This is a genomic window from Streptomyces sp. NPDC001514 (genome assembly GCF_053597075.1).
The window spans coordinates 239,180-295,375 of sequence record NZ_JBSFHO010000001.1 but is presented as its reverse complement, the minus strand read 5'-3'; the positions used below and the strand labels follow the sequence as shown (position 1 = coordinate 295,375).

Sequence of the window (56,196 nt, the reverse complement as noted above, 5' to 3'; positions counted from 1 at the left end):
TCCATCACGGAGAGTCGGCACGCCATTACACAAATGAGTGGGACTAGCCGGGCATTGGCGGGGCATGACACGCGCTCTCCACCCGTCCGGCCCAGGTCCACCCAGGTCCACCCGCGTCCGCCCAGGTCCTGTCCGGATCGGCTCGTACGCCGCGCGTATCGCGCGCCCTGCCACGGGTGTTGGGGTAGTAACCCCTTGCAAGCGCGGTACGGGTGACTCGTTCCGCTCACCACCGCTCCCCCACGACACGACACAGCAGCGCACCAAACGAAAAGGAGGCGGCCATGGCCCCACCCATGTCCGCGAGCAGCTTCCTCGACGCCCTGCGCGACGAGGGGCTCACGGTCGTCCAGGTCGGCGACTGGCGTAACCACAACCGCAATCACAAGGGCCCCTGGGGGCCGGTGCACGGCGTGATGATCCATCACACCGTCACCAAGGGCACCGCGAACACCGTCCGGATCTGCCGTGACGGCTATGCGTCCCTCCCCGGGCCGCTCTGCCACGGTGTCATCGCCAAGGACGGCAAGGTCCATCTGGTCGGCTACGGCCGCGCGAACCACGCGGGGCTCGGCGACGACGACGTCCTGCGCGCCGTCGTCGCCGAGCGGGGGCTGCCGCCGGACAACGAGGCGAACACCGACGGAAACCGGCACTTCTACGGCTTCGAGTGCGAGAACCTCGGTGACGGCGAGGACCCGTGGCCCGCGGTCCAGCTGGAGGCCATCGAGAAGGCCGCGGCGGCGGTCTGCCGCCGCCACGGCTGGACGGCCCGTTCGGTGATCGGCCATCGGGAGTGGCAGCCGGGGAAGGTCGACCCGCGCGGCTTCACCATGAAATCCATGCGCTCCCGTATCGAGGAACGGCTCATGTGACGACACGGTACGGCCGCCGGGCAGTGACCGGAGTGACGCGGGCGGCCGCCGCCGGGGAGCGCCCCGCATGACGCGCGCGTGACAATGGCCGGGTGAACGCGTTCGACCTCAGTGCCCTGCACCCCCGGCTCCCCTCGCCCTTGGAGCCGGTCGAGGACGAGCGCTTCACCCGGCACGGCGTCCGGCTGCTGCTCAAGCGCGACGATCTGATCCACCCGGATCTCCCCGGCAACAAATGGCGCAAGCTCGCCCCGAATCTGCTCGCCGCCGCCGGCCGTCCGGTCCTGACGTTCGGTGGGGCGTACTCCAACCATCTGCGCGCCACCGCCGCCGCGGGCCGGCTGCTGGGCTTTCGCACCATAGGGGTGGTACGGGGCGAGGAACTCGCCGGCCTCCCGCTCAACCCCTCGCTCGCCCGGTGCGCCGCGGACGGCATGCGACTGCACTTCGTGGACCGGACGACGTACCGCCGCAAGACCGACCCGGACGTGCTGGCCGCCCTGCTGAGCGAGTACGGCGACTGCTACGTCGTCCCGGAGGGGGGCAGCAACGCGCTTGCCGCGCGCGGCTGTACGGACCTCGGGCGCGAGCTGCGCGGCGTGGCCGACGTGGCAGCTGTGGCGTGCGGGACGGGCGGGACGCTCGCCGGCCTGGCCGCCGGGCTCGCACCGGGGCAGCGGGCGCTCGGCATCCCGGTACTCAAAGGGGGCTTCCTCGACGACGAGATACGGGCCCTGCAGAAGGACGCCTTCGGCGGCCCGGCCGGCGACTGGACGCTGGACGAGCGGTTCCACTTCGGCGGCTACGCCCGGACCACCCCGGCACTCGACGCCTTCGCCGAGGACTTCGAGGCTCGGCACGGACTGCCCGTCGAACGTCTCTATGTCGCCAAAATGCTGTACGGGCTTGTCGCTCTCGCCGATGAGGGCGCCTTCGCGCCCGGAACGGCCGTTGCGGCCGTGATCACGGGGAGCCCTCAGTCCCCCGGGCCCTCCCGGTAGGCGGCCGCCTCCTCCAGGTCCAGCCGCCGCAGCAGCGTACGCATCATCTCGTCGTCGATCCGCCGCTCGTCACGCAGCCGCACGAAGACCTCCCGTTCGGCTTCGATGATCTCGCGCGACAGCCGCCGGTAGGTGTCGTCCACGGACTCCCCGGTGAGGGGATTGACCGTCCCCAGTCGCTCCCAGACGGCGTTCCTGCGGCGCTCCATCACCGTGCGCAACCGGTCGGCGAGCGGTCCCGGCAGGGCATTGTGTTCGTCCGCGAGGAGCTCGTCCAGGCGCTCCTCGGCCGCTCGGGATGCCTCGCTCTGGGCCTGTGCCTCGGCCAGGGTGGCAGCCTGCTCGTCGCGCTGCGGCAGCTTCAGCGCACGGATCAGCAGCGGCAGGGTCAGCCCCTGCACGACGAGCGTCCCGATCACGGTGGTGAAGGTCAGGAACAGCACCAGATTGCGGGCCGGGAAGGGCCCCCCTCCCTGCACGGTGAGCGGGATGGAGAAGGCGATCGCCAGCGAGACGACACCACGCATCCCGGCCCAGCCGACGATCACGGGGGTCTTCCAGGTCACGCCCGGCTCGCGCTCCCTGATCCGGCTCGACAGCATGCGCGGCAGGAAGGTCGCGGGGAAGACCCAGACATAGCGCACCACGACGACAGCGATGAAGACCCCGAGGGCGTAGATCGCGGACTCCTGCACCCCGTAGGCGCCGAGCCCCTGGACGACGTACGACAGCTGCAGCCCGATGAGCGCGAAGACCGACGACTCCAGAATGAAGGCGACCACCTTCCAGACGGCCGCCTCCTGGAGGCGGGTCGCGAAGTCGACCTGCCAGGAGCGGTGGCCGAGGAAGAGAGCGACGACCACGACGGCCAGGACGCCGGAGGCGTGGACGCGCTCGGCGGCCGCGTAGGCGACGAAGGGGATGAGCAGGGAGAGGGTGTTCTGCAGCAGGGCTTCCTTCAGGTGCGTACGCAGCCAGTGGATCGGCACCATCAGGATGAGCCCGACGCCGACACCGCCCGCCGCCGCCAGGACGAACTCCCCGATGCCGCCCGCCCAGCCCACGCCCTCGCCCACGGCTGCGGCCACCGCCACCCGGTAGGCGGTGATCGCGGTGGCGTCGTTCACCAGGGACTCGCCCTGGAGGATCGTGGTGATGCGGTGCGGCAGGCCGAGGCGGCGGGCGATGGCGGTGGCCGCCACAGCGTCCGGCGGGGCCACGACGGCGCCGAGCACGAGCGCGGCTGCCAGTGGCAGGTCGGGCACCAGCAGATACGCGAGCCAGCCGACGGCGAAGGTCGCGAAGAGCACGTAACCGACCGAGAGGAACGCGACGGGCCGGATGTTGGCCCGCAGGTCGAGGTACGAGCTGTCGAGGGCGGCCGTGTGCAGCAGCGGGGGCAGGATCAGGGGGAGCACGATGTTCGGGTCGAGGGCGTAGGGGGGCACTCCCGGTACGTACGAGGCCAGTAGCCCCGCGGCCACCAGCATCAGCGGCGCCGGGACCGGCGTCCTGCGGGCCGCCCCGGCGATCGCCGCGCTCGCCGCGATCAGCGCCACCACTTGCAGCACGTACATCTCTCACCGACCTCACCTGCGTCAGCCGCGTCGTAACCTGGCAATCATGAGCGAGTGCCCGCATGTTCTCGACCTGCCGCACCCTGAGCCCGCGCCGCTGAGTGATACTTGTCCCGAATGTCTGGCGGACGGGACTCATCCGGTGCAACTCCGGATCTGCCTGACCTGCGGGCACGTGGGATGTTGCGACTCTTCGGTGAGCCGGCACGCCTTCCGGCACTCCGAAGGGACGGGGCATCCGGTGATGCGGACCCTGGAACCCGGAGAGAGCTGGCGGTGGTGCTTCGTGGACGGTTCGATCGTCTGACGTCTGGGTACGTCAACCCTCCGCCGGTTCTTCTCAATTGGGCTTCGCACACCTCTAGCCACTGTGCGTACCCATGTGCTTACCATGAGTGACAGCGTCGGGTAGGGGTCCCGGCGACACGGCACCATGGATCGCGATAGCGTCGCCAGTCCAGGTACGGGCTGCGCACCGATGCGCAGCACTCGGCTCCGGGATCTTCCTCCTGGGGCCTCGATCGACCTTGTGCCACCTTGGAGGTGAGGGTGTCCCAGATCGCAGGCGAGCCCGGGACTCAGGACTTCGTGGAAGTCCGGCTGCCCGCTGCGGGTGCCTACCTGTCCGTGCTGCGTACGGCCACGGCCGGACTCGCGGCGCGCTTGGACTTCACCCTCGACGAGATCGAGGACCTGCGCATCGCGGTCGACGAGGCCTGCGCGATCCTGCTGCAGCAGGCCGTTCCGGGATCCGTCCTCAGCTGCGTCTTCCGGCTCGTCGACGATTCCCTGGAGGTCACGGTCTCGGCTCCGACGACCGACGGGCGCGCGCCGGAGCGCGACACCTTCGCCTGGACGGTGCTCTCGGCACTGGCCGGCAAGGTCGACTCCTCCGTCGCCGAGGACCGTACGGTCTCCATCAGCCTGTACAAACAGCGCGGCGCGGGACCCGGGCCGGCGTGAGGGACGGGGACGGTCCGGTGCGGGACGAGGAGCGCGGGCGTGCGGCTCCGGCGGAGCCGGTGTACACACCGGCGGGCATCCCGGAGCAGCAGGCCAGGCCGCATCCGGCGGTGGATGAACGTGATGGCCTTTCGGCCTCGGCGGAGCAGGCGCAGGCAGAGCGGGCGGCCCATATGAGCGAGCAGCACCAGCACCACGATGCGAGTGACCGGAGCGAGGCGCGGTCGATGTTCATCGAGCTGCGCAAACTCCCGGAGGGGTCGCCCGAGCGCGCCGAGCTGCGCAATCAGCTGGTACGGATGCATCTGCCGCTGGTCGAGCACCTGGCGCGGCGGTTCCGGAACCGCGGGGAGCCGCTGGACGACCTCACGCAGGTCGCCACGATCGGCCTGATCAAGTCGGTGGACCGGTTCGACCCGGAGCGCGGTGTCGAGTTCTCGACGTATGCGACGCCCACGGTCGTCGGCGAGATCAAGCGCCACTTCCGCGACAAGGGCTGGGCGGTGCGGGTGCCGAGGAGGCTCCAGGAGCTGCGGCTCTCGCTGACGACGGCGACCGCGGAGCTCTCCCAGCAGCACGGCCGCTCGCCGACCGTGCACGAGCTCGCGGAGCGCCTGGGGATCTCCGAGGAGGAGGTCCTGGAGGGCCTCGAGTCGGCGAACGCGTATTCGACGCTCTCGCTGGACGTCCCCGACACCGACGACGAGTCCCCTGCGGTCGCGGACACGCTGGGCGCAGAGGACGAGGCGCTGGAGGGCGTCGAGTACCGGGAGTCGCTGAAGCCGCTGCTGGAGGATCTCCCGCCGCGCGAGAAGCGGATCCTGCTGCTGCGTTTCTTCGGGAACATGACCCAGTCGCAGATCGCGCAGGAGGTCGGCATCTCCCAGATGCACGTGTCGCGCCTGCTCGCGCGGACGCTGGCGCAGCTGCGCGAGAAGCTGCTGGTGGAGGAGTAAGGGGAGCGGTCGCCGTCGGTGGCCGACCCCGGTGGTTTGTGGCACTGGTCCCACAGGGCCCCCAGGACCAAGTCCTGGGGGGAGGGACGGGTGGGCACGAACCCACCCTGCCGGGGGCTACTCGCGCCCGCGGATACCGAGCGCCTGGGTCGTCGACGGGTTGACCAGCAGGACGAGACCCGCCACCGCCACCACCGCGAGGGCGATCCCGGCCGGGATCAGGAGCGTGCCCGAGGAGCGGAGCAGGGTCCAGGCGACCGGGAGGGCCATGAGCTGGGTGATGATCGCCGGGCCGCGGCTCCAGCTGCGGCGCAGGAGCAGGCCCCTGGCCGCCAGCAGCGGGATGACGCCGAGCGCAATGAGCGTCACGCCGCCCGTTTCGGCCTGGGAGGTGCTCTCCGGGTTGCCCATGAGTCCGGTCACCAGCATGTAGATGCCGCCGGCGATCAGGGCCAGGGCCTCCAGCCCGCAGACGGCCGCCGCGGCGGTCAGACGGGCGGGACGCGGCTCGGGAATCTGCTCACTGCTCACCTCAGCAGGGTAGCCCCGGCCCAGGTCCGCACTCCGGCCCGGGGCTGGGCCCGGTACCACCCGGTAGGTACGCTGGCGCCCATGCGCGCACTCCTCGTGGTCAATCCGGCAGCAACCACCACGAGTGCACGCACCCGTGACGTTCTGATCCACGCCCTCGCCAGCGAGATGAAGCTGAAGGCCGTGACGACCGAGTACCGGGGCCACGCGCGCGACCTCGCCCGGCGCGCGGCCGATTCCGACGAGATAGACCTGGTCGTCGCCCTCGGCGGCGACGGCACCGTCAACGAGGTCGTGAACGGCCTGCTGCACTCGGGCCCGGACCCCGACGCCCTCCCCCGCCTCGCGGTCGTCCCCGGCGGCTCCACGAATGTCTTCGCCCGCGCGCTCGGCCTCCCGAACGACGCCGTGGAGGCGACCGGCGCGATCCTGGACGCGCTGAGCAAGCGCACCGAACGGACGGTCGGCCTGGGACTGGCGTCCGGCACGCCCGGCACGGAGGACGAGGCGGTCCCGTCCCGCTGGTTCACCTTCTGCGCCGGATTCGGTTTCGACGCCGGCGTCGTCGGCCGGGTCGAACAGCAGCGGGAGCGCGGCAGGAGATCGACGCACGCCCTTTACGTGCGCCAGGCGGCCCGTCAGTTCCTCGAGGACCCGAGCCGCCGACGCGGCGCGATCACGCTGGAGCGCCCCGGCGCGGAGCCGGTGAAGGATCTTGTGCTGTCGATAGTCTGCAACACCTCCCCCTGGACCTACCTGGGGAATCGTCCGGTGTACGCGTCCCCGGACGCCTCGTTCGACACCGCCCTGGACATCTTCGCCCTGAGCCGGCTCTCGGCCCCCGCGCTGGCTCGTTACGCGACCCAGCTGCTCACCTCGACCCCCGAGCGCGGCCCGCACGGCAAGCACGCCGTCTCTCTTCATGACCTGACGGACTTCACCTTGCATTCGAAGGCCCCGATGCCGTTCCAGATGGATGGTGACCACCTCGGCCTGCGAACGAGCGTGACGTTCACAGGCGTACGCCGTGCACTGCGTGTGATTGTGTGAGCGGAAGGGGCAAAACTCCTTCCACTCGAACGTTTAGGCGCGGGTCCACCCCATGGAAGTACGGCTGTGACCTAGTCGACACCGAGGAATCAAAAAAAACTTTCCGGAAGGGGTTGTATCCGCCGCCGAGGTTTGCGAATCTCTACATGGCGATCGGGACGGCCCGCAGAACCGGCATCCCTGAGAGCCAGAACCCCTCCTCAAACTCGGACCGCACCAGTTCGCCTGGGCGTTGGCCCTTCCCTTGCGGGGGGATTCGTGAAAGCGTTCACATTCACAAGCAACCTGCACGTAATACCAAGAGAGGTAGCAGCCATGGACTGGCGTCACAACGCCGTTTGCCGCGAGGAAGACCCCGAGCTGTTCTTCCCCATCGGCAACACCGGTCCTGCGCTGCTGCAGATCGAGGAAGCCAAGGCCGTCTGCCGCCGCTGCCCCGTCATGGAGCAGTGTCTGCAGTGGGCGCTCGAGTCCGGCCAGGACTCCGGCGTCTGGGGTGGCCTCAGCGAGGACGAGCGCCGCGCGATGAAGCGCCGCGCCGCTCGCAACCGGGCGCGCAACGCCAGCGCCTGACGCCACCTGTTACGAGCCTGAGCCCGGCGGCGCGTACGGCGAGTACGCACTCACCGCCCCCGAGCCGCAGCGCGCAGCAGTAACTCACAGCGTTCGAGCCCCGGACCGTGTCGAAACGGTCCGGGGCTCGCTGCTGTTTGCGCCTTCTCGCCGCTATTTCTGGGTTTGTACGGGGATGTCGAGCACGACACGCGTGCCACGCTCAAGGCCCGGCACCATGTCGAAGGTGCCGCCCAACTCCCCCTCGACCAGCGTCCTGACGATCTGAAGGCCCAGGTTTCCGGCCCGCTGCGGATCGAAGCCCTCGGGCAGGCCACGGCCGTCGTCCTGGACCGTGATCAGCAGCCGCTCATGGCCACGCGGCCCGCCGCGCACCGCCGCGACCTCGACCGTGCCGTGCTCCCCCGGGGCGAAGGCGTGCTCCAGGGCGTTCTGCAGGACCTCGGTCAGGACCATCGAGAGCGGCGTCGCGACCTCGGCGTCGAGGATTCCGCAACGTCCGGTGCGGCGGCACACGACCTTGCCCGGGGAGATCTCCGCGACCATCGCGACGACCCGGTCGGCGATCTCGTCGAACTCGACGCGCTCGTCGAGGTTCTGAGACAGCGTCTCGTGGACGATCGCGATGGAGCCGACGCGGCGGACGGCCTCGTTGAGCGCCTCCCGGCCGCGTACCGAATCCATCCGGCGGGCCTGCAGCCGCAGGAGCGCGGCGACCGTCTGGAGGTTGTTCTTCACCCGGTGGTGGATCTCCCGGATGGTGGCGTCCTTCGTGATCAACTCGCGCTCGCGGCGGCGGAGTTCGGTGACGTCGCGGAGCAGGATGAGGGAGCCGATGCGCGTGCCCTTCGGCTTCAGCGGGATGGCGCGCAGCTGGATCACCCCGCCGTTGCCCTCGACCTCGGTCTCGCGGGGCGCGTATCCGCTGGCGAGTTTGACCAGGGCCTCGTCGACGGGGCCGCGCGACGGGGCGAGTTCGGCGGTGACCTGGCCGAGGTGCTGTCCGACGAGGTCGGCGGCGAGACCGAGACGGTGGTACGCGGAGAGGGCGTTCGGGGACGCGTACTGGACGATCCCGTCGGCGTCGAGGCGGATCAGTCCGTCCCCGGCGCGCGGGGAAGCGTCCATGTCGACCTGCTGGCCGGGGAAGGGGAAGGAGCCGGCGGCGATCATCTGCGCGAGGTCCGATGCGGACTGGAGGTACGTCAGCTCCAGCCGGCTCGGGGTGCGGACGGTCAGCAGGTTGGTGTTGCGGGCGATGACGCCGAGGACGCGGCCCTCGCGGCGTACGGGGATCGACTCGACCCGCACCGGCACCTCCTCGCGCCACTCCGGGTCGCCCTCGCGCACGATCCTGCCCTCGTCCAGTGCGGCGTCGAGCAGCGGGCGGCGGCCGCGGGGAACCAAATGGCCGACCATGTCGTCCTGATAGGAGGTGGGGCCGGTGTTCGGCCGCATCTGGGCGACGGAGACATAGCGCGTGCCGTCGAGGGTGGGGACCCAGAGGACGAGGTCGGCGAAGGAGAGGTCGGAGAGCAGCTGCCACTCCGAGACCAGCAGATGGAGCCACTCGAGGTCGGACTCACTCAGAGCGGTGTGCTGGCGTACGAGGTCGTTCATGGAGGGCACGCTGCGAGCGTACCTTCGGTATGAACCTGACGGGACGGGGCTCCGTGGTGGAGGATGGACCCGGAATCGGTCCGAACGTATGGATGGACAGACAAGAATGGTCTAGTCCACAATGATTTCAAACGAACTTCCGCCCTCCCCGCACAGGAGGGTGGACCGAGGTACCCGGCGCTCTCTGCCCTGACTGCGCCGCTGCCTCCAACGGCCGCGCGGGCCGCACACCCGCCGGCCGAGCAACTCCGGGCTGCGGTGCCGGACGGGTTGAGGGTCCCGTCCCGGCGCCGCGGCCCGCGGGTTTTTCCGGGGTCTTTCCGGGGGTCAGTGGGTCTCGGTGACCTTGGCGAGAGCGCGCGGCGCGTCCGGGTCCTGACCACGGGCGATGGTGACCTCGTACGCCAGCAGCTGGAGGGGCAGGATCTCCAGGATGGGCTGGACCTCCTCCGCCACCCCCTCCGTGGGCAGGACGAAGCCCGCGGACGCGGCGTCGACCTGGCGCTCGGGGCCCACGACGACGAGGTCGGCCCCGCGGCCGCGGAGGCGGTCGAGGACCGGCTGGAGGGCCTCGCCGCCGCGACCGTCCGTGACGACCGCGATCACCGGGGAGATGTTGTCGACCATGGCCAGCGGGCCGTGGAGCAGATCGGCCCCGGAGTAGGAGAGAGCGGGTATGTAACTCGTCTCCATCAGCTTGAGGGCCGCCTCCTTGGCGGTCGGGTAGCCGTAGCCCCTGGATGTGATGACCATGCGCTCGGCGAAGCGGTAGCGCGAGGCCAGGGACCTGACTTCGTCCTTGCGGGCCAGGATCTGTTCGGCGAGTCCCGGCAGGACCTGCGCCGCAGAGGCGTCCCCGCCCCGCAGGCCCTCGACGAAGAGGTACAGGGAGAGCAGGGACGCGGTGTACGTCTTGGTGGCGGGGAGGGCCTTCTCCGGACCGGCCAGGATGTCGATGTGGAACTCGGAGACCGCGGCGAGCGGCGAGTCCGGGTTGTTCGTCACCGCGAGGGTGACCGCACCGGCGTTCCGGGCGGCCTGCGTGGAGGCCACCAGGTCGGGCGAGCCGCCGGACTGGCTGACGGTGATGACGAGGACGTCCGTGAGGTTGGGCTTCGCGCCGTACGCCGTCGTCGTCGACATGGACGTGAGCCCGCAGGGCAGCCCGAGCTGGATCTCCAGCAGGTACTTCGCGTAGAGGGCGGCGTTGTCGGACGTGCCGCGTGCGGTGAGGAGGACGAACCGGGGCTTGCGTTCGGCGATCGCGGCGGCGACCTCGCGGATCCGCGGCGCCCCCTGGTCGAGGATCCGGCGCAGCACCGCGGGCTGCTCCGCCATCTCGCCGGACATGATCCGTCCCGGCTGTTCGCTGTGTTCGGCGGACGTCGTGGCGGACATGCTGAGTGCCTCCCAGAACGTGTGATGGCCGGCGTCGCCGTCCGGCTCAGTCGACCACGGGGAACCGCACCCCCGCCAGCCGGAATGCACCGGGGCGCCGCCCCATTCTGCTAGATTGGTCTATACCACATATCGTCGACCGATCGGCAGGCCCAGCGTGGAAGTTGTCATCGTTCCGGACGCCAAGGCTGGCGGAGAGCTCATCGCCCAGGGCATCGCGGATCTGCTCCGCCGCAAGCCCGACGCACTGCTCGGGGTGGCCACCGGGTCGACCCCGCTGCCGGTCTACGAGGCACTGGCCGCGAAGGTACGGTCGGGCGAGGTGGACGCGTCGCGCGCGCGGATCGCCCAGCTCGACGAGTACGTGGGCCTGCCGGCCGGGCACCCCGAGTCGTACCGCTCGGTCGTCCTGCGCGAGGTCGTCGAGCCGCTCGGGCTCGACGCGGAGGCGTTCCTGGGCCCGGACGGGTCGGCGGACGACGTGCAGGGCGCGTGCGAGGCGTACGACGCCGCACTGGCGGAGGCGGGCGGGGTGGACCTGCAGCTGCTGGGGATCGGGACCGACGGGCACATCGGGTTCAACGAGCCGTGCTCGTCGCTCGCGTCCCGTACGCGGATCAAGACGCTGACGGAGCAGACGCGGGTGGACAACGCGCGCTTCTTCGAAGGCGACATCGAGCAGGTGCCTCATCACGTGATCACGCAGGGGATCGGGACGATTCTGGAGGCGCGGCACCTGGTGCTGCTGGCCACGGGCGAGGGGAAGGCGGACGCGGTCGCGGCGAGCGTGGAGGGGCCGGTGGCCGCGGTCGTGCCGGCCTCGGCGCTCCAGCTGCACCCGCACGCGACCGTCGTCGTGGATGAGGCTGCCGCCTCGAAGCTGAAGCTTGCGGACTACTTCCGCGCGACGTACGCGGCGAAGCCGGCCTGGCAGGGGCTGTAGCCCCTGCCAGGCCGGACGGCGAGGCCCGGGCCCCCACTCGGGGCGGCCCGGGCCTCGGACTTTGCACCGGTGCGGATCGCCCATTTCCAGCCCGTCCGGCGTTCGAGGACGGACACCCGGGGCCACCGGCCGTCCCGACAGGGTGGCCGGCAGCTGCAGTCCGGATCCGAGCTTGTCGCCCGGGTGCGGGCGGGCCGGTGGGTGGGTTGGCCCACCCGTTCCTCTCCCCAGGACTTCACCCTGGGGGCCCATCGCGGAACGACTGCCCACAACCCGCCGGACGCGACGGCCCCGGTTCCGCGGTGCGGGACCGGGGCCGTCGTGCTTGGTCACACGCCCGTGAGGGCCTCCGCGGCCGCGATGCCGCAGACTCGGGCCGCGCCCAGGGTGGCGACGTGGAGCGCGCCGCGCGGCGGGGCCTCATCGAGGCCCATCTCGACCACGATCGTGTCCGGGCGGGCCGCCAGGAGGGCATCCAGGGACCGGGCCATCCATGCGTGCCGGTGGACGTCGCGGACGACCGCGACGATCCGGCGGTCTCCCGCGGCCAGGAGGATGTCATCGACCGCCGCGTCCGAGTACGTCCCCGTCTCCGTGCCCGGGAGCAGCCGGGCCAGTTCCGCCGCGACGCCCCAGGGGGTCTCGTCCCCGACGGCGATATTGGCGACAGCGGTGAACGCGGCGACGTACGGCGCGGAGGTCAGGGGCTCGAAGGGCTCCTCCCCCGCCGTGACGCGCACGGCCCGTCGCGCCGCCACCAGACCGATGTCGGCACTGATGCCGGTACCGGTGCCGGTGCCGGGCGCGGTCCCCTCCTGTGAAGCCGCGCCCGGCTCCGATGCCGCCCCCCTGGCCCCCCTGGTCCAGTCCGCTAGCGCGCGCACGCGCGCGGCCGCGTCGGCCAGTCGTTCCTCGGGCAGCTCGCCCTTGCGTACCGCGGTGACCAGCGCATCGCGCAGCCGCAGCACGGTGTCCTCGTCGGCCAGGCCGCCACCGACACAGATCGCGTCGGCACCGGCGGCGATCGCGAGGACACTGCCGCGCTCGATTCCGTACGTCGCGGCGATGGCCTGCATCTCCATGCCATCCGTGACGATGAGTCCGTCGAAGCCCAGCTCCTGGCGCAGCAGACCGGTGAGGATCTGCGGGCTCAGGGTCGCCGGGCGGTTCGGGTCGAGCGCAGGCAGCAGGATATGCGCGCTCATGACCGACTTGGAACCCGCTGCGATGGCTGCGTGGAAAGGCAGCAGCTCACGGGCGTGCAACGTGGCCAAGTCCACATCGATGCGGGGCAGGGCGTGGTGCGAGTCGACGGCGGTGTCGCCGTGCCCCGGGAAGTGCTTGGTACATGCAGCCACTCCCGCGGACTGCAGGCCCTCGACGTACGCGGCGGTGTGCCGGGCGACCAGCCGGGGATCGGCACCGAAGGAACGTACCCCGATGACGGGATTGTTCGGATTTGAGTTGACATCGGCCGAAGGAGCCCAGTTCAGATCGACCCCGCAGGCGGCGAGCCTACGGCCGAGCTCCGCGGCCACGTCCCGGGTCAGCTCGACGTCGTCGACGGACCCGAGAGCGTAGTTGCCGGGGAAGGAGGAGCCGGTACGGACTTCCAGGCGGGTGACGTCCCCGCCCTCCTCGTCGATGGCGACGATGACGTCGTCCCGCTCGGCCCGCAACTGCGCGGTGAGCGCCGCGAGCTGCTCGGGCGAGGCGATGTTGCGGCCGAACAGGCCCACGGACGAGAGCCCTTCGCCGATCCGGCGGAGCAGCCAGTCGGGCGCGGTGGTGCCGAGGAAGCCGGGCTGGAGGACGGCGAGTGCGTCACGCGTGAGCGTGTCGGTGCCGTGTGCGAGCGTCGTCATGAGGCGGCGTCATCCCTTCACTGCGCCGGCCGTCAGACCTGCGGCCATCTTGCGCTGGACGAGGAGGAAGAGGATCACGATGGGGACGGCCATCATGGTGGCGCCGGCCATCATCGGGGCGTATTCGGTGCCGTGCTTGGTGGTGAAGTTGCCGAGCCAGACGGTGGCCGTCTGGTTCTGCTGGCTCATCAGCATCAGCGCGTACAGGTACTCGTTCCACGCCTGGATGAATCCGTACACGGACGTCGCCACCATGCCCGGCGCGAGCAGCGGGAACACCACGCGCACGAAGGCGCCGGTGCGGGTGCAGCCGTCGACCATGGCCGCCTCCTCCAGCTCCCGCGGAATGTTGACGATGAACCCGCGCAGCGTCCACACCGTGAAGGGGAGGATGAAGGTGAGGTACGTGATGATCAGGCCGGTGAGCCTGTCGTACTGACCGAGGTCGTTGAGCAGCAGGAAGACCGGGATGATCATGGCGACCAGCGGGACCATCTGGACGGCCAGGATGCCCACGATCACGATCTTGCGCCCGCGGAAGGCGAAGCGCGAGATGGCGAGCGCCGCGAGCATGCCGACGACGATGCCGATGGCGACCACGACGAGCGACACGATGAGGCTGCGCCCGACGGGGCCCCAGAAGTCGGCGATGTCGAGGGCCCGCGAGAAGTTCGCCAGGGTGAACGTCCTGGGGAAGAAGTGCGGGTTCGGGTCGATGGCGTCCTTGGCCGGCTTGAAGGCCGTGTTGAGCATCCAGTAGACCGGGAAGCCCGCGGAGACGAAGACCAGCAGGCCGAGCAGGTTCCAGCCGAGCTTGCTCCTGCGGGGCTTCGTGGGGCGGCGTACGGCGCCTTGAGTCACAGCGCTCACTCGACTTCTCCGATCTTGAGCATCTGGCGCATGTAGACCGCGACGACGCCGAGCAGCAGGAGCACGGTGACGAGGGCGATCGCCGAGCCGCCGCCGTAGTCGTTGACGACGAAGGCCTTGTCGTAGGAGTACGTGGTCAGCAGCTGGAACTCGGCCTCCGGGTGGCCGTTGCGCATCACGAAGACCTGCGGGAAGACACCCATGTCCCAGATCACCGAGAGCGTCGTGAGCATCACGATGATGGGCTTGAGGATCGGCAGCGTGACGTACCGGAAGACGCCCCACGCGCCGGCGCCGTCGAGGCGGGCGGCCTCTTCGAGCTCCTTGGGCACCTGGGTGAGTCCTGCGCTCAGCGTGATGACGACGAAGGGCACGGCGCCCCAGACGACCAGCAGCATGATGACGGCGAGGCCCTGCGGGCCGCTGGCGAACCAGTTGTGCCCGATCATGTCGACCCCGGGCACCTGGCTGAGCACCCAGTTGAGGACGCCGTAGTCGGTGTCGAAGAGCCACTTGAAGATCGCGGTGGCGACGATGATGGGCATGCCCCAGCTCGCCACGAGCGCGATGTTGATGAGCGTCTTCACCCAGCCCGAGACGCGCTGCAGCAGCAGCGCGATCAGCATGCCGAGGACCATCGTGAGGACGACCGCGCCGCCGGCGAAGACCACCGTGCGCACGACGACGGACCAGAACTCGCCGTCGCCCAGGATCTTGGTGAAGTTGTCGAGGCCGACCGACTCGGGCTCCTGGAAGCCCCACAGCTGCGCCTGTCCGAACTTCTGGAAGGAGAGGGCGACCAGCCGGACCAGCGGATAGCCGAGGACCAGCAGCAGGACGATCAGACAGGGCGCGAGGAGCGCCCAGGGCAGCCCGGCCCCGCCGCCCGCGCGCCGCTTCCCCGGCCTTCCGGCTCCCCCGGATCCGGATCCGGCCCCGGTCCCGGCGCCCTTGGTTGACGATGGCCGCGTCGGCGGCACCTTGGCAGTGGTTGTGTCTGCGGCACTCATCGGGCGCTCCTCAGCGGTCCCTCTCCTCGTACGGGAGCAGGGCTCCGTCGGCGACCGACGGAGCCCTGCCGGAAGGTCACTTGGTGTTGATGACCTTGTCGATCGCGGCGTCCGCCGCCTTCGCGGCCTCCTCGACCGTCTTCTTGCCGGTGCCGATCTCCCGGAGCATCGTCTTGAGGGTCTGGGCCTTCTCGACCTGGCCCCAGCCCGGCGCCATCGGGACGAACCAGTTGGACTCGGCGGCGGTGGCCGGGACGACCGTCTTCGGGTCGGCCTTCAGGGTGGCCAGGTCGGTCTTGTTGTTCGGCAGGTTGCCCTTGCCGATCAGACCCTTCTGGCCCTGGGCGCCGGTGAAGGCGTTGATCCACTCGGCGGCGACGCCCTGCGCCTTGGACTTGACCGGGATGGCCAGGTCCGAGCCGCCGAGGAAGACGGGCAGGTTCTTGCCGGACGGAGCGGGCATCACGAAGTTCTCGAGGTTGCCCTTGAGCTTGCCGGTCTTGTCGTTCTCCGGGGCCTCGGAGGTGGCGCCTTCCCACGCCGCGCCGAAGATCATGCCGGCGTTGCCCTGGCCGTACACGATGTAACGGTCCGACTCGTCCTTGGTCTTGTCGGCCTTCATGTACTTGTCGAGCACGTTCTTGTACTCGTTGAGGCCCTTGATGGACTCGGGCGAGGAGAGGCTGGCCTTCCACTGGTCGCCGTCCTTCTTCGCGATGGCGCCGCCCGCGTCGTAGACGAAGGACATCGCGGCGTACCAGTCCGGCGAAGGCTGGTACCAGGCGCTGAACTTGTTGCCCTTCTTCGCCTGGATCTTGTCGAGGGCGGCGGTCAGCTCGGCGTAGGTCTTCGGCGGAGCCTTCACACCGGCCTCGGCGGCGACGTCCTTGCGCCAGTTGCCCACGCGGCCACCGGCGTAGTAGGGGACGCCGTAGGACTTTCCGTCGTACGTGACGGACTCCTTGAGGCCGTCCAGCCAGGCGTCGGACTGCTCGAACTTCGCCGGGTCGACCTCGGCGAACGCGCCCTTGACCATGTAGCCGAGCATCTCGGTGTTGCCCATCTCGACCACGTCGGGCGCCTTGTCCGTGGCGAGCACGGCGTCGAGCTTGGCGTTCTTGTCCGGCCAGCCGTAGTACTCGTGCTTGATCTTGATGCCGGGGTGCTTCTTGACGACCGCGTCGTCGGCCGCCTTGACGAGCTCGGGCCAGTTGTTCTGGGCGTCGACCGTCAACCAGACGGTGAGCTCCTTGACGTCCGCTCCGGCCTTGTCCCCGCCCTTGTCGCTCTCGGAGCCACACGCGGCAATGCTGACCATCATGCCCGCGACGCCGATCGCCGCGATGAGCTTGCGCTTCACGCCACCCTCCTCAGGGATGCTGCAACCCCCCGCCCACCGCGAAGACGTACGGAGGCATACGCCGAGTACTGCTCGTGGGGCTGGGACTTGGTCTTTAATGGTTTAGACCAGTACTGCGGAGCTTGGCCTAGACCTTTAGGGGTGTCAAGGGTGTATAAGAAGGGCTGTCGCGTCCGTTATCGGACCGACACCTGAGGGGAGGGCGACGACCCGTGACCGGACCGTGCCACCATGTGAGCCGCAACAGACGGAGGTGCCGGTGACGGCAGCAGCACACGAGTCGGGAAGGCAGGCCATGGCCACGGACGGGGGTGGCACGGAGACGGAGGGCGGGGCGGCAACCCGTACCGCGCGCGTGCCCAAGTACTACCGGCTCAAGAGGCACTTGCTCGACATGACGGAGACGCTGCCGCCCGGCACGCCCGTCCCGCCCGAGCGCACCCTCGCCGCCGAGTTCGACACCTCGCGCACGACCGTGCGGCAGGCCCTCCAGGAGCTGGTCGTCGAGGGCCGGCTGGAACGGATCCAGGGCAAGGGCACGTTCGTCGCGAAGCCCAAGGTGTCGCAGGCCCTCCAGCTCACCTCCTACACCGAGGACATGAAGGCGCAGGGCCTGGAGCCCACGTCCCAGCTGCTGGACATCGGATACGTCACAGCCGACGACACGCTGGCCGGGCTGCTGGACATCTCGCCGGGCGGACGGGTGCTGCGGATCGAGCGGCTGCGACTGGCGAGCGGCGAGCCGATGGCGATCGAGACGACGCATCTGTCGGCGAAGCGCTTCCCGGCGCTGCGGCGCTCGCTGGTCAAGTACACGTCGCTGTACACGGCGCTGGCCGAGGTGTACGACGTCCATCTGGCAGAGGCCGAGGAGACCATCGAGACCTCGCTGGCCACGCCGCGCGAGGCGGGGCTGCTGGGTACGGACGTGGGCCTGCCGATGCTGATGCTGTCCCGGCACTCGCTGGACAGGAACGGCGAACCGGTGGAGTGGGTGCGGTCGGTGTACCGGGGGGACCGGTACAAGTTCGTGGCGAGGCTGCAGCGACCCGAGGCGGACTGACGGCTGGGGGTCCGGCCCGCGGCGCAGCCGCAAATCCGATGCAGTACCCCCGGGACAGCACAGCGTGGCGAGGCTGCAGCGACCCGAGGCGGACTGACGGGCTGACGGGCTGGGTGCGGACTGAGTCCCCGAAGGCGGGCCGAGCGGTCCACATGAGGGGTTGAGCGGTCGGAATCAGCCGCCGAGCGGTCGATTTCGGCCGCCGAGCGGCTGAGCCGAGCCGTTGGGCGATTGCCTCGTCCGTTATCCGGACCAGGGTTCCATCAAGCGGAACCGTCCCCTAGATTTCGTGCGCGTTACATCAGCACCGCTGATCAGCGACGGGACGGGAGCCGCTCATGTCCGAAGTACCCGAACACAGAAAACCGGTCGTCACCCCGGTACGGGCAGTGGTGGCCCTCTGCCTGATCGCACCGTTCGTCGCGATGCTCTGGGTCAGCTCGTACGCAAAGGTCGAGCCCACCGTTGCCGGGATCCCGTTCTTCTACTGGTACCAGATGCTCTGGGTCGTCATATCGACGGCGCTGACCATGGTCGCCTACACGCTCTGGCAGCGTGACCAGCGCGCCCGCAAGGAAGGGGCGTCGAAGTGAAGGACGGCGTGAACGGCGTCGCACTCGCCGTCTTCATCTTCTTCTTCCTGGCCGTCACGGTCATGGGCTTCCTCGCGTCGCGCTGGCGCAGGGCCGAGAACGAGAACAGCCTCGACGAATGGGGCCTGGGCGGCCGCTCGTTCGGCACCTGGGTGACCTGGTTCCTGCTCGGCGGCGACCTCTACACGGCGTACACCTTCGTCGCCGTACCCGCCGCGATCTACGCGGCAGGCGCGGCAGGCTTCTTCGCGGTGCCGTACACGATCCTCGTCTACCCGCTGATCTTCACCTTCCTGCCGCGGCTGTGGTCCGTGTCGCACAAGCACGGCTACGTGACGACGTCCGACTTCGTGCGCGGGCGCTTCGGCTCGAAGGGGCTGTCGCTGGCGGTCGCCGTCACCGGCATCCTGGCGACGATGCCGTACATCGCGCTGCAGCTCGTCGGCATCCAGGCGGTGCTGGACGTCATGGGCGTCGGCGGCGGCGAGAACACGAACTGGTTCATCAAGGACCTGCCGCTGCTGATCGCCTTCGGTGTGCTGGCGGCGTACACGTACTCGTCCGGGCTGCGGGCGCCGGCCCTGATCGCCTTCGTCAAGGACACGCTGATCTACATCGTGATCGCGGTCGCGATCATCTACATCCCGATCAAGCTCGGCGGCTTCGACGACATCTTCGCCAAGGCGGGCGACGCGTTCGCGCAGATCAACCCGGCCACGGAGAAGCCGCGGGGCGCGCTGGTGCCCGGGGAGCTCGGCCAGTGGGGTTACGCCACGCTGGCGCTCGGATCGGCGCTCGCGCTCTTCATGTACCCGCACTCGATCACGGCGACGCTGTCCTCGCGCAGCCGTGACGTGATCCGGCGCAACACGACGATCCTGCCGCTGTACTCGCTGATGCTGGGGCTGCTGGCGCTGCTCGGCTTCATGGCGATCGCGGCCGGCGTGAAGGTGACCAACGGTCAGCTCGCCATCCCGCAGCTGTTCGAGAACATGTTCCCCGACTGGTTCGCGGGCGTGGCCTTCGCGGCCATCGGCATCGGCGCGCTGGTGCCGGCGGCGATCATGTCGATCGCGGCGGCGAACCTCTTCACGCGGAACATCTACAAGGACTTCCTGAAGCCGGACGCGACGCCGGAGCAGGAGACCAAGGTGTCGAAGCTGGTGTCGCTGCTGGTGAAGGTGGGCGCGCTGGTCTTCGTCCTGACGATGGACAAGACGGTCGCCATCAACTTCCAGCTGCTGGGCGGCATCTGGATCCTGCAGACCTTCCCGGCACTGGTCGGCGGTCTCTTCACCCGGTGGTTCCACCGCTGGGCGCTGATCGCGGGCTGGGCGGCCGGCATGCTGTACGGCACGCTGGCGGCGTACGGGGTCGCGAGCCCCACGCAGAAGCACTTCGGCGGGTCGTCGGCGGAGATCCCCGGGATCGGGGAGATCGGCTACATCGGCCTGACGGCCTTTGTGCTGAACGTGGTGGTCACGGTCGTCCTGACATTCGTCCTGCGCGCGGTGAAGGCGCCGGACGGGGTCGACGAGACGTCCCCGGAGGACTACACGGCGGACGCGGGGGACGCGGGCGTCCAGGTGGAGCTCCCCAAGGTCGGCGCGAGCACGCACTGACCCACCGGGAGGACCCGTTCGCGATCGGCGCAGGCTCACCGAGCCTGCGCCGATCGCCTTTTCGCGGCGGGGCGGATCTTCCGGCCCGTACGGAACACTGACCCGCATGGACTTCATCATCAGGCGCGCCGAGCCCGCGGAGTACGAGGTGCTCGGGGCGATCACCGCGGAGGCGTATCTCGGGGACGGGCTGCTCGACTTCGGGGAGAGCGACGAGTATCTGCACGTCCTGCGGGACGTGGCGGCACGGGCCGCGGACGCCGAGGTGCTCGTCGCCGTGAGCCCGGAGGGGCAGGTGCTGGGCGGGGTGACGTTCGTTGCGTCCGGCGGACCATGGGCCGACATCGCACGCGCAGGCGAGGCCGAGTTCCGGATGCTCGCCGTGGCGAAGGAGGGGCGCGGCCAGGGTGCCGGCGAGGCCCTCGTGCGGGCGTGCGTCGACCGGGCACGGGCCACGGACGGCTGCGTACGGCTCGTGCTGTCCACGCAGCACACCATGCACACCGCGCACCGCATCTACGCGGGCCTGGGCTTCGTACGGACCCCTGAGCGGGACTGGGAGCCGGTCCCCGGGCTGCTGCCCCTGCTGACGTACGCCCTGGAGCTCTAGCGCTCCAGCGAGCCTCGCGACACAACATGTGGGGGGTGACGCAACTCCCCGCCCCCACATGTATGCTCATGCTCGCTGTCGCGCAGGGGAATCCGGTGGGAATCCGGAACTGTCCCGCAATGGTGTGCCGGTGTGCTTTTACGCGCGCCGACGAGTCCAAAGACCTGCCCACGGTGCGCCCGGACCATCCGGCCCGGGTGCCAAGACGTCCGGGCCTCGCGGAAAAGGCCGGTGGACGCGGAGCACCTGCCCCCACAGGCGTGCGCCCGTGCCCCGAGCACCCCGCCGGCCCCGAGCCGAGCGAGGGAGAGCACCCCGTGACCATCGCGCCGCCCGATCCTGCTTCAACGCAGCGCGCCGACGGAGCCGACGGTCCAGGCACCGCGCTGCTGCGGATCCTGACCGACCTCACCGCCGATCTCCCCGACACCGACCCGGGCCGGGTCGCCGCCGCCGCGCTCCGTGGCCGGCACGCGGGCTCGGACGAGGCCGAGCTGCGGGAGCTCGCGACCGAGGCGGCCGCGGGGCTGATCTCCGAGGACCCGGCGTACTCGCGACTGGCGGCCCGGCTGCTCAGCCTCACCATCGCGGAGGAGGCGGCCTCACAGGGGGCGGCCGCCTTCTCCGACTCCATCGCCGTCGGCCGCCGCGAGGGCCTGATCGCGGACCGCACAGCCGCGTTCGTACATGCCCACTCCGCCCGGCTCGACGCGCTGATCGACCCCGTCGCGGACGACCGCTTCGGCTACTTCGGTCTGCGCACGCTCTACAGCCGCTATCTCCTCCGGCACCCGATCACGCGCAAGGTGATCGAGACGCCGCAGCAGTTCATGCTGCGCGTGGCCGCCGGTCTCGCCGAGGACGACTCGCTCCGCGCCCTCGACGAAGTCGCCGCGCTGTACGGGCTGATGAGCCGGCTGGACTATCTGCCTTCGTCCCCCACGCTCTTCAACTCCGGCACCCGCCACCCCCAGATGTCGTCCTGCTATCTGCTGGACTCCCCGCTGGACGAGCTCGACTCCATCTACGACCGCTACCACCAGGTCGCGCGGCTCTCGAAGCACGCGGGCGGGATCGGGCTCTCGTACTCCCGCATCCGCTCCCGCGGTTCGCTGATCCGGGGCACCAACGGCCACTCCAACGGCATCGTGCCGTTCCTGCGGACCCTCGACTCCTCCGTCGCCGCCGTGAACCAGGGCGGCCGCCGCAAGGGCGCCGCCTGTGTCTACCTGGAGACCTGGCACGCGGACATCGAGGAGTTCCTGGAGCTGCGCGACAACACGGGCGAGGAGGCGCGGCGTACGCACAACCTCAACCTGGCGCACTGGATCCCGGACGAGTTCATGCGCCGGGTGCAGGAGGATGCCGACTGGTCGCTCTTCTCCCCCGCCGACGTGCCCGAGCTCGTGGACCTGTGGGGCGACGACTTCGACGCCGCGTACCGCAAGGCGGAGGCGGTGGGCCTCGCCCGCAGGACCATTCCGGCGCGTGAGCTGTACGGCCGGATGATGCGCACGCTCGCCCAGACCGGCAACGGCTGGATGACCTTCAAGGACGCCTCCAACAGGACCGCGAACCAGACCGCCGAGCCGGGCCGTGTCGTCCACTCCTCCAACCTCTGCACAGAGATCCTGGAGGTCACGGACGACGGCGAGACGGCGGTCTGCAACCTGGGTTCGGTCAACCTGGGCGCGTTCGTCACGCCGGCCGGTGACATCGACTGGGAGCGGCTCGACGAGACCGTCCGTACGGCCGTGACGTTCCTCGACCGCGTCGTCGACATCAACTTCTACCCGACCGAGCAGGCCGGCCGCTCCAACGCCAAGTGGCGCCCGGTGGGCCTCGGCGCGATGGGCCTGCAGGACGTCTTCTTCAAGCTGCGGCTGCCCTTCGACTCGGCGGAGGCGAAGGCCCTGTCGACGCGTATCGCCGAGCGGATCATGCTCGCGGCGTACGAGGCGTCCTGCGACCTCGCAGAGCGGAACGGCCCGCTGCCCGCCTGGGAGCAGACCCGGGCGGCGCGCGGTGTGCTGCACCCGGACCACTACGACGTCGAGCTCAACTGGCCGGAACGCTGGGCGGCGCTGCGGGCCCGGATCGCCGAAACCGGGATGCGCAACTCCCTCCTTCTCGCCATCGCGCCGACCGCGACCATCGCCTCGATCGCGGGGGTGTACGAGTGCATCGAGCCGCAGGTCTCCAACCTCTTCAAGCGCGAGACGCTGTCCGGCGAGTTCCTGCAGGTCAACTCCTATCTGGTGGACGAACTGAAGAAGCTGGGCGTCTGGGACGCACAGACCCGTGAGGCGCTGCGCGATTCCAGCGGCTCGGTGCAGGGCCTGAACTGGATCCCGGCGGATGTGCGCGAGCTGTACCGCACGGCGTGGGAGATCCCGCAGCGCGGCCTCATCGACATGGCGGCGGCCCGCACCCCGTTCCTGGACCAGTCGCAGTCGCTGAACCTGTTCATGGAGACGCCGACCATCGGCAAGCTCAGCTCGATGTACGCGTACGCCTGGAAGCAGGGCCTGAAGACGACGTACTACCTGCGCTCCCGCCCGGCGACCCGCATCGCCCGTGCCGCCTCCGGCGCGAAGCCGGCCGCCACCACCGTCCCCGTACAGCAGGCGGCCCCCGATGCCGACGCGATCGCCTGCTCCCTTGAGAACCCCGAGTCCTGCGAGGCGTGCCAGTAATGACGACCACGGAAACGAAGAATCTGCTCGACCCGGGCTTCGAACTGACGCTCCGCCCGATGCGCTACCCGGACTTCTACGAGCGCTACCGGGACGCGATCAAGAACACGTGGACGGTGGAGGAGGTCGACCTCCACTCCGACGTCGCCGACCTCGCCAAGCTCTCCCCCGGTGAGCAGCACCTGATCGGCCGGCTCGTGGCCTTCTTCGCGACCGGCGACTCCATCGTCGCGAACAACCTGGTGCTGACGCTCTACAAGCACATCAACTCCCCCGAGGCGCGGCTGTACCTCTCCCGCCAGCTCTTCGAGGAGGCCGTGCACGTCCAGTTCTATCTGACCCTGCTGGACACGTACCTTCCCGATCCCGAGGACCGCACGGCCGCCTTCGCCGCCGTCGAGAACATCCCCTCGATCCGCGAGAAGGCCCAGTTCTGCTTCAAGTGGATGGACTCGGTCGAGACGATCGACCGCCTGGAGACCCGGGCCGACCGCCGCCGCTTCCTGCTGAACCTGATCTGCTTCGCGGCGTGCATCGAGGGGCTGTTCTTCTACGGCGCCTTCGCGTACGTGTACTGGTTCCGCTCGCGGGGGCTGCTGCACGGTCTGGCGACCGGCACCAACTGGGTGTTCCGCGACGAAAGCTGTCACATGGCCTTCGCGTTCGAAGTTGTGGACACCGTCCGCAAGGAGGAGCCGGAGCTGTTCGATGCCGAGCTGGACGAGCAGATCACCGCGATGATCAGGGAGGCGGTGGACGCCGAGCTTCAGTTCGCCCGTGATCTGTGCGGCGACGGTATGCCCGGCATGAACACCGACTCCATGCGCCAGTACCTGGAATGCGTGGCCGACGACCGTCTCCGCCGCCTCGGCCTGGCTCCGGTCTTCGGCTCCGAGAACCCGTTCTCCTTCATGGAGCTCCAGGGCGTCCAGGAGCTGACCAACTTCTTCGAGCGCCGGCCGTCCGCCTATCAGGTGGCCGTCGAGGGATCGGTGGACCTGGACGAGGACTTCTGATCACGAGTCGTGGTCCTGCTCCAAGGAGTCTTGGGGCAGGACCGCACCGACGGCGGCATCCGTCTTGATGACGACGTCGACAGAGGAGTTCACGAGAAGGAAGCGTCGCCAGTAACAACTCGCAGCGCTGCATGCTGGGTTCCCGATCGTGTCCAGGAACGGCTCGTGATCGAGGAGACCGGACCTAAGCGCATACCCCTGGTGCGGACCGACTGTGCCTGCGGTGTGTCCCTGGCCGCTGGGCACCGCTGCTCGGCAGAGCCGACCGGGAGCGGGCCACGTACACGGCGTCGCCCACCTCGCGGTCATGGCGAACGCCGGCGCGCTCCGCCTCACGCAGCTGGCGGTCGATGGCGCGGTCCCTCGCGTACCCGACGAGCGAAGGAAGACCGAGAGGGAGGAGAACTCCCAGGGTGACGAGGTAGTTGAGGAATGTGTTCATGTCCTCCACTGTCGTCCTCGGGGCTCGGAAATATCAGTGGCAGGACTGTCGCCAATCGTCGAATTACTGCCACACTGAGGCCATGTTGAAGAACGTGGCAGTCGTCCTGCTCGACGGCGTACACCCCTTCGAACTCGGGGTCCTCTGCGAGGTCTTCGGCCTGGACCGCAGCGACGAAGGACTCCCCGTCCACGACTTCGCCGTGGCCTCCGCCGAGGGGCCCCGGCTGCGCACCCACGCCGGGTTCACGCTGGACGTCGAGCACGGGCTCGACCGGCTCGCGGAGGCCGATCTCATCGCCGTGCCGACCGGGAGCCACTACGTGGAGCGCGAGTATCCCGAGGCGCTGCTGGAGGCGCTGCGCGCGGCCGTCGACCGTGGGGCGCGCGTACTGTCCGTGTGCGCCGGGGCATTCGTGCTGGGGGCCGCGGGGCTGCTCGACGGCCGGCGCTGCACCACCCACTGGCGGTATGCCGACGCGCTGGCCCGCCGGCATCCGCGGGCGCTCGTCGACCCCGATGTGCTGTACGTCGACGACGGCCCGGTCATCACGTCGGCCGGCACCTCGGCCGGGATCGACGCCTGCCTGCATCTCGTACGCAGCGAGTACGGCCCGGAGGTCGCCAACAAGATCGCGCGCAGGATGGTGGTACCGCCGCACCGGGACGGCGGCCAGGCGCAGTACATCGACCGGCCGCTGCCGCGTACCCGCTGCGACACGGTCGGCGAGGTGCTCGCCTGGATGGAGCGCCATCTCGACCGCGAGCTGACCGTGGAGCAGCTGGCGGCACGGGCGCACATGTCGCCGCGGACCTTCGCGCGCCGCTTCCAGCAGGAGACGGGTACCACGCCGTACCGCTGGCTCCTGCGCCAGCGGGTGCTGCTGGCGCAGGAGTTGCTGGAGGCCACGGAGGACACGGTGGACGCGATCGCGGGCCGCGCCGGATTCGGCAACGCGGCCGCTCTGCGCCACCACTTCCTGCGCACGCTCGGGACGACGCCGAACGCGTACCGCCGTACGTTCCGCGGGCCTGTCAGGGCCGCGTGAGCGATCCGGCCGGGGTCAGATTCCGCAGCTCGACGCCGACCAGTAGCGGCTCGCGCGGTGGTCGACGTGGGTGTGGTCGCTGTGGCCCGGGTAGCCGGGGCCGAGGATCCCGTTGAAGCCGTGACTGCGGGCCTGCTGGGCGAGCTTGCACAGGGAGTGCGGGCCCGCGCCGAGGTCGGCCGCGTCGCCGTAGAGATGGCGGCTGTCGGAGGCCCCGCCGACCGCGCTGTTGCAGGCGTACGAGCGGAAGCCGCTGGTCACGGTGATGGGCTGATCGCCGAGGGCGTGGCGCATGGCCTCCAGCTTCCACATCGTGCGCAGCGCGTTGGACTTGGCGGTGGCCGCGCTCACCGCGCCGCCCGACCAGGTGGAGTTGCAGTCGTTGAGCTCGGCGTAGGTGAAGTGGATCGGGGTGCAGTCGTCGTCCTGGAGGGCGTAGAGCTTGTTGAAGGTCTGGGGTCCTGCGATGCCGTCGGCGGTGAGCCCGTACGCCGACTGGAAGCGCTTGACGGCGGCGGCTGTCGCCGGGCCGTAGTCGCCGTCGACGGCGAGGACCGCGCCGTAGCCGGGGTAGCCCCCGACCCGGATCTGCAGCTGGGTGACGTCGGCGCCGGATGTCCCCTGCGAGAGGGTCCGGGACCAGGTGTAGCAGCCGTCGGCGTGGGCGGTGCCGGCCGTGGCCATCACACCACCGAGCGAGGCGGCCATGAGCATGACAAAGGACAGCAGGAATCGTGCGGTGCGTCTGGGCATCGGCCCTCCATGACGAGTCCACAGGATGGGGATGAGCGCGTGCACGCCCGAGACTGGCGGTCCGGTCAACGCGCGTCAACAGGGCGTGGACAGCCGTCATTTGTCCGCCCAATGGCGGCAAGGTGAGGGCCCCGCACCGGTCACCGGAACGGGGCCCTCACCACATGGAATGCGACGTCAGTCGTTCGGCACGGTCTCGTAGCGCGGCGTGCCCTCCGCCATCTGCTTCAGCGCGTCCTTGCGGTCGCGCTTCGACAGCCGGTCGATGTACAGGTAGCCGTACAAGTGGTCCGTCTCGTGCTGCAGGCAGCGGGCGAAGTAGCCGGTGCCGCGCACCTTGATCGGCTTGCCCTCCGCGTCCTGCCCGTGCACCTCGGCGTAGTCCGGCCGGGCCAGCGAGGCGTACGCCGTCGGAACGGACAGGCAGCCCTCGTTCGAGTCGTCGAGCACACGGCGCTCCGGCGGCAGCTCCTGCAGCACCGGGTTGCAGACAACGCCGGTGTGACGTACGCCCTCGTCGTCCGGGCAGTCGTAGACGAAGACCTTCAGGTCCACACCGATCTGGTTGGCGGCCAGGCCCACGCCCTCCGCCGCCCGCTGGCTGGCGAACATATCGTCGATCAGCGCCGCGAGCTTGTCGTCGAACTCGGTGACCTCGTTGCACTCCTTGTGGAGCACGGGGTTGCCGACGACGGTGATGGGACGGGCCGTGCCGCGCTCGCGGTACGCCCGCTCACGCTCCTCACAGTCCTCCGTGTCCACGACGAAACCATCGTTGACCTGCTGGTCCGTGTGCTGGTCCGTCTCCTGCTGCGCCATTGTCCGCCGTACGCCTTCCTCGGTGCCCGTCTGTTTGTTCCGTACAGCCTAAGGCCCTGCGTCAGCAGACTTCCTCGAGATCCCGCCACTCACGGCTGTCCGGGCTGTCCGCGACCCAGCCGTCCAGCAGCCCGCGCACCAGACCGGCGGGCGCCGCGATCCCGCATTCGCGCTCCGGCACCCACAGGTCCCCGGCCGTGCGATGGCCCAGCGGCCCCGGGTGGCCCGGCTCACTGTGGTCGTGCGGGTCCAGGTGCTCGCCGTCGCCCTCGGCGCTCGGCATCCGGCTCTCGGAGCAGGCGCGGCAGAGCAGCCGTACGGAGGACGACCAGTCCTCGGCGGCGAAACCGGCGTCGGCGGCGAGCTGCTCCAGCGCATCCCGGTCCTCCTCCCCGGCGGCCTCCAGCAGCACCACCCAGGTCGGGACGGGCGAGGGCGCCCAGAGCTCGATCTCGTCGAAGACGGGGAAACTGTGTCCAGCGGCGGTGGTGCGCTCACCGTGCGGTACGCCGTCGTGCAGGACGACCTCGCCCCAGCGACGGCCGGACGACGGCAGGGGGATCGACAGCACCTCTATGCGGGCCGGGTCGAGCCTGCGGCCCCACACGACCTCGGCCTCGCCCTCGGGCGACAGCCGTACGGCCGCGCTGCCCAGCTCCATGCCGACGGGCTCTCCGCTCGCGGCGGCCTCGCCCGGCACCCGCAGCCCGTACGCCTGCCAGGCGCGGCGGGCCAGCGGCCAGTCCTGCAGGGCGGTGGCGGCGATACCCACGTTCCACCAGTCGGGGGCGCCGGTCTCCTTGTCGAGCAGCGCGACGGCGCGAAGGCCGGCGGCGCGCGCCTGCTCCCAGTCGTGCCGGAACTTGTGCAGCAGCGCCAGATTGAACCAGGACTCCGAGAGCCAGGGCTCCAGGTCCGCTGCGCGGGTCAGCAGCGCGCCCGCGTCCTCGTACCGGCCGTCGCCGATCAGCGTGAACGCGCGGTCGGTGGCCTGCCGCCAAGAGGCGGAGGGCCGATGCCGTACCTTCCCGAAGATCCTCACGATTCCCGCCTGCCGGTCGCTCGGGTCACTTCCCCCGGACACATGGCTGTCTGTGTCTTTGTAGCCGTGTCTCTTCTTTCTGCCTTCATTCGCATCCAACCATGCCCGGTCGGACGCCCGCTCATTACCCATGGGTTACCCAGGCCTGGAGGGGGCCAGACCGCCCGCCCGTCTCCCGTCACCACCGTCAACGGAAGCCCTGCGGGCCGCATCCCTCACGGGACAGGACGCGGGCGAGGGACTCCACGACTTCCGGCTGGTAGTCGTGCGCGGTCCCCAGGCGGAGCTCTTCCAGTGCGCCGAGTGCGCCTTTGGCATTTTCACCGGTGAGATCGTCGTACGCGTTGACGGCACGGACGATACGGGCGGGGAGCGGCTGCTCCCGGTACGGGTCCGCCTGCCGCTCCACGACCACCGCGACGGCCGCGGGAACGCCGGTCTGGCGGACCACGGCGCCGCCCAGCAGGGCGATACGGCGCTGCTCGGCGGCGGGGAGCCGGGCGGTGGCACCCTCCGGTACGGGGTCGACGAGGGAGAGCTGCCCGATGTCGTGCATGAGCGCCGCGTACTCCAGAACCGTCAGCTCGGGCCCGGAGAGTCCCAGCTCCCGGCCGACGGCGGTGCTGAGCGCGGCCACGCGGTGCGCGTGGCCGTGGGGGGTGTAGCCGGCGATCTCGGTGGCCCGGGCGAGCGAGGCGATCGTCTGGCGGTAGGTGGTGCGTACCGCCGCGTACCGCCGGAAGGACAGCTGGGTCAGCAGCAGCGGTACGCAGAAGACGGGGAGCGCCCAGAGTCCGGCGACGGCGACGCCGAGCGCCATGACCGCGCCGGTGGCGCAGACGGCGGAGCCGATGCCGAGGAGCGAGCGGAGTTCGTCGCGGAGCAGCGGGCCGTACGGGTAGCGGGTGCGCGCGCGTAGCATCAGGGCGGCGAGCACGGCGTCGCAGAGCGCAGTGAGCACGAGGAGGAGCAGCAGGTAGAGCGCGTAGTACGGGCCCTTGCCGACGCGGTCGGCCAATTCGCCGGAGTGGTGGAGCGGTTGGAAGCACACCGCCGCGAAGGCGACGGTGAGCACGCGACGGGCCACCTGGTCGAGTGCGGGGCCGCGGCCTCGTGCGATGTGCGGTACGACTCCGGCGAGGGCACCTGCGACGACGACCGCGACCACCTGGAGGACGCCGTGCGTGCTGCTCCTGCCGGCGGTCTCGTCGAGCAGCGCGTACGCCAGCGCCCCGGCCGAGCCGAGGGGCGCGGGCTCGCGCTCCCCCGGCAGCGCGCCCCAGCGGGCCAGCTCCCCGACGGCGATGAGCACCCCGAACGCCAGCGCGATCCCAGGCTCCTCGATCCCGGTCCACAAGGTCCACCCGAGCCCTGCCCCGGTGAGCGCCGCGGCAGCCCCGTACACACCCGCGACGGTCCGCGGGACCCGTCGTCTCATCCGCCCCGCCGCCTGTCGGCCAGGCCCCGGGCGGCCCGCGCCCCGACGACGGCGTCGACGACGCGGCGCACTCGGTCGCCGGGGTCCGCTGCGGGGTCATCCGTAACCGCGCCGGGCCCACCCAGGTCCGCGGCGGGGCCGGGCGAGGTGCGGGCCGGGTCCGGTGCGTCGGGCACGGGGGCGGGACCGCGTCCCTGTCGGTCGCCGGTGCCCGGCACCGGGGCGGTGGCGGGGAAGCCGGTTGCCGGCGAGGCCGGGCCGGCGGCGTGGCGCGTGGCGGCGGCCGAGGCCGGAACGGGCGCCGGGGGCGCCGAGGGGGCTCCGGCGGCACCTGCGGCGTGGCTCGGCCCGCCCGCGGGTACCGGGGCGCATGGGTCGGCCGGGCCGGCCGGAGCGCCGGCGGGGTGGCCCACCGCCCCCGGCAGGGGCTCGTCCGCGGTGACGGCCGTCTGCCAGCCGTGGCGGGACAGGGCGCGGACGAGGGCGCGGACCATCTGGGGGTCGAACTGGGTGCCCGCGCAGCGCTTCAGCTCCTCGACCGCCGACGCGACGGGGCGGGCCCGTCGGTAGGAGCGGGTCGAGGTCATCGCGTCGAAGGCGTCGGCGACCGCCACGACACGGGCGAACTCGGGAATCTGGCGGCCGGCCAGTCCGTACGGGTAGCCGCTGCCGTCGAGGCGTTCGTGGTGATGGAGGATCGCGGCCCTGGCCTCGCCGAGGAAGCCGATGCCGCGCACGATCTCGTGCCCGTACTCCGGGTGCAGCTCGATGACGCGGCGCTCGTCCGGTGTGAGGGGCCCGTCCTTGCGCAGCACCCGCGTGGGCACGCCCAGCTTGCCCACGTCGTGGAGGATCCCGGCGAAGCGGAGCACCTCCAGCCGTTCCTCGTCCATGCCCAGTTCGCGCGCGATCAGTACGGACGCCTGCCCCACGCGTTCGCTGTGGCCGCGCGTGTACTCGTCCTTGATGTCGACGGCCTGCACGAGGGCCCGGATGGTGGAACGGTGGGCGCTCTGCTCCTGGTGGTACTGGGCGAAGACCCAGCAGGAGATGTACATCGGCAGGAGCACGAACAGCGCGGAGACGGGGCCGTACGGGCTGCGCCACAGCACGGCCATCATCAGCCCGGCCAGCCCGTGGACGGTGTGCGGGGCGAGCGAGCCGGGCAGGAGCCCGCGCCAGGCCGCCCGCACCGGCAGCCGCTCGGCAGTGGCCAGGACGGCCCCGTCGAGCGCGCTGAGCACCAGGCAGAACGCCAGCGCGGCGGCCCCCGCCGGCAGCAGCGCTCGCGGGAAGGCGGGGGTGGTGCCGATCCCTCCGCACAGCAGGGCCGCCCAGGACGCGGCCCAGGCGGCCAGGGCGAGTTGGGCGGCACGCCAGACCCTCCGTACACCCGCGGGCCGCTGTTCGACGTGGGCGACCAGCGCACCCGGCACCGCGGCCAGCGCCGCCGCGGCGGGCGGCAGCAGCAGCGCCGCCGCCAGCAGCACGGGAAAGAACGATCCGGCACCCATCGGCACGGACCCGCCCAGGAACCGCCCGAGGAACGGGAAGCGGGCGGGCATCTCGCACACCGCATAGACCCCGGCGAGCAGCGCGACCGCGCTCCAGGGCACGTCGGCTCCGGAGAGCACCGAGGCGAGCACGCATGCGCCGGCGCACGCCACGGCGCAGAGAATCAACACGCGCGCCCCGCCGGGGATGTCTCTCACCCGCCCTCAGCCCTCCTCGGCCGCCTCAAATAGAGCGTCAGGCTAGCGAGTTGACCGATCCCCGGCGGCTGAGAACGACCGATTAGCACCATCGGGTGACACGAGCGATCTCCGCGGACCGGATCCCGGGCGTGCGCCGGCGCACAAGGGACGAGCGCATGAGCGGCCGGCGCATGACGAAGGGGCGCACCCATCCGGCGCGCCCCTCACCCACTTCTCTACGGCAGCGGCTACTCCGCCTTCGCGGTCGGCACATCCGCCTCCGCCGCCGTCACATCATGCTCCGGCACGGCCTCGCCCGACCTGATCAGCTCGATCCGGCCCATGACCTTGGCCCGCAGATCGACCGGCACATCGTCATGGCCACAGCACCGCTTGACGAGCTTCTTCACCGCCTTCTCCAGGCCGTACTTCTCCAGACACGGAGAGCACTCCTCGAAGTGCACCTCGAACTTGGTGCAGTCGGCGTCGGGCATCTCATGGTCGAGGAACTCGTAGAGATGATCGAGAACCTCTGCGCAATCCGTCTCGTGCGGCTCTCCGCAGCTCATGAGCCCGAGCCTTTCAGATCGTTCGTCGACTCCCCGGCGCCGGCGGGGACCAGCCCGCGCTCACGGGCGTAGTCCTCGAGCATTCCGCGCAACTGGCGGCGGCCCCGGTGCAGTCGGGACATCACCGTACCGATGGGTGTCCCCATGATGTCCGCGATCTCCTTGTAGGCAAAGCCCTCTACGTCCGCCAGATAGACGGCGATACGGAACTCCTCGGGGATCGCCTGCAGCGCTTCCTTCACGTCGGAGTCCGGCAGGTGGTCGAGCGCCTGGGACTCGGCGGAGCGCAGGCCGGTCGACATATGGGACTCGGCGCGCGCGAGCTGCCAGTCCTCGATCTCCTCGGCGGCACTGCGCTGCGGCTCGCGCTGCTTCTTGCGGTACGAGTTGATGAAGGTGTTCGTGAGGATGCGGTACAGCCAGGCCTTGAGGTTCGTGCCCTCGCGGAACTGGTGGAACGAGCCGTACGCCTTCGCGTACGTCTCCTGTACGAGATCCTCTGCGTCGGCCGGGTTCCGCGTCATGCGGAGCGCGGCCGAATACATCTGGTCGAGAAAGCCGAGAGCGTCCCGCTCGAATCGTGCGTTGCGCTCGGCGGTCGTCTCTTCCGTACGGCCGTCGTCGGTCCCAGTGACCGGACCCACCTCCTCCAACGCTGTGGCGAGACCGAAACCGGACCCGCTCGAATCGGAGGATAGACGACCAACCGCTCCGCCCGCCGCCCGAATGGCGCCGGTCCCGACCGCCGGAAGGACCGTCCACTCCAGGTCAGAGGCGTGCGAACGACTGGGGCAGATGGTCGAACCCATGCGACGGACTTCCTCTCCAAGCTCCTGCACTGACGTCGGACACAACAGAGGGCCGGCCCTCGGCTATTCCCGGGCGCGCACGGCCGTCATGATCGGGCAGGTTCAGGCCTGCGCGGTGATCCACTTCCGTACGCCGTCGACGACCACGGCCAGCGCCTCCTCCTGGGTCAGCGCGGCCCGCTTGGGCACGGAGAGCCCGTGATCCGCGGAGTCCACCTCGATCAGCTCGTACTCCCCCTCGGGGAACTCCTCCGGCTTCCCGAAGGGGTCGTTGCCGCCCTGGACGACGAGTACGGGCACCCCGGCGCCCAGCAGCTCGTCGGCCCGGGACTTCTCCGGCCTGCCCGGCGGGTGCAGGGGGAAGCTCAGCGCGAGTACGGCGCGGGCGCCCAGCTCACGCGCGGTGCGGCAGGCCACGCGCGCCCCGGCGCTGCGCCCGCCCGCGACGATCGGCAGCCCCTTCTCCTCCAGCGCGGGCCACAGCCCCCGCCAGCCGGTGTCCAGGGTCTTCGGTGCGGGTGCGACCTGCTTGCCGGCCACCCGCCAGGGCTGCTCCACGAGGGCCACGGTCACTCCGGCGGCGGGCAGCTCCTCGGCGAGTGCCTGCAGATCACGCGCCCCGATGCCGCCGCCCGCGCCATGGCTGACGGCCAGCACGAGCCGGGCCCTGCCGGTGGCGGGGTGCCAGGTGATGCGGGCATCCCCCGCCGGTGTCTCGACGATCTCGCTCTGTGTCACGTAAGCAGTGTCACACCACCAGCCCCGGAGATCTCAGAAGAGCGTGCCCACCTCAGGGGCCTCCAGCTCTTCCAGCAGCTCCGGGCCGTTGTTGCGGACGTTGCTGACCGCCGTCGTCACCGGGTACGCCCGCATCAGCCCGGGCGGCGGCGGCGCCAGCAGCGCGCGCAGCTCGTCCACATCCGTACGCACCGGGTCGAGCCATGCGTCCCAGCGGTCCTCCGTCAGCATCAGCGGCATGCGCGGGTGGATGTCGGACAGCGAGCGCGGGCCGTCGGCGGGCGCGACCGCCAGTGGGCTCGTCTCCGCCTCCGTCGTGATCACCGAGCAGGTCACCCACCAGGCCTGGGGGTGGTCGTCGGGCAGCGTCCGGTCGCGCCAGAACTCGTACAGCCCGGCCATCGCGAAGACCGAGCCGTCGGCCGGGGTGACGAAGTACGGCTGCTTGCGGGGCCGCTTCTTCTTCCCCTCCACCTCCAGCTCGCGCTCGTCCGCGCCGGTGACCCACTCGTAGTAGCCGTCGGCGGGCAGGATGCAGCGGCGGGCGAGGAAGGGCCGGCGGAACGAGGGCTTCTCATGGACGGTCTCCGCACGGGCGTTGATCATCCGGGCCGCGCCCTCGGGGTTCTTGGCGAAGGAGGGGACGAGTCCCCACTTGAGTTTCCGCAGCTGGCGAACCGGACGGCGGTCGTCCGCGTCCTTCAGAGGACGCTCGAGTACCGCGTAGACCTCTTTCGTCGGGGCCACGTTCCAGTCGGGTGCCAGGGTCTCCGCCGGTTCCCACTTCTCGATCTGGAAGAGTCCCGTCAGGTCCTCGGGCCTGCGACTCGCTGCATACCTTCCGCACATGAGTGCCACACTGCCACGACCCCCAGCGTCCCGAGGAGCCACCCCGGAAATGGCCACTCCCGAAATCTTCGGCATCCAGCCCGCGCCCGAGCAGTGGCTGGTCATAGGCACGGCCGCGCTCGCCCTCGTCGCGGTGGTCCCGCACGCGCTGTGGCGGCTGTCCCGCAACGCGATCACGATCGCCCACGAGGGCGGCCACGGCCTGATCGCCCTGGTCACCGGCCGCCGCCTGCAGGGCATCCGGCTGCACTCCGACACCAGCGGCCTCACCGTCAGCCGCGGCAAGCCGACCGGCCTCGGCATGATCCTCACCGCGGCCGCGGGCTACACGGCTCCACCGCTGCTCGGCCTCGGCGGTGCCTGGCTGCTCGCCGCGCACCGCATCACGCTGCTCCTGTGGGTGGCGACCGCGCTGCTGATCGCGATGCTGGTGATGATCCGCAACGCGTACGGAGCGCTCACCGTGATCCTCACCGGTGCGGCATTCCTGCTGGTGTCCTGGCTGACCGAGCCGGCGGTGCAGGCGGCGTTCGCGTACGCCGCGGTGTGGTTCCTGCTGCTCGGCGGCGTACGGCCGGCCTTCGAGCTGCAGGCGAAGCGCAGGCACGGAGGTGCGCCCGACTCGGACGCGGACCAGCTGGCACGGCTGACGTATGTGCCGCCCGCGATGTGGTTCTTCCTCTTCCATGCCGTATCGCTGTGCTCGCTGATCGGCGGCGGTCGCTGGCTGCTCGGTCTGTGACCGGTCGGGGAACACCCGGGGTGGTTGCCGCCCACTAAAGTGAAGGCCATGACCGATACCCCCGTGCACGCCGAGCACCCCGCCCTCTGGCCCGCCCCGCATGCGAGCGGGTCTGTCGATGCGACGGTCACCGTGCCCGGATCCAAGTCGGTCACCAACCGAGGACTGGTCCTCGCGGCGCTGGCCGCCGAGCCGGGCTGGCTGCGCCGCCCGCTGCGCTCCCGCGACACGCTGCTGATGGCCGAGGCCCTGCGGGCCATGGGCGTCGGCATCGAGGAGACCGTCTCCTCCAGCTCCACCTCCACCGGCGGCCCGGACAGCGGCGAGGCCTGGCGGGTCATCCCGGCCGGGCTGCACGGCCCCGCCACGATCGACGTCGGCAACGCGGGCACCGTGATGCGCTTCCTGCCGCCGGTCGCCGCCCTCGCGGACGGCCCGATCCGCTTCGACGGCGACCCGCGCTCGTACGAGCGTCCGCTGGGCGGCGTGATCAACGCGCTGCGTGCCCTGGGCGCCCGGATCGACGACGACGGGCGGGGCGCGCTCCCGATGACCGTGCACGGCGGCGGGGCGCTGGACGGCGGCCCGGTGGAGATCGACGCCTCGTCGTCCTCGCAGTTCGTGTCCGCCCTGCTGCTCTCGGCCCCGCGTTTCAACCAGGGCGTGGAGGTGCGGCACGTGGGCTCCACGCTGCCGTCGATGCCGCACATCCGGATGACCGTCGACATGCTCCGTACGGTCGGGGCGCAGGTCGACGAGCCGGAGACCGGGGGCGAGCCGAACGTCTGGCGGGTGCGCAGCGGCGCGCTGCTGGGCCGGGACCTGACCGTCGAGCCGGATCTGTCCAACGCCCAGCCGTTCCTGGCGGCCGCACTGGTGACGGGCGGCCGTGTCACCGTCCGCGACTGGCCCGAGCGCACCACCCAGCCCGGTGACGCGCTGCGTGAGATCTTCACCGAAATGGGCGGTTCCTGCGAACTGACCGACGCCGGGCTGACGTTCACCGGCACCGGCCGGATCCACGGCATCGACGTCGACCTGAGCGAGGTCGGCGAGCTGACCCCGGGCATCGCCGCGGTCGCGGCGCTCGCCGACTCCCCCTCGACGCTGCGCGGCGTCGCCCATCTGCGCCTCCACGAGACGGACCGCCTGGCCGCGCTCACCAAGGAGATCAACGAGCTCGGCGGCGATGTCGCCGAGACCGAGGACGGGCTGCACATCCGCCCGCGCCCGCTGCACGGCGGGGTGTTCCACACGTACGACGACCACCGGATGGCGACGGCCGGCTCGATCATCGGCCTCGCCGTCGAGGGAGTGCAGATCGAGAACGTGGCGACGACCGCCAAGACCCTGCCGGACTTCCCGAGGATGTGGACCGACATGCTCGCGGGCAACTGAGCAGGGACGGCAAGAGATGCGCCGCTACGGCAAGCACACCGACGAGGACGACATCCGTCAGCGCCCCAACCCCAAGGGCAATCGTCCCCGTACGTCGATCCGCCCCAAGCACGAGGACGCGGCGGAGGGCATGGTCCTGACCGTCGACCGGGGCCGGCTCACCTGCCTCGTCGACGACCGCACGGTCATGGCGATGAAGGCTCGCGAGCTGGGGCGCAAGGCCGCCGTGGTCGGCGACCGGGTCCAGCTGGTCGGCGATCTGTCCGGCAAGAAGGACACACTCGCCCGTATCGTCCGGATCGGCGAGCGCCGGTCCGTCCTACGCCGCACGGCCGACGACGACGATCCCTACGAGCGCGTCGTCGTCGCCAACGCCGACCAGCTGGCGATCGTGACGGCCCTTGCCGACCCGGAGCCGCGCCCGCGGCTGATCGACCGCTGTCTGGTCGCGGCCTTCGCCGGCGGCCTGGAGCCGCTGCTGGTGCTGACCAAGTCGGATCTGGCCCCGCCCGACGAACTGCTGGAGATGTACGGCGCGCTCGGTATCCCCCATGTCGTCACCACCCGCGACGAGTTCGTGGGCGGCGTCGCGGCCGAGCGGGTCTACGAGCACCTCAGGGGCCGGACCACCGCGTTCGTCGGCCATTCCGGCGTCGGCAAGACGACCCTGGTCAATGCCCTGGTCCCGAAGGACCGGTGGCGCAGCACCGGCGTGGTGAACGCGGTCACGGGCCGCGGGCGGCACACCACCACCTCGGCGCTCGCACTCCCCCTCGCCGGCGAGGACAACGGCTGGGTGATCGACACCCCGGGCGTGCGCTCCTTCGGGCTGCACCATGTCGACCCGTCCCTCGTCATCCACGCCTTCCCGGACCTGGAGCCGGGCACGGAGGGGTGTCCGCGGGCCTGTTCGCACGACGAGCCCGACTGCGCACTCGACGAGTGGGTGGCTCAGGGAAACGCCGATCCCGCGCGTCTGTACTCACTGAGGCGACTGCTGGCCACTCGCGAGCGACGCGAAGGCGACTGAGCCGCGCACGTTTGCGAGCGACCGCGGCTGGTAAGTGCATAATCGCACCAAGTGAGACGAAGCAGTCACTGACGCGGACACGGGAGGCACCTGACCATGGCGTGGCTGCTCGTAGTCGTCGCTGGGCTTCTGGAAACGGGATTCGCGATCTGCCTCAAGCTGTCGCACGGCTTCACGCGTCTGTGGCCGACGATCGCATTCGCCATCTTCGCAATGAGCAGCTTCGGCCTGCTGACGCTGTCGCTGCGGAAGCTCGACGTCGGCCCCGCGTACGCGGTGTGGACGGGCATCGGCGCGTCGGGCACCGCGATCTACGGAATGATCTTCCTCGGGGAAGTGGCCTCGACCCTGAAGATCGTCTCGATCGTCCTGGTGATCTGCGGCGTCATCGGCCTGCAGCTCTCGAGCCCGGCCCACTGAGGGCCGTACGGACCAGCTGACCGACCCCTTCGGGGGCGGGCGCGACGACGTACGAGAGCGCGAGCCGTACGGCCAGTTCACAGCGGTGGGCGACCTCGGCGGCCTCCTCCTTGGTACGGCTGCGGGCGCTCTGTTCCCATGCGGCGAGCGAGCGGTCCCGTACGGCCGCGGCCAGCTCGGCGGGGGCGGGATGGCCGGCGTCCGCGCGGCGCTGCGCGGGCACCCCGGAGCGGGCGGCGGGCAGGACGGCACGCGGTGCGGGCAGGCGCTCCCCCCAGCAGCCGGTGAGCAGGGCACGAAGCAGCGGCCTGGTGCGGGCCTCGCCGACGGTCCACTCGGCGACGGCCACGAGCTGCTCGACCCTGCCCGCGGCACGCTCCAGGAGCAGCAGCCGGTCGACCCCGTGGAGGTACGCGTCGGCCTCGCGCCGCACGAGCGCGCGGGCGAGGCCGTCCTTGCTGCCGAACTCGTTGTAGAGCGTCTGGCGGGAGACCCCCGCCACGGAGGCGACATCGACCATCCGGATCCCGGACCAGGGCAGATGGGACAGCGCAACGAGAGCGGCGTTCAGCAGTGCTTCTCGCGCTGCGGGCATCGTGGCCTCCCAGTCGGACCTCCGGGGCCCTGCGGCTCTGCGCTCAGAGTTGACGGGCGACCACGCGCTGTCAAGGGCGCCTGCGGCCATCGGCCGCTCCCGACCAGGGGACGGGAGGGGCCGGACCCGCCTCAGGCCTCGGAGATAGAGTTCGACCATGGCCGACTATCACGATGATCTGCGTCTCGCCCATGTCCTCGCGGACGCCGCCGACGCGGCGACGACGGCCCGGTTCAAGGCGCTCGACCTCAAGGTCGAGACCAAGCCGGACATGACGCCGGTGAGCGAGGCCGACAAGGCGGCCGAGGAGCTGATCCGCTCCCAGCTCCAGCGCGCCAGGCCGCGTGACGCGATCCTCGGCGAGGAGTACGGCATCGAGGGCACCGGCCCGCGGCGCTGGGTCATCGACCCGATCGACGGCACGAAGAACTACGTCCGAGGGGTTCCCGTCTGGGCGACGTTGATCTCCCTGATGGAGGCCGGCGAGGGCGGCTACCACCCGGTCGTCGGCGTTGTGTCGGCACCGGCACTGGGCCGCCGCTGGTGGGCGGCCAAGGGCGCGGGCGCATACACGGGCCGCAGCCTGTCGTCGGCGACCCGGCTCCAGGTCTCGAAGGTCTCCCGGCTCGCCGACGCGTCGTTCGCGTACTCCTCGATCAGCGGCTGGGAGGAGTACGGGCGGCTGGACGGCTTCCTCGACCTGACCCGGGCGGTGTGGCGCACGCGCGCGTACGGCGACTTCTGGCCGTACATGATGGTGGCCGAGGGTTCGGTGGACATCTGCGCGGAGCCGGAGCTGTCCCTCTGGGACATGGCGGCGCCCGCGATCGTGGTCCAGGAGGCGGGTGGCACCTTCACCGGCCTGGACGGCGTGCACGGTCCCCACAGCGGCAATGCGGCGGCGTCGAACGGGCTGCTGCACGAGGAGCTGCTGGGCTACCTCAACCAGCGCTACTGACCGGCGGACCCCGGGAGTCATCGCTCACGTTCCCCCCAAAGGACGACGCACTCCCTCTTGTTGGCATCCGGAATCACTGCAACCCTGAGAGTCCCCCCACTTGTGAACTTGTGAATCGGTTCTCGTTGAACGGTTCACCAAGGAGGTGGCTCCATCCATGCTCGTCCGTGACGCCATGAGCACGGTGGTCCTCACCATCGGCCCCGCACACACCCTCCGGCAAGCTGCCCGGCTGATGGCAACACGCCGCGTCGGGGCGGCCGTCGTCCTCGACACCGACACCAGCGGTCTCGGCATCCTCACCGAGCGGGACATCCTGAACTCGCTCGGCGCCGGTCAGGACCCCGACCGCGAAACCGCAGGCACCCACACCACCACCGACGTCGTCTTCGCCGCGCCCTCCTGGACGCTGGAGGAGGCCGCGGAGGCCATGACGCACGGCGGCTTCCGCCATCTCATCGTGCTCGACGCCAACGGTCCCGTCGGGGTCGTCTCCGTACGCGACATCATCCGGTGCTGGACGCCCGCCGCCCGGCAGCACACGACGGCAGCCACGCTCAGCGGCTAGCAACGGACAAGGACTGGAGCATGCGAGAGGGCCGGGCCCCCTGGACGGGGATCCGGCCCTCTCTCTACGGCAAGCGGTCCAGTGCTGGTGTGTCAGCCGCGCAGGGCCTGGACCGCGGCCTCCAGCCGCTTGCCGAAGTCGCCGTCCGCCTGGCGGAAGTTGTCGATCGCGCGTTCGGCGATGTCATCACGGGAGACCTTGGCGATGAAGCCCGCCAGGTTCTCGATCAGCCGGCCCTTCTCGTCCTCGGACATCAGGCGGTAGAGGCTGCCCGCCTGGACGAAGTCGTTGTCCTCGGCGTGCAACGGGGCCGCGTGCTCGCCGGTGGCGCCGGAGACGGCGGCCGGCTGCCACAGGGGTTTGTCCGTCTGGAAGGGGCCGCCGAAACTGTTCGGCTCGTAGTTCTTGGCGCCCTTGTGGCGGCCGTCGTAGAGGAGGCCGTCACGGGAGTTGGTGCGCGCCTCGGTGGCGTGCGGACGGTTCACCGGCAGGTGGTCGGCGTTGATGCCGACGCGGTAGCGGTGGGCGTCGCCGTACGCGAAGAGACGACCCTGGAGCATCTTGTCCGGGGACGGGCCGATGCCCGGCACGAAGTGCGCGGGGCTGAAGATGGACTGCTCGACCTCCGCGAAGATGTTCTCCGGGTTGCGGTTGAGCTCCAGCTTGCCGATCTCGATCGGCGGGTAGTCCTCGTGCGGCCACACCTTGGTCAGGTCGAACGGATTGAAGCGGTAGTTCGCCGCCTCGGCCGCCGGCATGATCTGGACCTGCACGGTCCAGCTCGGGAAGTCGCCGCGCTCGACGGCCTCGCGCAGGTCGCGCTGGTGGCTGTCCGGGTCCTCACCGGCGAGCTTGTTGGCCTCGGCCTGGGTGAGGTTCTTGATGCCCTGGTCGGTCTTGAAGTGGTACTTGACCCAGAAGACCTCACCGGCCTCGTTGTTCCACTGGTACGTGTGCGAGCCGTAGCCGTTCATGTGGCGGTACGACGCCGGGATGCCGCGGTCGCCGAAGAGCCAGGTCACCTGATGGGTCGACTCGGGGCTGAGGCCCCAGAAGTCCCAGACGTTGTCCGCTTCCTGGCTGCCCGTGTACGGGTCGCGCTTCTGCGTATGGATGAAGTCGGGGAACTTGATGGCGTCCTTGATGAAGAACACCGGGGTGTTGTTGCCGACGAGGTCGTAGTTGCCCTCCTCGGTGTAGAACTTCAGCGCGAAACCGCGCGGGTCGCGGACCGCGTCGGCCGCGCCGAGGTTGCCCGCGACGGTGGAGAAGCGCAGGAACGTCTCGGTCTGCTTGCCGACCTCGGAGAGGAACTTCGCGCGGGTGTACTTGGTGACGTCGGCCGTCACGGTGAACGTGCCGTAGGCACCGGCCCCGCGCGCATGGACGACGCGCTCCGGGATGCGCTCACGGTTGAAGTGCGCGAGCTTCTCGAGCAGCAGCTGGTCCTGGACCAGAACCGGACCTCCGACGCCCGCGGTCTCGCTGTTCTGGTTGTCGGCGACCGGTGCGCCGGCCTCCGTGGTGAGCGGTCCCTGGGTCACGTGCGCCTCCTGCGTGTCCTGCGTCATCGACGGCAAGTCCTGTCCCTTGGCCAATTCCGTTCCAGATCCTACAATGGACATTGTCCAAGTCAAGTGAGCATCCAAACTCACACCTGTTCGGGACGCGATTCCCCCTGCTGTTAGGCTGATACGTATGAGTGACCTGTTGGAACGACTGCGCGGACGCGGCTGGCGTATGACCGCGCAGCGGCGCGTCGTGGCCGAGGTCCTCGACGGTGAGCACGTACACCTGACCGCCGACGAGGTGCATGCACGTGCCGTCGAGCGGCTCCCGGAGATCTCCCGGGCGACCGTGTACAACACGCTGGGTGAGCTCGTGTCACTGGGCGAGGTCCTGGAGGTCTCCACGGACCGCCGCGCCAAGCGGTACGACCCGAACGCGCACCGTCCGCACCAGCACCTGGTCTGCGCACGCTGCGGCGCCATCCGCGACGTCCACCCGATGGGCAACCCCCTGTCGGACCTTCCGGACGCGGAGCGCTTCGGCTTCACGATCTCCGACGTCGAGGTCACCTACCGGGGCATCTGCCCGAACTGCGCGAGCGCGTAGCCCCCGGACGGGTGGGCACAAGACCACCCACCGGGGCCGCACCCGAGAAAACGCACCAACGCCGAAGGCCCGGATCCTGATGGATCCGGGCCTTCGGCTTCAGTAGCGGGGACAGGATTTGAACCTGCGACCTCTGGGTTATGAGCCCAGCGAGCTACCGAGCTGCTCCACCCCGCGTCGGTGAACCCAACAGTACGTCACCCCACCGACCAGCGCAAATCGATAACCGTTCGCCTGTTCGTCACGGTGTGGCGCCACTCGCCGTCACGCCGTGAGCTCCTGGTGCAGCGCCTCCCGCAGCGCCGCCGCCCGCTCCGCAACCTCCTCCGGACCCAGCTCCACGGCCCGCGCGCACCACTGCTGCCCCTCGGTGAGCTCCCCCCGGCGCGCGGCGAGCAGCGCCAGCCGCAGCGCCGCACGCCCGTGCCCGGCACGGGCGGCGCGCGCCCACCACAGAGCCGCCTCGCGCTCGTTGCCCTCGCGCGCAAGCAGCAGGCCGAGGTTGAACGCTCCGTTCCGGCTGCCCGCCTCCGCGGCATCCCGGTACCACCGGGCCGCATCCGCGAGGTCACCGCGCGCCGCGGCGAGCATGCCGACGCGCACCTGCGCACGCCGGTGCCCCTGCTCCGCGGCCCGCTCGTACCACTCCTCGCACTCGGTCTTCCCGGTCACCGGCTCCCCCAGTGCCGGCGGACCGGGCGGCGCCTGCCGCGCGTCGAGCACCGCCGCGAGCCGGAACGCCGCCTCGGCGCTGCCGTTGCCCGCCGCGCACCGCAGATGCCGCTCCGCCTCCTGCTCCTCGCCGTCGCGCAGGCAGGCCATGCCGACCTGGAGCGCGGCCTCGGTGTGCCCGGCCGCTGCGGCGCGCTCGTACCAGCGCAGGGCCGTACGGTCGTCGTCCCGGCCCGCATACAGGATGCCGAGGTTGAACGCGGCGTCCACGCTGCCGGCCTCCGCGGCCTTGGAGAACCAGGGCTCCGCACCGGCCGCGTCACCGGCCTGGAGAAGCAGCACGGCGAGCGCGTTGGCGGCCTCGCGGTGACCGGCGTAGGCGGCACGGCGGTACCACTGCTCCGCCTGGGCGGTGCGGTCCTGGGCGGCACAGAGCAGGCCGAGGTTGTACGCACCGTTGACGTCGCCCGCGTCCATGGCCGCGCGGTACCAGCGCTCGGCGGTCTGCTGCTCCCCGCGGGCGGCGTGCAGCGCGCCGAGGGCGTTGGCCGCGTTGCCGTCGCCGTCCTGTGCGGCACGCAGCCACCACACGGCGGCGCTCTCCTCGTCACCGGCGTCCCGCAGCAGGAACCCGAGCGCGCAGGCGGCACGGGCCTCGCCGTCCTTCGCGGACGTGAGGTACCACCGCCCGGCCTCCTTCAGCTCGCCCCGCCGCTCCAGGATGACCCCCAGATGCAGCGCGGCCCGCCGGTGCCCCCGCGCGGCGGCCTGCCGGTACCACTGCTCGGCCTCCCGCCAGAGCGCCCGCGCCCCGGCGCCGGTGTCGGTGCGACCGGGCGCACCACCGCCCGCGCCCTCCGCACGCCCACCACTGCTCCCGCGTCCGGCCGCACGGCTGCCGCCGGGCGCACTGCTGCCGTTGTGGAGCCGGACGCCCTGCGGCCGGTCCGCGCGTACGTCCGCGGTCACGGCGTGCCGCTCCAGCGCACGCGCCAGCCGGTAGGCCGCCTCCCGGTGGCCCTGCTCCGCCGCCGCGCGGAGCCAGCGCTCCGCGCCGGGCTCGCTGCGGTGCTCCAGCAGATCGGCCAGTGCATACGCGCCGAGCGCGTGGCCCTGCTCGGCGGACTGGCGCAGCCAGTACTCGGCGGCGGGCTCGTCGCCGCGCTCGCGGTAGTGCCGGCCCAGGGCGTGCGCGGCGGCCGCGGAGCCCGCGACGGCGGCGATGCGCCACCAGCCGGCCGCCTCGTCGGCGTACCCACGCTGATGGAGCAGCACACCCAGATTGTTCGCGGCGGCGCGGTCGCCCTCGGCGGTCGCGCCGCGCAGGTACGGCTCAGCGCCGTCGAGGTCGCCACGTCGCAGCAGCATCGCCCCGACGACACTCATGGACGCGGTGTTCCCGGCCTCGGCCGCGCGACGGTGCCGGGCCTCGGTCTCCGCCTCGGCCGACTCGACAGTGTCAGCGGCGTCAACGGGCTCGACGGATTCGGCGGATTCGGCGGACTCGTTGGGCTCGACAGGCTCGATGGGCTCCACGTGGTCGGTGGACGCAGCGGGCCCCGCGAGGTCGGCGGGCGCCAGAGCGTTGACGGGCTCGACAAGATCCAGAGCGCCTGTCGCCTCCACAGCATCGATCCCGACCGCACTCATTGCGGTCCCGGTATGCCGTTGCGCAAACCGCCCTGTCTTCAACAGAGTTGCCCTGTCCCCCATAAATCCCATCGTCGCACCACCTGCAACCCGCGTACACCTGGTATACCGCAGCCAGTGAGGTCACTTCAGCGTTTTGTCGACATGCCCACAGAGAGATAAGTCAAACACGTCTCACCCCGACCCGCCCCGACCAACTCGCCCCATCCGGCGCCCACTTCCCACGGACGCCCCACAGACACACGACGAGAGCCCGGATCCTCAATGGATCCGGGCCCTCGTCTTCAGTAGCGGGGACAGGATTTGAACCTGCGACCTCTGGGTTATGAGCCCAGCGAGCTACCGAGCTGCTCCACCCCGCGTCGTTGTGCACCAACCGTACCACGGTGCGTGGCGACCACTTTCCGGAGGTGACTGCCCGGCGGCCCCTCGGCCACCGGGCAGTCAACCGCTCGGCCTGCGGTCCGTCCCTGTGACGGTCAGTCTCCCTGCGGCGGTGACTCTCCCTGCGGTGGTGACTGCGGCTGCTGGGACTGCTGCGACTGCGCCGCGGCCGCTCGCTCCAGCGCCGCCTGCAGGTCGGCCTGGGCCTTGCCGTACGCCGCCCAGTCGTTCTTCTTGAGCGCGGCCTGACCCTCCTCGTACGCCTTCTGCGCGTCCGCGATGGCCTGCTTCAGCGCCGTGTCACCGGTGACCGGCGGCTTCGTCGTGTCACTCGGCGGCTGCGGCGTCGTGGGCGGCTGCTCCGCGCCGTCGACACCGAAGACCGCGTTCAACGCCTCCGCCAGGCTGTCCTTGAAGACCGGCTTCCCGCCGTACGAGACGGCCACCTTCTTCAGCAGCGGGTAGTTCGCGGCGCCACCTCGGGCGTACACCGGCTCGACGTAGAGGAACCCGCCGTCCAGCGGAACCGTGAGCAGGTTGCCGTAGTCGATCTCCGAGTCCGTACCCCTCAGGTCGCGGACGAACGTCGCGACCTCCGGCACACTGTTGAGCTCACTCTGCACCTGCGAGGGCCCCTGCACGGTCGACGTGACTCTGAGCAGCCTTATCGAGCCGTAGTTCTTGCTGTTCGCATCGGCGTCGACGGCCATGAACGCACCGAGGTTGGGGCGCCCGCTGGGCGTGAACGTCGTCGTCAGGGAGAACTTCTGCGCATTCTCGCCGGGCATCTTGAGGCTCAGGTAGTACGGCGGGACGGCGCTGCTGTCCTGGTTCGTCGGGTCGTCCGGCACCTGCCAGGCGTCACTGCCGCTGTAGAACTGCTCGGGGTCCGTGACGTGGTAGCGGGTGAGCAGCTCGCGCTGGACCTTGAACATGTCCTGCGGGTAGCGCAGATGGGCCAGCAGTCCCGGCTCGATGTCGCCCTTCGGCTTCACCGTGTCCGGGAAGGCCTTCATCCAGGTCTTGAGGACCGGGTCCTCCGTGTCCCACTGGTACAGGTCGACCGTGCCGTCGTACGCGTCGACGGTGGCCTTCACGGAATTGCGGATGTAGTTGACCTGGTTCTGCTGCGCGACGACTGCGCGCTGGCTGTCGGTCAGCGAGTCGGCCGTCGTCTCCCCCAGCGTCGTACGCGAGGCGTAGGGGTAGCCGTTCGTCGTGGTGTACGCGTCGACGATCCACTTGATGCGGCCGTCGACCACCGCCGGGTAGGCGTCGCCGTCGATGGTGAGCCAGGGGGCCACCGCCTCGACGCGCTCCTTCGGCGTGCGGTTGTACAGGACCCGCGAGCCCTCGCCGATCGCTCCCGAGTAGAGGATCTGCGGCTCGTTGAAGGCCACCGCGTAGGCCGCGCGGTTGAACGCGCTGGAGAGGTCGACCCCGCTCCTGCCCTTGTAGCTGGTGGTCTCCTCACCGTTCTTCTCGTAGTCGAGCTCCTTCTGCGGGCCGCCCACGATCGAGTACTGCTCGGTCTTCTCGCCGTAGTAGATCCGCTGCTCGTACTTGCCGAGCTGGCCCGTCGTCGGCAGTCCGGACTCGGTGAAGTCGGGCGCGCCGACCGTGCCCTGGTCGGGGTCCGTGACCGTGCTCGTCCCCTTGGCCGCGATCGCGCCGTAGCCGTGGGTGTAGGTGAAGTGGTCGTTGATCCAGTTGCGCTTGGGGATGCCCTTGATGTTGAGCTCACGCAGACCGATGACCGTGTCCTGCGGCTTTCCGTCGGGGCCCGTGTACCGGTCGACGTCCAGGGTCGCGGGGAACTGGTAGTACTTGCGCTCCTGCTGGAGCTGCTGGAAGGCGGGCGAGACGACGTTGGAGTCGACGAGCCGGTAGCTGGCGGCGGACGTCGCCTGGTCGCGCTGCTCCGCCTTGCGCTTCGGGTCGCCCTTGCCGGTGTAGTTCTCGGCCTTGGCCTTGTCGATGCCGTACGCCATGCGCGTGGCGTCGATGTTCTTCTGGATGTACGGGGCTTCCTTGGCCTGCTCGTTCGGCTGGACCTGGAACTTCTGCACGATGGCCGGGTACAGGCCGCCGATCAGGATCGCCGACAGCACCATCAGGCCGAAGCCGATCACCGGCAGCTGCCAGGTGCGGCGCCACAGCGTCGCGAAGAACAGCACCGCGCAGATCACGGCGATGCAGAAGAGGATCGTCTTGGCCGGCAGATACGCGTTGGCATCGACGTACCGCAGGCCCGTCCAGTTGCCGGTCGCCTTGAAGTCACTGGACTTCACGGCCAGGCCGTACCGGTCCAGCCAGTACGCCACGGCCTTGAGGGCGACGAAGAAGCCGAGCAGCACCGACAGATGGCCGGTGGCGGCGGCGGTCGCCCGAGCGCCCGGGCTGGTGATGCGCAGCCCGCCGTACAGATAGTGCGTGAGCGCGGCCGCGATCAGCGAGAGCACGGCGGCGGCGAAGCCGAAGCCGAGCAGGAACCGGTACCAGGGAAGATCGAACGCGTAGAACGCCACGTCCATCTGGAACTGCGGGTCCGTCTGCCCGAACGGCACACCGTTGACCCACATCAGCCACGTGCGCCACTGGGAGGAGGCGGAGGCTCCGGCGATCAGCCCGACGAGCGCGGTGATCGCGAGGAGCACCCACTTCTTGTACGGGGCGATGCCCATCCGGTAGCGGTCGAGGCTCTGCTGCTCCATCGACATCGCGCTCAGGGGCGGGCGCAACCGGTGGGCCAGCCAGATGTTCACACCGATCACGGCGGCCATCAGCAGGCCGAAGACGGCGAACAGGCCGATCTTGGTCCAGAGGGTGGTGGTGAACACCGACGAGTACTTCACCGAGCGGTACCAGAGCCAGTCGGTCCAGAACCCGGCGAACATGACAAAGGCCATGGCCAGGACGGCCAGCACACCCAGGGTCATGAGCAGGGTGCGGACCCGCCGGGACGGCCGGCCGACTCTGATCCGTGGCCCGGTAGGGCCTCCGCCGCGGTCCGGCATCTGGAAAGCCAACGTGCGCCCCTCGAGTTCGCTGTCGTGTAAGTCGTGTGTAACGCAGGCCCAGCGATCGTAGGGCCCACACATGGAACTTGCTGAGGCTTTACCTAGTTCCCGACTTCGGGCCCGAAGGAGGCAGGATATTGACCATGTCCAACGTTTCCCCCTCTGGCCCCCCGATGGCCGCGAGCCCGCTCACGCGAGCGGTGCTCGAGATCGACGAGTACGCGTCCGGCCTCGGCTGGGACCAGCCGGCGAGGCTCTTCGCCCTCGTCGACACCACGTATCTGCGCGCACAGGAGCCGGGCCTCGCCGCCCAGCTCGGTCTCGACGAGGGTGAGGCGGCCGCTCCGCTGACCCCGGTCGAGCAGGACGAGATCCCCTCGGGCACCGCGCTCGACGAGTTCCTCGCGACGATCGCCTGGCCCGACGCGGTGGCGGGCTGCGCGCTGACGGTGGAGCGGCTGATGCTGCCGCCGTCCGCCGAGACGTCCGTACCGGAGGGCCTCGACGAGGCCGGTCTGGCGAAGTGGGTCGCCGGGCACCCGGACCGCCAGGAGGTCCGGATGACGGTGGCGGTGCTCCGCGACGGCGCGCGGGAGTCGGCGCTGAGGCTCCGGGAGAAGGACTCCCCGACGGAGGTCCTGACCGGTTCGGACCTGGTGCCGGGGCTCGCCGAGGCACTGGCCGCGACGTTCGAGGCGTAGCTGCGAGGCGGGGGGCGGGCCGTGGGAGCGCCGGGGGCGTGCTCAGCTGAGGGCGCGCCCCCGTCGCCCGGTCAGCCTGTGGAGCAGCTGGGCAGCCCCGCCGTGTCGCCGCTGCGGATCTTCTCCAGGGACTTCGTGGCGTCGTCGATGGTCTTGACCCTGACCAGGGTGAGGCCGTCCGGGATGTCGGAGGCGGCGGACTCGCAGTTGTCGTTGGGCGTCAGGAAGTACTCCGCCCCCGCGTTCCGCGCGCCGACCAGCTTCATCTCGATGCCGCCGATGGGGCCGACGACGCCCTTGTCGTCGATCGTGCCGGTGCCTGCGACGAACTTGCCCCCGGTCAGATCGGCGGGGGTGAGCTTGTCGACGATGCCGAGCGCGAACATCAGTCCGGCGCTCGGTCCGCCCACATCGGCGAGCTTGATGTCGATGGTGAACGGGTACGTGTGGTCCGTACCGGCGGTGATGCCGACGATGGCCCGGTCGCCCTCGTCCGACTTCACGGTGGTCACGGACACGTCCTGCGCGGCGGTCGGCTCCTTGCCGGCCTTCTCCGCGGCGGCCGCTTCCTTCGCCGGAACGATCGAGAAGACCACCTTGCCGCCGGGATCGTGCTTGGTGACGGCCTTCGCGACATCGTCCGGCGCCTTGACCGGCTTGCCGTCCACGGCCTTGATCACATCACCGGCGTGCAGCCTGTCCTGAGCGGGGCTGTCCTTGCGGATGGAGGAGACGACCACACGTGTGCTGACCGGGATCCCCAGCTCCCGCAGCGCCGCGACCTTCGCGCTCTCCTGGGACTGGGTGAACTCCTCGGCGTTCTCCTGATTGGACTGCTCCTCCGTCTTGCCGTCCGGATAGAGGATCTCGTGCGGCACCACCACGTTGTCGTGGGCCAGCCAGCCGTAGACGACCTCGGCGAGGTTCATCTTGTAATCCGCGCCGGTGACCCGGACCGTCGTCATGTTGAGGTTTCCGGACGTCGGATACGTCTTGCGTCCGGAGATCTGCAGCACCGGCTCGCCGCCGGACTCGCCGAGCGTGTTCACCGTGGGTCCGGGGGTCATCTCGGAATAGGGCGGCGTCATGAACACGCCCACACAGAGCAGCACAATGAGGACGAGGGTGGAGGCGAGCATCGTCGCAGTGCGGCGTGGCATGGAACGACAGTACGGGACTGGTCTGTCAGTGCACCCGTCGGGCCGGTCCGTACGGGGCCCGTGAGGGAGGGGTTGTGTCAGGCGGCGTCCGAGTGGGAGTGGGACTTCTCCATGGCATCCCGGAAGCGGGCATAGCCCGCGAGCTCGGCCACGTCCCCGGTGGTTCGATTACGCGAGGCCCAGCTTCCCCATATCGCTGCGCCGATGGCAGCGATAAGCGGAATCAACAACCAGGCAAGTGCCGCCATCCCGACCTCCCAACCCCATGAGCTGGAGCAACTGCTGCAACAGCTGACCGATCAGCAGATTAACCATCCGTCGGTTCAACGCTGGTGCCAGGGGGGCGGTTACGCAAATCGACTCGCCCTGCCTGCCGGCAGGGAGCCCCGTCATTCATCCCGACGACGGTGTCAGCAGGCCCCCACCCACTCCTCCGTACCGTCGGAGAAACGCTGGTGCTTCCAGATCGGGACCTCGTGCTTCAGGTCGTCGATCAGCTTCCGGCAGGCCTCGAACGCCTCGCCGCGGTGCGGGCACGAGACCGCGACGACCACGGCCAGATCTCCGACCTCCAGATCGCCCACACGGTGGATGGCGGCCAGGGCGCGGACCGGGTACTCCGCAGCCACCTTCTCGGCGATGCGCCGCATCTCCGCCTCAGCGGTGGGGTGGCAGGAGTAGCCCAGCGTGTCGACGTCGGCGCCGGCGTCGTGATTGCGCACGGTGCCGACGAAGAGCGCCGTGCCTCCGGCCGCGTCGTCGCCGACGGCGCGGAAGACCTCGTCGACGGAGAGCGGGGCGTCGCGGATCTCCAGGAGGCGGATGGGGTCCGCTGCCGCCTGCTCACCGGGGTGCTCGTTCGTACGTGCCATGGGCCCATCGTGCCGTACGCCGCTGACATCGCGGAATAGCGCTTTCGACCGGGCGGGCAGGGCCGTGCTTGGAGCCTCCTACAGGCCTGCGGGGACAAGGGAGGCACGGGCATGGGCGTCGCCCTCAGAGGCCGCGCCGTTTGCGGGCACGCCGTACCAGCGCGGCCGTACCGAGCAGCGCGACGGTCGCGCCCGCGGCACCGGCGGCGGCCGTGGCGTCCTTGCGGCCGAGACGGCGGCCCGCGACGGTGTGCCGGCCCTCGACCTCCTCCAGGAGCGCGGCGAGCACCTCCTCGTTCGTCCACTGCGGCCGCCACCCGGCGTCGTGCAGCCGGCCGACGCTGACCACCCAGGGGTGCATCGTGTAGGCGAGGTCCCCCGCCGGGGACGGGGTGAGGCCGATCCGGTGCAGCCGCGCCGCCGCGCCGAGTGCGACCGCCGAGGGCAGCTCCATGCGGCGGATGCCGCTGAGCTCCTCCACCTCCTCCTGCTCCAGCCAGCCGTCGCAGCCCACCGCGAACTCACCGTCGACCTTCTCCAGGGCCGCGTACTCCAGGGCGCTCACCAGGTCCTCGACATGGCAGAACTGCCAGGTGGGACGGGATCCGGCGACCACGAGCAGACGCGGCGACTCGAAGTAGCGCGTGAGGGCCGTGTCAGTACCGCCCACCAGGACGGCGGGCCTTACCACCGTGACGTTCAGCCCCGGGTGCGCGCGGGGCGCGCGGCGGCCCAGGCGTTCGATCTCCAGCAGGTCGCCGACGCCGGTGGCCTCCGCCGTGGCGCGCAGCTCCGCGTCCTCGGAGAGCGGGATGTCGTTGTCGGGCAGTGCCCCGTAGACCATGGCCGAGGTGCACAGGACGACCCGGTGGACGCCCGCGGCCGCCGCGGCGGTGAGCACGGTCTGGGTACCGCGTACGTTGTACGCGGTACGCGCCGCCGGGTCGGTCTCCAGGTCGAGGTCCAGCGCGAGGTGGACGACGACGTCGGCGCCGCGCAGCTTCTCGGCGATCGCCGGGTCGCGGACGTCGAGAATGTGCCAGTGCGCCTCGGGGACGTCGCCACGCCGCTCGTCGATGGCGATGACCTGCTTGATCTCGTCGGACGCGACGAGGCGCCTGGTCAGCAGGTCGCCGGCGCCCGATGCGGCGCCGGTGACCGCGACCACGGGGCCGCGCCCCATGGCCGGGGTTGAATGGTTTCGCGCTGCGCGAACCTGCGGATCTGGGGAACTCACCGGGCGTCTCCAGCGGTTGTCTTCAGTAGGTACGCGAATGACGCGTACGTACCAGGTGGCGTCCATCCTGCCGCAGGCCATGAGTCGACGGAGCATCTAGCCCTTGTCCGGCCCGGATGTCGAGCGATGCCTGGCCGGCCGGGGCGGCGACGCCGCTCCGGCCGGCGGGGCGCCGCTTAGGCTGGTGGTTGTCGGGCAGTCGCCGCCGGCAGGAAGCCGGCGGCCCTACGAGCCGAGGAAACCCGTGAGTGACACCCCATTCGGATTCGGCCTTCCGCCGGAGGAGCCGGAGAACGGCGACGAGGGCAAGAAGAAGGACCCCGCCGGAGGTGGGCAGGGTTCCGGCGGCCAGAGCGGCGGCCCGGCAAACCCCTTCGCTTTCGGGTTCCCCGGTGCCGGGGCGGGCGGTGCGGAGAATCCGTTCGCCGCGATGTTCGGTTCGCTGAACCCGACCGACCTCGGCGCTGCCTTCCAGCAGCTCGGCCAGATGCTGAGCTATGAGGGCGGCCCGGTGAACTGGGACATGGCGAAGCAGATCGCCCGCCAGACCGTCTCCCAGGGCACGCAGGACGGCACGAAGGACGCGAGCGTCGGCCATGCCGAGCGCGCCGCCGTGGAGGAGGCCGTCCGTCTCGCCGACCTGTGGCTGGACGGCGTGACGTCGCTGCCCTCCGGTGCGAGCACCGCCGTGGCGTGGAGCCGCGCGGAGTGGGTCGAGGCAACCCTCCCGGCGTGGCAGCAGCTCGTCGACCCGGTCGCCGAGCGCGTGGGCCTCGCCATGGGCGATGTGCTGCCCGAGGAGATGCAGGCGATGGCGGGGCCGCTGATCGGCATGATGCGCTCCATGGGCGGCGCCATGTTCGGCCAGCAGATCGGTCAGGCCATCGGCGTGCTCGCGGGCGAGGTCGTCGGCTCGACGGACATCGGACTGCCGCTGGGACCGGCCGGCAAGGCCGCCCTGCTTCCGCTGAACGTGGAGACGTTCGGCAAGGACCTCGGTGTCCCCAAGGACGAGGTGCGGCTGTATCTGGCCCTGCGCGAGGCCGCCCACCAGAGGCTCTTCGCCCATGTGCCGTGGCTGCGCTCGCATCTGTTCGGCGCGGTGGAGGGATACGCACGCGGGATCAAGGTCGACACGAGCAAGCTGGAGGACGTCGTCGGCCAGTTCGACCCGGCGCACCCCGAGCAGCTGCAGGAGGCGCTCCAGCAGGGCATGTTCCAGCCGGAGGACACCGCTGAGCAGAAGGCGGCGCTGGCCCGCCTGGAGACGGCGCTCGCGCTGGTCGAGGGCTGGGTGGACGCCGTGGTGCACGATGCCGCGAAGAACCGGCTGACCTCGGCGGACGCCCTGCGCGAGACGCTTCGTCGGCGCCGCGCGTCCGGTGGCCCGGCCGAGCAGACCTTCGCCACGCTGATCGGTCTCCAGCTGCGTCCGCGCCGGCTGCGGGACGCGTCCCGGCTGTGGGCGTCGCTGACCGACGCGCGCGGGCTCGACGGCCGTGACCGCCTCTGGGAGCACCCGGACATGCTGCCGACCGCGTCCGACCTGGACGACCCGGACGGCTTCGTGCACCGCGAGCAGCTCGACTTCTCGGAGCTGGACAAGATGCTCGGCGAGGCTGCCAAGGGTCACGACAAGGGGCAGGACGCCAAGGGTCGGGACACGTCCGGCCGGGACGACGAGGACGACACCGACAAGTGAGCCTGTACGACGACGCCGTCCGCGTACTCAAGGCGTACGAGGACCAGGAAGAGCTGCGCCAGACGTATCTGGATCACCTTGATGCCCACCCCGACGGCATGTGGAAGGCGTGTGAGGCCGGGCATCTGACGGCCAGCGCGCTGGTGATCGACCCGGAGCGCGGGCAGGTGCTGCTGACGCTGCACAAGAAGCTGGGCATGTGGCTGCAGATGGGCGGCCACTGTGAGCCGGGGGATTCGACGCTGACCGCCGCGGCGCTGCGTGAGGCGACGGAGGAGTCCGGGGTGCGTGGCCTGACACTCTTGGCGGGCGGCCCGGTGAGGCTGGACCGGCACCCGATTCCGGCGCCCTGCCACTGGCATCTCGATGTGCAGTACGCGGCGCTGGCGCCGTCGGGCTCCATCGAGGAGATCAGCGACGAGTCGCTGGATCTGCGCTGGTTCGCGTACGATGAGGTGGCGGACGTGGCCGACGATTCGGTGGTGCGGCTGATGGAGCGGACACGCGCGAGGCTGTAGCCGCGAGCGGTGAGCCACCAGCAGCTGGGTAAGGGGCGGTCGCCACCTCGCGACCGCCCCTTACCGATGTGCGGCTAGTTCCAGGCGTTGTTCTGGTTCTGGCTGTGAGAGCCGTGCTGGCCCATGCCGAACTGGGCGCGCATGCCCTGGCCGATCTGGGCGTTCTGCGGCGGGAGGACCTCGCTGGGCTGGACGAGGGCGAAGCCCTGTCCGAGGAAGCTCAGCTCCCAGCCCTCCCCCGTGTTGCCCCGGCGGCGCCAGACGCCCGTGGAGTGCGTCTGGGACTGCATCTGGACGCGCAGCGAGGACGACCAGGCGACGATCGCGTCGGCGTCCACGTTGACGTACTTGTCCGGGGTGACCTGCATCATCAGCGGCTGGCCCGAGGTCATCAGGGCGACTTTGCCCCGTCCCGAGATGTTGAGCTGGTACTTGCCGGAGCCGGAGATGCCGTACTGGCTGTCCACGGCGATGACCTCGGTGTGCAGCGAGGAGTCCAGCGCCAGCACGTAGGCGCTGTCGACGGTCATGCCCTCCTGATCGACATCCACTACGTGGATGTACTGCGCGAGGTTGGCGAGATAGACCGTGCCCTGGCCGGAGCAGCGCATCAGGTCGAGGCCCTCACCGGTGTGGGCGCGGGCACGCCGCTGGCCCTGTGACTGGTACTCGCCGTCGAAGTCGATCAGCCCCTGGTAGGCGACCATGGCGCCCTTGCGGGCGAGGACGTCGTCCTGCCCGGTGAGCGCGACCCGCAGGAGCTGCGGGTTCTGGACGACGTACCGCTCCTGGGACTGCTGTTCCGCGTAGCTGAAAAGCGGGCTCTGCATGGTGTGTTCTCGCTCCCCCTCAGCGCCGGATCCGCAGACGGTCGGTGCTGTCCTCACTCGGCTGTACGACGACGATTCCCTGGCCGGAGAAGGCCATCTGGTACGCCTCTCCGCTGCCCCGCCCGATGAGGGACGAGGCCTTGAAGCTGCGCTTGCCCTTCACCTTCAGGTTCGGCGACCAAGCGACGAGGGCGTCCGGGTCCACGTAGGTCTCGTCCTCGCCGCGGCCGCAGTCGACGACGATCGGGGTGCCGCGGGAGGTCAGCGCGACCCAGCCGGTGCCCGCGATCTCGACGTTCCACAGCCCCTGCCCGGCGAACTTGGCCAGGCCCTTGACGCGCTCGACGCCCCACTGGAGGTGCGCGTCGAAGGCGAGCACATTGGTGCCGTTGACGGACAGAGAGTCGTTGTTGAGGTTGATGACGACGACGTCCGCGCCGTAGTCGGCGAGGTAGAGCAGTCCGTCGCCCGAGCACTTCATGATGGGTGCGCCCTCGCCGGTCACCCACTGGGAGGCGATCTGCCGGACGGCGGGCGGGTTGGGCTCGTACTGGACGAAGCCCTCGTAGGCGACCATCGAGCCGGTGCGTGCATACAGGTCCTGGCCGGAGGCCATGGCGACCTTGAGCATCGTGCGGCCGTGGTTCTCCATCCGGGCCGTGACGGGTGTCGGGGCGTAGCCCGCGAGTTGCTGGTTCATTCTTCGGGCTCCCTCAGACCTCGTACGGCTGGACGACGATGAAGTTGCCGGGGGCGCCCCGGAACTGCAGGTTCACGGTCTCTCCGCTGTGGCCGGGATATGCGTTGCGGCGGAGCCGGACCTGGCTGGAGAGGATCACCTGGGACGCGGACGACCAGGCCACGATGGCGTTGGAGTCGGCGAACGTGGTGGGGGTGACGGGGAGCACGACCGGGACGCCATGGGTCTTCACGACGACCGTGCCGGTGCCCTGGAACTGCATGGTGAACAGGGCGCCGCCGGGAATGCCGTGGCCTTCGATGCGGCGGACCTCGTGCTGGAGCGACTCGTCGAACGCGAGGACGTTCTCCGCGGAGACGCAGATTCCGTCGCCCTGGAGCTCGATGGGGTGCAGATGCGCACCGTTCTCGGCGAGGAAGACCTGGCCGCGGCCCGTACAGCGCATGAGCTGCATCTCCTGGCCCGTGGCGTTGCCGACGACGCGACCGGCGAAACCGGCGCTCTTGTAGCTGAAGTCGACCTTGCCCTGGT

Annotated in this window: 51 protein-coding genes, 2 tRNA genes and 1 pseudogene (1 of these 54 running past the window's edge); 25 read left to right on the top strand and 29 right to left on the bottom strand. The window is 70.3% G+C overall.

Annotated elements, in window-relative coordinates; all coding sequences use genetic code 11:
- Positions 1-284 precede the first annotated feature (284 nt).
- Both ACWCXB_RS01295 and ACWCXB_RS01290 read left to right on the top strand, forming a co-directional pair.
- On the top strand, positions 285-875 hold the full coding sequence (locus ACWCXB_RS01295) for an N-acetylmuramoyl-L-alanine amidase (protein WP_450717706.1): 591 nt from the start codon (positions 285-287) through the stop codon (positions 873-875).
- Positions 876-967: 92 nt separating this feature from the next.
- Complete coding sequence (locus ACWCXB_RS01290) at positions 968-1,876, top strand: 1-aminocyclopropane-1-carboxylate deaminase/D-cysteine desulfhydrase (RefSeq protein ID WP_450717704.1); 909 nt, start codon at positions 968-970, stop codon at positions 1,874-1,876.
- Here the strand turns inward: ACWCXB_RS01290 and ACWCXB_RS01285 are convergent.
- A complete protein-coding gene (locus ACWCXB_RS01285) occupies positions 1,852-3,453 on the bottom strand; it encodes a Na+/H+ antiporter (protein WP_450717702.1) in 1,602 nt (533 codons plus the stop codon). The genes ACWCXB_RS01290 and ACWCXB_RS01285 overlap by 25 nt on opposite strands.
- Before the next feature lie 46 nt (positions 3,454-3,499).
- Between ACWCXB_RS01285 and ACWCXB_RS01280 the strand changes: the two genes are divergently transcribed.
- The 3 genes from ACWCXB_RS01280 to ACWCXB_RS01270 all read left to right on the top strand — a co-directional run bounded on the left by ACWCXB_RS01280 (position 3,500) and on the right by ACWCXB_RS01270 (position 5,372).
- Positions 3,500-3,760 (top strand): UBP-type zinc finger domain-containing protein, encoded by a 261-nt coding sequence (locus tag ACWCXB_RS01280; RefSeq protein WP_450717700.1) that lies wholly within the window; start codon positions 3,500-3,502, stop codon positions 3,758-3,760.
- Between the two features lie 242 nt (positions 3,761-4,002).
- Positions 4,003-4,416, top strand: a complete 414-nt coding sequence (locus tag ACWCXB_RS01275) for an ATP-binding protein (protein ID WP_138053254.1) — start codon at positions 4,003-4,005, stop codon at positions 4,414-4,416.
- Positions 4,413-5,372 (top strand): RNA polymerase sigma factor SigF, encoded by a 960-nt coding sequence (locus ACWCXB_RS01270; RefSeq protein WP_450717698.1) that lies wholly within the window; start codon positions 4,413-4,415, stop codon positions 5,370-5,372. Before ACWCXB_RS01275 ends, ACWCXB_RS01270 begins: the two co-directional genes overlap by 4 nt.
- Before the next feature lie 117 nt (positions 5,373-5,489).
- On the opposite strand, the gene ACWCXB_RS01265 is transcribed toward ACWCXB_RS01270, so the two are convergent.
- Positions 5,490-5,903, bottom strand: a complete 414-nt coding sequence (locus tag ACWCXB_RS01265; RefSeq protein ID WP_450717696.1) for a hypothetical protein — start codon at positions 5,901-5,903, stop codon at positions 5,490-5,492.
- Positions 5,904-5,984: 81 nt separating this feature from the next.
- Between ACWCXB_RS01265 and ACWCXB_RS01260 the strand changes: the two genes are divergently transcribed.
- Entirely contained in the window at positions 5,985-6,953 is a 969-nt protein-coding gene (locus tag ACWCXB_RS01260) for a diacylglycerol/lipid kinase family protein (RefSeq protein ID WP_450717694.1), read from the top strand.
- A gap of 315 nt (positions 6,954-7,268) precedes the next feature.
- A complete protein-coding gene (locus ACWCXB_RS01255) occupies positions 7,269-7,526 on the top strand; it encodes a WhiB family transcriptional regulator (RefSeq protein ID WP_003953983.1) in 258 nt (85 codons plus the stop codon).
- Between the two features lie 153 nt (positions 7,527-7,679).
- Here ACWCXB_RS01255 and ACWCXB_RS01250 read toward each other — a convergent pair whose 3' ends face one another.
- Together ACWCXB_RS01250 and ACWCXB_RS01245 are read right to left on the bottom strand one after the other, a co-directional pair.
- Positions 7,680-9,146 (bottom strand): sensor histidine kinase, encoded by a 1,467-nt coding sequence (locus ACWCXB_RS01250; RefSeq protein WP_450718184.1) that lies wholly within the window; start codon positions 9,144-9,146, stop codon positions 7,680-7,682.
- Positions 9,147-9,473: 327 nt separating this feature from the next.
- Positions 9,474-10,544, bottom strand: a complete 1,071-nt coding sequence (locus tag ACWCXB_RS01245; RefSeq protein ID WP_450717692.1) for an SIS domain-containing protein — start codon at positions 10,542-10,544, stop codon at positions 9,474-9,476.
- A 157-nt stretch (positions 10,545-10,701) separates the two neighbouring features.
- Between ACWCXB_RS01245 and nagB the strand changes: the two genes are divergently transcribed.
- Positions 10,702-11,487 (top strand): glucosamine-6-phosphate deaminase, encoded by a 786-nt coding sequence (nagB, locus tag ACWCXB_RS01240; protein ID WP_450717690.1) that lies wholly within the window; start codon positions 10,702-10,704, stop codon positions 11,485-11,487.
- A 329-nt stretch (positions 11,488-11,816) separates the two neighbouring features.
- On the opposite strand, the gene ACWCXB_RS01235 is transcribed toward nagB, so the two are convergent.
- The 4 genes from ACWCXB_RS01235 to ACWCXB_RS01220 form a co-directional block, all read right to left on the bottom strand.
- The gene (locus ACWCXB_RS01235; RefSeq protein ID WP_450717688.1) at positions 11,817-13,352 is read right to left on the bottom strand and encodes a glycoside hydrolase family 3 protein; all 1,536 of its coding nucleotides are present in this window, start codon (positions 13,350-13,352) and stop codon (positions 11,817-11,819) included.
- Positions 13,353-13,361: 9 nt separating this feature from the next.
- The gene (locus ACWCXB_RS01230; protein WP_450717686.1) at positions 13,362-14,222 is read right to left on the bottom strand and encodes a carbohydrate ABC transporter permease; all 861 of its coding nucleotides are present in this window, start codon (positions 14,220-14,222) and stop codon (positions 13,362-13,364) included.
- On the bottom strand, positions 14,219-15,232 hold the full coding sequence (locus ACWCXB_RS01225; RefSeq protein WP_450717684.1) for a carbohydrate ABC transporter permease: 1,014 nt from the start codon (positions 15,230-15,232) through the stop codon (positions 14,219-14,221). Before ACWCXB_RS01225 ends, ACWCXB_RS01230 begins: the two co-directional genes overlap by 4 nt.
- A 76-nt stretch (positions 15,233-15,308) precedes the next feature.
- On the bottom strand, positions 15,309-16,592 hold the full coding sequence (locus tag ACWCXB_RS01220; RefSeq protein ID WP_450717682.1) for an extracellular solute-binding protein: 1,284 nt from the start codon (positions 16,590-16,592) through the stop codon (positions 15,309-15,311).
- 295 nt (positions 16,593-16,887) lie between these two features.
- On the opposite strand from ACWCXB_RS01220, the gene ACWCXB_RS01215 reads away from it, so the two are divergent.
- The 7 genes from ACWCXB_RS01215 to ACWCXB_RS01185 all read left to right on the top strand — a co-directional run bounded on the left by ACWCXB_RS01215 (position 16,888) and on the right by ACWCXB_RS01185 (position 25,682).
- Positions 16,888-17,655, top strand: coding sequence for a GntR family transcriptional regulator (locus ACWCXB_RS01215; RefSeq protein ID WP_450718182.1), 768 nt, complete (start codon positions 16,888-16,890; stop codon positions 17,653-17,655).
- Positions 17,656-17,993: 338 nt separating this feature from the next.
- Positions 17,994-18,248 (top strand): DUF3311 domain-containing protein, encoded by a 255-nt coding sequence (locus ACWCXB_RS01210; RefSeq protein ID WP_450717680.1) that lies wholly within the window; start codon positions 17,994-17,996, stop codon positions 18,246-18,248.
- Positions 18,245-19,870, top strand: coding sequence for a monocarboxylate uptake permease MctP (gene mctP / locus ACWCXB_RS01205; protein ID WP_450717678.1), 1,626 nt, complete (start codon positions 18,245-18,247; stop codon positions 19,868-19,870). The genes ACWCXB_RS01210 and mctP overlap by 4 nt, the downstream gene beginning before the upstream one ends.
- A gap of 106 nt (positions 19,871-19,976) precedes the next feature.
- Positions 19,977-20,480, top strand: a complete 504-nt coding sequence (locus ACWCXB_RS01200) for a GNAT family N-acetyltransferase (protein ID WP_450717676.1) — start codon at positions 19,977-19,979, stop codon at positions 20,478-20,480.
- 317 nt (positions 20,481-20,797) lie between these two features.
- The gene (locus ACWCXB_RS01195; RefSeq protein WP_450717674.1) at positions 20,798-23,176 is read left to right on the top strand and encodes a ribonucleoside-diphosphate reductase subunit alpha; all 2,379 of its coding nucleotides are present in this window, start codon (positions 20,798-20,800) and stop codon (positions 23,174-23,176) included.
- Entirely contained in the window at positions 23,176-24,192 is a 1,017-nt protein-coding gene (locus ACWCXB_RS01190; protein WP_450717672.1) for a ribonucleotide-diphosphate reductase subunit beta, read from the top strand. The genes ACWCXB_RS01195 and ACWCXB_RS01190 overlap by 1 nt, the downstream gene beginning before the upstream one ends.
- Before the next feature lie 524 nt (positions 24,193-24,716).
- The gene (locus ACWCXB_RS01185; RefSeq protein WP_450717670.1) at positions 24,717-25,682 is read left to right on the top strand and encodes a helix-turn-helix domain-containing protein; all 966 of its coding nucleotides are present in this window, start codon (positions 24,717-24,719) and stop codon (positions 25,680-25,682) included.
- Between the two features lie 15 nt (positions 25,683-25,697).
- Here the strand turns inward: ACWCXB_RS01185 and ACWCXB_RS01180 are convergent, their stop codons facing one another.
- The 9 genes and pseudogenes from ACWCXB_RS01180 to ACWCXB_RS01140 form a co-directional block, all read right to left on the bottom strand.
- On the bottom strand, positions 25,698-26,435 hold the full coding sequence (locus ACWCXB_RS01180; protein ID WP_450717668.1) for a D-Ala-D-Ala carboxypeptidase family metallohydrolase: 738 nt from the start codon (positions 26,433-26,435) through the stop codon (positions 25,698-25,700).
- Between the two features lie 177 nt (positions 26,436-26,612).
- Entirely contained in the window at positions 26,613-27,254 is a 642-nt protein-coding gene (def, locus tag ACWCXB_RS01175) for a peptide deformylase (protein WP_450717666.1), read from the bottom strand.
- Positions 27,255-27,315: 61 nt separating this feature from the next.
- Entirely contained in the window at positions 27,316-28,296 is a 981-nt protein-coding gene (locus ACWCXB_RS01170; RefSeq protein ID WP_450717664.1) for a tetratricopeptide repeat protein, read from the bottom strand.
- Between the two features lie 187 nt (positions 28,297-28,483).
- The gene (locus ACWCXB_RS01165) at positions 28,484-29,734 is read right to left on the bottom strand and encodes an HD-GYP domain-containing protein (RefSeq protein WP_450717662.1); all 1,251 of its coding nucleotides are present in this window, start codon (positions 29,732-29,734) and stop codon (positions 28,484-28,486) included.
- A gap of 374 nt (positions 29,735-30,108) precedes the next feature.
- Positions 30,109-31,446 (bottom strand): annotated as a pseudogene (locus tag ACWCXB_RS01160) (HD-GYP domain-containing protein); the annotation flags it as partial.
- A gap of 230 nt (positions 31,447-31,676) precedes the next feature.
- Positions 31,677-31,997: a mycothiol system anti-sigma-R factor gene (gene rsrA, locus ACWCXB_RS01155; protein ID WP_450717660.1), complete on the bottom strand. Its 321-nt coding sequence runs from the start codon at positions 31,995-31,997 to the stop codon at positions 31,677-31,679.
- The gene (locus ACWCXB_RS01150) at positions 31,994-32,641 is read right to left on the bottom strand and encodes a sigma-70 family RNA polymerase sigma factor (RefSeq protein ID WP_450717658.1); all 648 of its coding nucleotides are present in this window, start codon (positions 32,639-32,641) and stop codon (positions 31,994-31,996) included. Before ACWCXB_RS01150 ends, rsrA begins: the two co-directional genes overlap by 4 nt.
- 267 nt (positions 32,642-32,908) lie before the next feature.
- Complete coding sequence (locus ACWCXB_RS01145; protein WP_450717656.1) at positions 32,909-33,544, bottom strand: alpha/beta hydrolase family protein; 636 nt, start codon at positions 33,542-33,544, stop codon at positions 32,909-32,911.
- 33 nt (positions 33,545-33,577) lie between these two features.
- Positions 33,578-34,393 carry an SOS response-associated peptidase gene (locus ACWCXB_RS01140; protein WP_450717654.1) on the bottom strand — a complete coding sequence of 272 codons (816 nt, stop codon included), beginning with the start codon at positions 34,391-34,393 and terminating at the stop codon, positions 33,578-33,580.
- 49 nt (positions 34,394-34,442) lie between these two features.
- Here ACWCXB_RS01140 and ACWCXB_RS01135 point away from each other — a divergent pair, with 49 nt between their 5' ends.
- The 4 genes from ACWCXB_RS01135 to ACWCXB_RS01120 all read left to right on the top strand — a co-directional run bounded on the left by ACWCXB_RS01135 (position 34,443) and on the right by ACWCXB_RS01120 (position 37,983).
- Positions 34,443-35,135 (top strand): M50 family metallopeptidase, encoded by a 693-nt coding sequence (locus ACWCXB_RS01135; RefSeq protein WP_450717652.1) that lies wholly within the window; start codon positions 34,443-34,445, stop codon positions 35,133-35,135.
- A gap of 48 nt (positions 35,136-35,183) precedes the next feature.
- Positions 35,184-36,533: a 3-phosphoshikimate 1-carboxyvinyltransferase gene (gene aroA / locus ACWCXB_RS01130; RefSeq protein WP_450717650.1), complete on the top strand. Its 1,350-nt coding sequence runs from the start codon at positions 35,184-35,186 to the stop codon at positions 36,531-36,533.
- Between the two features lie 16 nt (positions 36,534-36,549).
- Positions 36,550-37,563, top strand: a complete 1,014-nt coding sequence (gene rsgA / locus ACWCXB_RS01125) for a ribosome small subunit-dependent GTPase A (protein ID WP_450717648.1) — start codon at positions 36,550-36,552, stop codon at positions 37,561-37,563.
- Between the two features lie 96 nt (positions 37,564-37,659).
- On the top strand, positions 37,660-37,983 hold the full coding sequence (locus ACWCXB_RS01120) for a DMT family transporter (RefSeq protein ID WP_351232452.1): 324 nt from the start codon (positions 37,660-37,662) through the stop codon (positions 37,981-37,983).
- Here ACWCXB_RS01120 and ACWCXB_RS01115 read toward each other — a convergent pair.
- Complete coding sequence (locus ACWCXB_RS01115; protein ID WP_450717646.1) at positions 37,949-38,578, bottom strand: TetR/AcrR family transcriptional regulator; 630 nt, start codon at positions 38,576-38,578, stop codon at positions 37,949-37,951. The two genes, ACWCXB_RS01120 and ACWCXB_RS01115, sit on opposite strands and share 35 nt — an antisense overlap.
- Before the next feature lie 157 nt (positions 38,579-38,735).
- On the opposite strand from ACWCXB_RS01115, the gene hisN reads away from it, so the two are divergent.
- Positions 38,736-39,536, top strand: a complete 801-nt coding sequence (hisN, locus tag ACWCXB_RS01110; protein ID WP_450717644.1) for a histidinol-phosphatase — start codon at positions 38,736-38,738, stop codon at positions 39,534-39,536.
- Positions 39,537-39,693: 157 nt separating this feature from the next.
- Positions 39,694-40,104, top strand: a complete 411-nt coding sequence (locus ACWCXB_RS01105; protein ID WP_450717642.1) for a CBS domain-containing protein — start codon at positions 39,694-39,696, stop codon at positions 40,102-40,104.
- Positions 40,105-40,196: 92 nt separating this feature from the next.
- On the opposite strand, the gene ACWCXB_RS01100 is transcribed toward ACWCXB_RS01105, so the two are convergent.
- On the bottom strand, positions 40,197-41,648 hold the full coding sequence (locus ACWCXB_RS01100) for a catalase (protein ID WP_450717640.1): 1,452 nt from the start codon (positions 41,646-41,648) through the stop codon (positions 40,197-40,199).
- 154 nt (positions 41,649-41,802) lie between these two features.
- Between ACWCXB_RS01100 and ACWCXB_RS01095 the strand changes: the two genes are divergently transcribed.
- Positions 41,803-42,219 (top strand): Fur family transcriptional regulator, encoded by a 417-nt coding sequence (locus ACWCXB_RS01095; RefSeq protein ID WP_450717638.1) that lies wholly within the window; start codon positions 41,803-41,805, stop codon positions 42,217-42,219.
- A 103-nt stretch (positions 42,220-42,322) separates the two neighbouring features.
- Here ACWCXB_RS01095 and ACWCXB_RS01090 read toward each other — a convergent pair.
- The 4 genes from ACWCXB_RS01090 to ACWCXB_RS01075 all read right to left on the bottom strand — a co-directional run bounded on the left by ACWCXB_RS01090 (position 42,323) and on the right by ACWCXB_RS01075 (position 47,942).
- Positions 42,323-42,396: transfer RNA gene (locus ACWCXB_RS01090), tRNA-Met, on the bottom strand.
- Between the two features lie 87 nt (positions 42,397-42,483).
- The gene (locus ACWCXB_RS01085; protein ID WP_450717636.1) at positions 42,484-44,613 is read right to left on the bottom strand and encodes a sel1 repeat family protein; all 2,130 of its coding nucleotides are present in this window, start codon (positions 44,611-44,613) and stop codon (positions 42,484-42,486) included.
- A gap of 216 nt (positions 44,614-44,829) precedes the next feature.
- Positions 44,830-44,903: transfer RNA gene (locus ACWCXB_RS01080), tRNA-Met, on the bottom strand.
- Positions 44,904-45,020: 117 nt separating this feature from the next.
- The gene (locus tag ACWCXB_RS01075) at positions 45,021-47,942 is read right to left on the bottom strand and encodes a UPF0182 family membrane protein (protein ID WP_450718180.1); all 2,922 of its coding nucleotides are present in this window, start codon (positions 47,940-47,942) and stop codon (positions 45,021-45,023) included.
- A gap of 146 nt (positions 47,943-48,088) precedes the next feature.
- On the opposite strand from ACWCXB_RS01075, the gene ACWCXB_RS01070 reads away from it, so the two are divergent.
- Positions 48,089-48,646 (top strand): PPA1309 family protein, encoded by a 558-nt coding sequence (locus ACWCXB_RS01070; RefSeq protein WP_450717634.1) that lies wholly within the window; start codon positions 48,089-48,091, stop codon positions 48,644-48,646.
- 71 nt (positions 48,647-48,717) lie between these two features.
- On the opposite strand, the gene ACWCXB_RS01065 is transcribed toward ACWCXB_RS01070, so the two are convergent.
- The 3 genes from ACWCXB_RS01065 to ACWCXB_RS01055 form a co-directional block, all read right to left on the bottom strand.
- Positions 48,718-49,806 carry a YlbL family protein gene (locus ACWCXB_RS01065; RefSeq protein WP_450717632.1) on the bottom strand — a complete coding sequence of 363 codons (1,089 nt, stop codon included), beginning with the start codon at positions 49,804-49,806 and terminating at the stop codon, positions 48,718-48,720.
- 410 nt (positions 49,807-50,216) lie between these two features.
- Entirely contained in the window at positions 50,217-50,678 is a 462-nt protein-coding gene (locus tag ACWCXB_RS01060) for a molybdenum cofactor biosynthesis protein MoaE (protein ID WP_450717630.1), read from the bottom strand.
- A gap of 124 nt (positions 50,679-50,802) precedes the next feature.
- Positions 50,803-51,915, bottom strand: a complete 1,113-nt coding sequence (locus tag ACWCXB_RS01055; protein ID WP_450717628.1) for an SDR family oxidoreductase — start codon at positions 51,913-51,915, stop codon at positions 50,803-50,805.
- Between the two features lie 244 nt (positions 51,916-52,159).
- On the opposite strand from ACWCXB_RS01055, the gene ACWCXB_RS01050 reads away from it, so the two are divergent.
- Positions 52,160-53,617 (top strand): zinc-dependent metalloprotease, encoded by a 1,458-nt coding sequence (locus tag ACWCXB_RS01050; RefSeq protein WP_450717626.1) that lies wholly within the window; start codon positions 52,160-52,162, stop codon positions 53,615-53,617.
- Positions 53,614-54,135 (top strand): NUDIX hydrolase, encoded by a 522-nt coding sequence (locus tag ACWCXB_RS01045; protein WP_450717624.1) that lies wholly within the window; start codon positions 53,614-53,616, stop codon positions 54,133-54,135. The genes ACWCXB_RS01050 and ACWCXB_RS01045 overlap by 4 nt, the downstream gene beginning before the upstream one ends.
- Positions 54,136-54,209: 74 nt before the next feature.
- On the opposite strand, the gene ACWCXB_RS01040 is transcribed toward ACWCXB_RS01045, so the two are convergent.
- The 3 genes in view from ACWCXB_RS01040 to ACWCXB_RS01030 are tightly spaced (at most 19 nt apart) and all read right to left on the bottom strand, a layout consistent with a single transcriptional unit that may run on beyond the window.
- Positions 54,210-54,965, bottom strand: coding sequence for an AIM24 family protein (locus ACWCXB_RS01040; RefSeq protein WP_450717622.1), 756 nt, complete (start codon positions 54,963-54,965; stop codon positions 54,210-54,212).
- Positions 54,966-54,984: 19 nt separating this feature from the next.
- A complete protein-coding gene (locus ACWCXB_RS01035) occupies positions 54,985-55,665 on the bottom strand; it encodes an AIM24 family protein (RefSeq protein ID WP_450717620.1) in 681 nt (226 codons plus the stop codon).
- A gap of 13 nt (positions 55,666-55,678) precedes the next feature.
- Positions 55,679-56,196, bottom strand: the final stretch of a protein-coding gene (locus tag ACWCXB_RS01030; protein WP_450717618.1) for a TerD family protein. 1,099 nt of this gene lie beyond the right edge of the window; only the last 518 of its 1,617 coding nucleotides appear in the window; its start codon lies beyond the right edge, outside the window — the gene reads right to left on this strand; the stop codon is at positions 55,679-55,681.

Excerpts from the sequence above, each read along its gene's own strand:
- ACWCXB_RS01295 (WP_450717706.1), top strand. The coding sequence starts at position 285 with ATGGCCCCACCCATGTCCGCGAGCAGCTTCCTCGACGCCCTGCGCGAC.
- ACWCXB_RS01285 (WP_450717702.1), bottom strand. The coding sequence starts at position 3,453 with ATGTACGTGCTGCAAGTGGTGGCGCTGATCGCGGCGAGCGCGGCGATC.
- ACWCXB_RS01280 (WP_450717700.1), top strand. The coding sequence starts at position 3,500 with ATGAGCGAGTGCCCGCATGTTCTCGACCTGCCGCACCCTGAGCCCGCG.
- ACWCXB_RS01260 (WP_450717694.1), top strand. The coding sequence starts at position 5,985 with ATGCGCGCACTCCTCGTGGTCAATCCGGCAGCAACCACCACGAGTGCA.
- ACWCXB_RS01255 (WP_003953983.1), top strand. The coding sequence starts at position 7,269 with ATGGACTGGCGTCACAACGCCGTTTGCCGCGAGGAAGACCCCGAGCTG.
- ACWCXB_RS01250 (WP_450718184.1), bottom strand. The coding sequence starts at position 9,146 with ATGAACGACCTCGTACGCCAGCACACCGCTCTGAGTGAGTCCGACCTC.
- ACWCXB_RS01245 (WP_450717692.1), bottom strand. The coding sequence starts at position 10,544 with ATGTCCGCCACGACGTCCGCCGAACACAGCGAACAGCCGGGACGGATC.
- ACWCXB_RS01235 (WP_450717688.1), bottom strand. The coding sequence starts at position 13,352 with ATGACGACGCTCGCACACGGCACCGACACGCTCACGCGTGACGCACTC.
- ACWCXB_RS01225 (WP_450717684.1), bottom strand. The coding sequence starts at position 15,232 with ATGAGTGCCGCAGACACAACCACTGCCAAGGTGCCGCCGACGCGGCCA.
- ACWCXB_RS01215 (WP_450718182.1), top strand. The coding sequence starts at position 16,888 with ATGGCCACGGACGGGGGTGGCACGGAGACGGAGGGCGGGGCGGCAACC.
- ACWCXB_RS01210 (WP_450717680.1), top strand. The coding sequence starts at position 17,994 with ATGTCCGAAGTACCCGAACACAGAAAACCGGTCGTCACCCCGGTACGG.
- ACWCXB_RS01200 (WP_450717676.1), top strand. The coding sequence starts at position 19,977 with ATGGACTTCATCATCAGGCGCGCCGAGCCCGCGGAGTACGAGGTGCTC.
- ACWCXB_RS01190 (WP_450717672.1), top strand. The coding sequence starts at position 23,176 with ATGACGACCACGGAAACGAAGAATCTGCTCGACCCGGGCTTCGAACTG.
- ACWCXB_RS01185 (WP_450717670.1), top strand. The coding sequence starts at position 24,717 with ATGTTGAAGAACGTGGCAGTCGTCCTGCTCGACGGCGTACACCCCTTC.
- ACWCXB_RS01180 (WP_450717668.1), bottom strand. The coding sequence starts at position 26,435 with ATGCCCAGACGCACCGCACGATTCCTGCTGTCCTTTGTCATGCTCATG.
- def (WP_450717666.1), bottom strand. The coding sequence starts at position 27,254 with ATGGCGCAGCAGGAGACGGACCAGCACACGGACCAGCAGGTCAACGAT.
- ACWCXB_RS01165 (WP_450717662.1), bottom strand. The coding sequence starts at position 29,734 with ATGAGACGACGGGTCCCGCGGACCGTCGCGGGTGTGTACGGGGCTGCC.
- rsrA (WP_450717660.1), bottom strand. The coding sequence starts at position 31,997 with ATGAGCTGCGGAGAGCCGCACGAGACGGATTGCGCAGAGGTTCTCGAT.
- ACWCXB_RS01140 (WP_450717654.1), bottom strand. The coding sequence starts at position 34,393 with ATGTGCGGAAGGTATGCAGCGAGTCGCAGGCCCGAGGACCTGACGGGA.
- ACWCXB_RS01135 (WP_450717652.1), top strand. The coding sequence starts at position 34,443 with ATGGCCACTCCCGAAATCTTCGGCATCCAGCCCGCGCCCGAGCAGTGG.
- aroA (WP_450717650.1), top strand. The coding sequence starts at position 35,184 with ATGACCGATACCCCCGTGCACGCCGAGCACCCCGCCCTCTGGCCCGCC.
- rsgA (WP_450717648.1), top strand. The coding sequence starts at position 36,550 with ATGCGCCGCTACGGCAAGCACACCGACGAGGACGACATCCGTCAGCGC.
- ACWCXB_RS01120 (WP_351232452.1), top strand. The coding sequence starts at position 37,660 with ATGGCGTGGCTGCTCGTAGTCGTCGCTGGGCTTCTGGAAACGGGATTC.
- ACWCXB_RS01115 (WP_450717646.1), bottom strand. The coding sequence starts at position 38,578 with ATGCCCGCAGCGCGAGAAGCACTGCTGAACGCCGCTCTCGTTGCGCTG.
- hisN (WP_450717644.1), top strand. The coding sequence starts at position 38,736 with ATGGCCGACTATCACGATGATCTGCGTCTCGCCCATGTCCTCGCGGAC.
- ACWCXB_RS01105 (WP_450717642.1), top strand. The coding sequence starts at position 39,694 with ATGCTCGTCCGTGACGCCATGAGCACGGTGGTCCTCACCATCGGCCCC.
- ACWCXB_RS01095 (WP_450717638.1), top strand. The coding sequence starts at position 41,803 with ATGAGTGACCTGTTGGAACGACTGCGCGGACGCGGCTGGCGTATGACC.
- ACWCXB_RS01085 (WP_450717636.1), bottom strand. The coding sequence starts at position 44,613 with ATGGGATTTATGGGGGACAGGGCAACTCTGTTGAAGACAGGGCGGTTT.
- ACWCXB_RS01075 (WP_450718180.1), bottom strand. The coding sequence starts at position 47,942 with ATGCCGGACCGCGGCGGAGGCCCTACCGGGCCACGGATCAGAGTCGGC.
- ACWCXB_RS01070 (WP_450717634.1), top strand. The coding sequence starts at position 48,089 with ATGTCCAACGTTTCCCCCTCTGGCCCCCCGATGGCCGCGAGCCCGCTC.
- ACWCXB_RS01065 (WP_450717632.1), bottom strand. The coding sequence starts at position 49,806 with ATGCCACGCCGCACTGCGACGATGCTCGCCTCCACCCTCGTCCTCATT.
- ACWCXB_RS01060 (WP_450717630.1), bottom strand. The coding sequence starts at position 50,678 with ATGGCACGTACGAACGAGCACCCCGGTGAGCAGGCGGCAGCGGACCCC.
- ACWCXB_RS01040 (WP_450717622.1), bottom strand. The coding sequence starts at position 54,965 with ATGCAGAGCCCGCTTTTCAGCTACGCGGAACAGCAGTCCCAGGAGCGG.
- ACWCXB_RS01035 (WP_450717620.1), bottom strand. The coding sequence starts at position 55,665 with ATGAACCAGCAACTCGCGGGCTACGCCCCGACACCCGTCACGGCCCGG.